This window comes from Flavobacterium sp. ASV13 (assembly GCF_000745775.1).
GTDB lineage: Bacteria > Bacteroidota > Bacteroidia > Flavobacteriales > Flavobacteriaceae > Flavobacterium.
The window spans coordinates 1-51,825 of sequence record NZ_JQJY01000011.1; the positions used below are offsets into that span (position 1 = coordinate 1).

Here is a 51,825-nt window from a genome sequence, read left to right on the forward strand (position 1 = left end):
TAAATCATATTGATAATTTGGTTGAACAGTTTAGTGTTAATACTGACAAACCACTAAATACATTAAATTATTTAACTCAAGCAGAGAAGCAACAATTATTAGTAGACTTTAACGATACCAAAGTTGATTATCCGAAAGATAAAACCATCATCGATTTATTTGAAGAACAAGTCGATAAGACTCCAGATAACATCGCTGTTGTTTTTGAAGAAGTACAATTGACTTATAAACAACTCAACGAGAAAGCAAATCAATTAGCGCATTATTTAAGGGAAACCTACGAAATACAAGCCGATGATCTAATCGGAATGAAGTTAGAGAGAAGCGAGCAAATGATACTGGCTATTTTAGGAGTACTAAAATCTGGTGCCGCTTATGTACCAATCGATCCAAGTTATCCTGAGGAAAGAATCACTTACATAGAAAAAGACAGTAACTGTAAAATTGTTATTGATAATCAAGAGATAAAAAAGTTTAGTAAAATTAGCGATGACTATTCTCGAGAGAACCTTTCTTCTATAGTATGCGGAGATGATTTAGTTTATATTATCTATACATCTGGTTCAACAGGTATCCCAAAGGGTATAATGATGCACCATAAAAGCATGTCCAATTTAGTTTCATTTCATACTAATGAGGTAAATGAAAATTTTGGAAAAGTATTGCAATTTACTAGCATAAGTTTTGATGTTTCATTTCAAGAAATTTTCACTACATTGACAAGAGGCGCTACTATTTATCCTATATCAGAATCGATTAAGTCAAGCCCTATTGAAATAGTAGATTTTATTAATGTAAACTACATTGATACAATTTTTTTACCAACATCATATTTTAAGGTTTTAATAGAAACTAAAGAATTTAATCATTTAATTAGACAAAATAATTTCTTAAAAAACATTATTGTAGCAGGTGAGCAATTGACATTAAGTAATGATGCTATAAAAATTATTAAAGAGTCAAAAATTAAGCTTCATAATCATTATGGTCCTGCAGAAACACATGTAGTGACAACAATTGTTTTAGAAGAGAATTATTTAAACAATAATCCATCAATTGGCAAACCAATTGATAACACACAGATCTATATATTAGATGAAGGGTTACAGCCAGTTTCTATAGGTGTTACAGGGAAGTTATATATTTCTGGAGATGGAGTTTCCAGAGGTTATTTAAACAAACCAGAACTCACAGCAGAGAAATTCATTTCGAATCCTTTTATAAAAGGAACAAGAATGTATGATACCGGTGATTTAGGCAGGTGGCTGCCAGATGGCAACATTGAATTTTTGGGCAGAAACGACCATCAAGTCAAGATAAGAGGTTATCGTATAGAGTTAGGAGAGATAGAAACGGCCATATCTCAATATTCAGGGGAGATACAACAGGTTGTAGTGGAAGCTAAAGAAATCAACCAGGACAAAGCTTTGGTGGCTTATTATGTGTCCAGAATCGAGATTGACAAATCAGAGCTTAGAACTTATTTGCAAAACAAGTTGCCTGAATATATGGTGCCTGGTTTTTATGTAGAGATAGAAAGTCTGCCTCTAACACCTAATGGCAAGATAGACAGAAAAGCCCTTCCAAGTGTGACTGGAGAAGACATCATTAAAAAGGAATATGTAGCCCCAAGAAATGCCATTGAACAAAAAATGGTAGAAATATGGCAAGAAGTATTAGGAGTTCAAAAAATAGGAATTACAGATAATTTCTTTGAATTGGGAGGGAATTCTATTTCAGCATTAAGAATGATTTCAAAATTCCAGTTAAAATTTAGAACAAAATTAGATGTTACATTATTATTTAAAAATCCAAATATTTCTCTAATAAAACAAAAGATGGATTCAAATAATAGTATTCCGTATTCGAATTCTCTGCTAATTCCTATTAATGACAAAGGAACTAAAACACCAATATTTTTCGCACCACCTGCTGGAGGAGGAAATTTAACCTATAAGGATTTGTCAGAAGCTATTGGAGATCATCAACCAATTTATGGTTTAAATGTAAGAGGATTGGATGGGGAATTACCTCCGCATGAAACAGTAGAAGAAATTGCAGCTTGTTACATAGAAGAGATACAAAAAGTTGATCCATATGGGCCATACATTTTAGGAGGATTTTCTTCAGGGGGGAGAATAGCTTGTGAAATGGCTTTTCAACTGTTTAGAAAAGGCTTTGAAGTAAAGAAATTGTTATTATTTGATTCGATGGCTCCAGATGTAGATTATTCAACTTTTCATCCTCAAACTTATCAAGAATGGTTAATAAGAATTGCCGAAGTTATAAGTGAATTATTTTTATTGAAAGACAAAGTAAAATTAGCAATTAATGAATTGGAAAATTTAAATGAAGAAGAACAATTTAGTTTATTCTATAAAAAATTAACCGATCTAGGGCTAGACATGAAAAAAAATTATCTTAGAGGGTATGTAGATATCTACATTAAAACTGTAAGAATGACTTATGCTCCTCCGATTGATGAAAAATTAAATTGTCCGATCATATTATTTAAATGTATAAAAAAGATTGATCGTAGTGATTATACAATAAAAATGAAGGAAGCTTTAGCTAATATTGATGAAAAGGAAATAGGATGGCAGAAATGCACAAAAAATGTTGTAACTGTTCATGAATTAGAATGTACACATAATGAAGTGATGAATTCTCCTCATGTTAAGACAATAGCAATAAATCTTGTAAAGCATTTAAGTTGAGAATAAATAATTTTTAGTAATGATTCCTAAAAAATAGGCTTTATCCTATTTTTTAGGAATTATAAAGTCTCGAAATAAGAAAGAGAAATCAATAATAAAAACATTAGAAATAGAATTAGTTAATTAAAAATTTAAATATGAAGCCTCAATTATTTTTGTTACATTTTGCAGGAGGGAGTATGTTTTCCTTTGATTTTATAAAAATGTATTTAGATTTAGATGTTGAATTTATTCCGTTAGAACTACCTGGGAGAGGTAATAGATATAGTGAAAATCTTTTAAAAAATTTAGACGAAGCTATAGAAGATTACTTTAATCAAATTAGAAAATTAAGAAACGGGAGTCCTTTTATTATATATGGACATAGTATGGGTGCATCTCTGGGATTATTTTTAACATTAAAATTTGAAGCTATTAATGATTTTCCAATTCATTTAATTGTATCTGGAAATGCTGGCCCAGGAGCAAAAAAAGAAGAGATTATTTGTTACCATAAATTGGATGATATCCAGTTTAAAAATAAATTGAAAGAGTTGGGAGGAATGCCCGAAGAAGTATTTGATAATGATGATCTTTATAATCATTTTGCACCAATTATCCGTTCAGATTTCGAATGTTTAGACAACTTAGATCATATTGAAACTATTCAAATTAATACTGAAATATATGCAATAATGGGAGAAGATGAGAAAACTAGTTCTGAAATAGATAATTGGAAAAAATTTACAAAGGGAAACTTTCAAAATAAAATAGTTTCTGGAAATCACTTTTTTATATATGACCATCCTAAAGAAATAGCTAATATAGTTATTGATAGTATTAATAAATTTAAAAATAAATATAGTCTCAGTGTTTAAACTAAAAATAAAAAATATAATCGGTCTTCTTCTCTACGCCATTCCAAACACTATTCTTAGTTTCGGAATCGTGTATATTATGAACAACGTAATTTCAGGCAAAGAAGGTTTCTTAAACGATTACATAGGGATAGTTTTTGTATCAATTGTGATTTATACTTATTTACTAAACATAATATTCCAAAAGAAAATCAATAAATATTCTTTTGACTTATTGTGTGAAAATGAAAAAAAAATATTTCATAAAATTTTAGAAGCACCTCTAATTACACTAGAAAAAATGGGGTCTCAACGATTTTATACAGTAATAGAAGATTTAAGGATTTTTTCGTCTTTTCCAAGTGTAATTACTAATTCAATCAGTTCATTATTAACGTTGGCACTTTGTATGACTTACTTGTTCACTTTGTCAATAGTAGCAGCTTTGGTTGTGATTTTTTTAATCATTTTGATAGGATTTATTTACTTTTTTATTGTCAATATGATGTCAAAAAAAGTAGAGACGATTAGAAAATATAATGAATATTATTATAAGTATGTTGAGGATGTGATCAAAGGTTTTAAGGAGTTTAAATTAAATAAACAAAGAAGAACAAACTTGATGCAAAATTATTTAATTCCCAACAGAGAAAATGCAAAAGAATTGGATTTTAAAATTAATTATGTTTTTCTATCCATCAATTTGATTAGCGGATATGGTTTGTATTTAGTGATAGCTGTTATAATTTTTTTACTACCAGAATTAGGTGTCCTTAAAAGAGAAGATGTCATTTCTTATGTCGTTATTCTTTTGTTTATTTCGGGACCAATAAATAATTTGATTAACATGCAGAACATTTATACTCGTTTGATTGTTGCCAATAATAGAATTAAACTTTTTTTAAAAGATTTTGATACAGTTGAAGCAACTTCAGAAGTTGAACAAACATCTTCGGAAAATTTAAGCCAACTGAAATTCAATGATGTATATTTTACTTATGATAATGATGCGATAGATAAATCTTTTGCACTAGGACCAATAAATGTTTCTATAGAAAAAGGAGAAACAATATTCATTATTGGAGGAAATGGTAGTGGTAAAAGTACCTTTATAAATATTTTAACTGGTTTGTATCAACCGTCTCAAGGAGAGATAATCCTAAATGATCTAAGTGCAAATCAAAGTACAGTACTACAAAATCTTATCGCGGCTGTATTTACAGACAATCATATATTTTTTCATAACTATGATGATTATTCCCTAGAACAAAATAAAGAATACCAGGAATTATTAAAAATAATGGAACTCGATAAAGTGGTTGGAGATGACAGTGAAGAATCTGCGAGGCGTTCTTTTTCTAAAGGCCAAGGTAAAAGAATGTCTCTGATATTTGCACTATTGGAGAATAAACCAATTTTGGTATTGGATGAGTGGGCTGCTGACCAAGATCCATATTTTAGAAAATATTTTTATGAAAATTTATTACCTAAATTGAAAGAAGAAGGTAAGACTATTATTGCCGTTACTCATGATGATGCCTATTTTAAACATGCAGATAGAATCATAAAATTTGATTATGGTCAAATAATTATGGATAAAAAAATAACTGATGATATAGTATTGGATTCATCTTTATGGAAATAATATGAAAAAAAATATTCATGAAACTGACTTTACCACAACAAGATATTTATTTTGAACAATTATTATCCACTAATGATCCTATATACAATATTGGAGCTAAAATCGAAATAAATGGAATAGTAAATATAGAAATATTCAAAAAAGCATATATTGAATTAATCAATCAGAATGATGCTTATAGAAGCATTCTTGTGAAAAATGAAGCAGATGTAAGTGTTAAATACTTAGATGAACATCAATCCGAATTGGGATTTATTGATTTTTCTGATGACAAAAAAACAATTGAGGAAGCTAATTTATACATGCAAAAGGAATTTACAAAACCATTTGATTTATTGGATGGAAATCTTTTGCATGTATTCACTTTGGTAAAAGTTCAACAAGATCTGTATTATTTATTTTCTGTTTATCATCATATCATAACCGATGGTTGGGGAACTTCCCTAATGTTTCAAAGATTGGTTCAAAACTATAATGAAATTTCTGAATTCGGAGCCGTTACATCAAGCTACACTTTTAGTTATAAAGACTTTGCAGAAGATGATTCTCAATATCAAATTTCAGAATCATTTAATCAAGATTTAGACTATTGGTCTCAAAAATTCAAGTATTTACCAGAGAATTTATTTCAGAAATTAAATCATAAAGTTCAAATAAACAAAAGCTCTCGCAAAGAATTGTTTATTAAAAGAGATACCTATAATCAATTGAATGACTTAGCGATAAGTTACAAATGTTCTACTTTTCATATAATTTTAGGGCTGCTATATTCCTATTTTGGAAGAAAGCACGGAAATAGCGATTTTGCCATCGGTTTTCCTGTTTTAAACAGAAGTAAATCTATATACAAAAAAACGGTGGGACTTTTTATGGGCATTTCTCCTTTGAGAATGTCATTAGATTTTGAAGCTACTTTTCAAGATTTGATAATTGATATAAAAAACCAATTAAGACAAGATTATCGCCATCAGCGATTACCGTTGGGAAAATTAATTCAAAAACTTCAATTGTATAATCAAAAAGAAAGATTATTCAACATCACACTTTCATATGAAAAACAAGATTATGCTACTCATTTTAAAAATACGAAAACCAAAGTAATTCCTCTAAGTCATCAATCAGAAAGGGTAGCTTTAGCTTTATATATTAGAGAATTTGACGAACAGGAAGATGTGAAAATTGACTTTGATTACAATTTAAATTATTTTGATGATTCAAGCATAACCCAAGTGGTCAATCATTTTGAAAAATTACTTAATGAAGTTTTAACTAATTCTAACAAAAAACTTAAAGAGTTATGCTATTTAACAGAAGAAGAAAAGCAACAATTATTATTTGATTTTAACGATACAAAAGTTGATTGTCCTAAAGATAAAACCATATTGGATTTATTTAAAGAACAAGTTGCTATATTCCCTGAAAAAACTGCATTAAAAGATGATGTAAAATCATATTCTTATGTTGAACTGGATAAGTTATCAAACCAAATAGCGAACTATATTATTGCAAAATGTGGTCAAGAAGATAAATCTCCAATTGCTGTTTTATTAGATCGTTCGGCTAATATGATTGCAGTTTTGTTAGGGATCTTAAAAACTGGTAAATCTTATCTTCCTTTAGATCCCACTTTCCCAAAAGAGCGTTTGAGTTTTATTGTTGCCAATAGTCAAACCAAAATAATTATCAATGAAAATGATTATGAAATAAGTGGAGCTGAACAAGTAAAGACAATATCATTAAAAAATATTCTTGATGAAATTGATGGATTTCAACCTACAGAATTAAAAATTGTCACTTCATTAGACACAGCTTATATTATTTATACATCAGGATCAACAGGAAACCCAAAAGGGGTTGAAATAGGACATAAATCATTACTTAATTTTTTAACTAGCATCCAAAATAAGCCAGGTATTAATTCAAATGATACTCTGTTTTCTGTAACAACCTATTCTTTCGATATTTCCATATTAGAATTCTTTGTCCCTTTAATATCAGGTGCTTGTTTATATGTTGCCAGTCAAGAAACTTTATCAAATCCCAATTTAGTTATAGAAAGATTACAAGAAATTAAACCAACAATTATTCAAGCTACTCCAAGTTTTTATCAAATGTTATTTCATGCTGATTGGCAAGGAGATATGTGTCTAAAGTTACTTTGTGGAGGCGATTTGTTAAGTGAATCATTGGCAAAAAAATTAATCAGCCATAGTTCAGAAGTATGGAACATGTATGGTCCAACTGAAACCACTATTTGGTCAAGCGTTAAAAAATTAGAAAAAGCTTCAGATGCCTCGAACATTGGCAAACCCATAAACAATACACAACTCTATATTCTAGACGAGTTTTTAAATCCAAAACCAATTGGAACATCAGGAGCTATTTATATAGCAGGTGATGGATTAGCCAAAGGATATTATAAAAATGAGATACTAACCAAAGAAAAATTCATCCAAAATCCTTTTGATTCAAATAGTCTATGCTATGAAACTGGAGACATTGGGAAATGGAATAACGAAGGAGAAATAGAATTCTTAGGACGAAATGATAATCAAGTAAAAATAAGAGGTTATAGAATTGAACTGGGAGACATTGAATCACAATTAAATCAGATAGAGAAGATTAAAGATTCTGTAGTAATTGCTAAAAAAGGAGAACAACAAGAAGCATTTTTAGTTGCTTATGTTTTAAAGAATCAGGAATTCATAGATTTGGATGAAATTGTTAATCAATTAAAAAAGACACTTCCGTATTATATGATTCCCAATGCAATTATTCCTTTGGAAGAATTTCCGCTTACCCCAAACCAAAAAGTAGATCGAAAATGGTTATCACATAGAAAAATTCAATATGATAAAAATGAAGATAATTTTAAAGAACCCGTTTCTGATTTAGAAAAAATATTATCTCAGTATTGGGGAGAAGTCTTAAAAACAAAAGAAGCTATAAGCATAGCGGATAACTTCTTTGCACTTGGAGGGCATTCCCTAAATGCCGTAAAATTGATTGGATTAATTTTTCGAAATCTTTTTTTAGAGATTACTTTAAAAACTATTTTTGATTATCCTACTATTGAATCTTTAGCTGTTTATTTGAAACAACTGAAGCCATCGCAATTAAATTTAATACCATTATCTGAAATCAAAGAGTTGTATCATTTGACTCCTGCTCAATATGCGATTTGGTTAGCCTCTCAACAAACAAGGGGTTCGATAGCTTATAATATGTTAGCGAGTTATACTATTGAAGGAAATATTGATATTGCTAGAATCAATAAATCAATAAATCAAATCATTGAAAAGTATGAAATCTTAAGAACCAATTTTGTTGAAATTAATGGAATTCCTTATCAAAAAATAAATACTCCCAAAAATGTTAAATTTGAAATTGGGGTACACCAATTAAAAGATGATAACATTGAAGAAATAATCGACAAATTAATTACTATTGAATTTGATTTAGAAAAAGAGATTTTAATAAGAGTTCAATTGATACAGCTAGGAATTGATAAAAACCTATTGTTCTTTTCTACTCATCACATCATAATGGATGGTTTGTCGCTGGAAATTTTTATCAAAGAGTTTATTCAAAACTATAATGAAAATCGTCCAGGCTTTACAAGTGAGACTATTTTAAAATTACAATTCAAAGATTATTCAGAATGGTTAAATAAAACTATAGCAGAAAATCAATCTAAAAATGAATTGTTTTGGAAAAATTATCTTCAAAATTATATACCCAAAGATACATTTGATAAGGATTTTAGTATTCTAAACAACAAAAAAAATGGTGCAAAATTATTATTTGAGCTTACAGAAGAAGTTACACTACAGTTGAAGCAATTGGCTACTGAAAAGCAAGTGACTTTTTACACCCTTTTAGTTACTTCAATCAATGTTTTGATTTATAAACTATCTGATCATTCTGACATATGTATTGGAACAGTAAATTCTGGAAGAAATTCTGTTGAGCTAAATGATCAAATAGGAATCTTTGTGAATACAATTGTGTTAAGAACTCAAATACAATCAGAACAAACTTTTGTGAATTTATTAGAAACTGTAAACATTAACATATTAGAGATAAATAATTATTTAGATATTCCATTTGACAGACTACCAGGAACTCTTTTCGATGTGATGCTAGTCTATCAAAATCCAGAATTTAATTTAGAGAATGATATTGAATTGAGTGAATTGAAATTAACTCCTTATCCTATTGAAAACAAATTCAGTAGAATGCCTATGGTATTTAATTTATTCGAAAGTGACCATCAACTAAAAGGAATTATAGAGTACAATTCTGATTTATTTGAAGAAGATTCCATACAAATAATTATAGAAAAATATAGTAAATTTTTAAGTGAAATTGCTGCAAATCCTTTAATTAATATCGGGGAAATAGAGAATAGATTGGTACAGGAAATGAATACAGAATTAGATTTTGATTTTAATTTTTAAACATGTTCATAGGTTCGGTTTTAATTGACAAATTAATCATTTCACAAAAAAATAAATCAACTACTTTATATTATAAATATAATTTTTAATGCTGAGTGTTTAAAATAAAAAAAATTAAATGAAAATAATCCAAAGTTTATGGGTAAAGCCCAATTTAAAAAAAGAAAATATTAATATTTCAGATAGAAATAATGGAGGTTGGGTAGATAAAAAATACAACTATATGAGTTGGGCACTTAGTTGTCTTCAATTTAAAAAATATTATAACGAAGTTGAGTTAGTTACAGATTCACTAGGTTATGATTTACTAATAAATAAATTAGAGCTACCATATACAAAGGTAGACGTAAGTTTGGATGTTTTAAATGATTATCATCCTGATTTATGGGCATTAGGGAAGATTTATGCTTATAGTATACAAAAAGAACCTTTTATTCATGCTGATGGAGATATTTTTATCTATAAGAAATTTGAAGATAGTTTTGAAAATTCTCAATTAATATCTCAAAATATAGAAAAAGGATTCGGCTATTATGATGAAGCATTTAAATTGATAGAAGAAAAATTTGATTATATCCCCACTTATTTAACAGAATCGAAAATTAAAAACAATGGAATAATAGCTGTTAATGCTGGATTATTAGGAGGTTCAGATTTAGATTTTTTTAAAGAATATACTGATGAAGCTTTTAAGTTTGTAGATAAAAATGTTTCTAAGTTGCATGAAATAAATTTAGGGACTATTAATACAGTTTATGAGCAATTTTTATTTAAAGCAATAGCGGAAAAGAAAAAAATTGATATTAATTATTATTTAGAAAATATTAATTATTCTTTTGATGGTCTTGCAGATTTTACATCTTTACCCGAAAAAGGAAAATATATACATACAGTTGGAATATATAAAAGAAATGAATATATCGGAGATTTATTATCACACAGATTACTTACTGATTATCCAGATTATTACTATAAAATAATCAATCTCATTCGTACCAACCAAATTTAATTTTTAATTCATGGAATCATTGGAAGAAAATAGAAATAATGTATTATTAAGAGTTGAAGATTTATCAAATTTAATATTAAATTCAACTTTTGAAGAGCTTATTGAAATTTCAGAAAAAAACAATACAAAACTAGACCGGTATCTAGTTTCAAATAATTTAGAGAATATTGAAACTGGAGTTTCTGGTTTTTTACTTTATTTATTAGAGATGTATAAATTTTCTGGGAAAGATATTTATTTAGAAAAAGCAGAATTATTGTCTAAGAATATTATTTCTTATTGTGAAAAAACGGATACGAATGATTATTCTCTTTATTGTGGGAGATCCGGATTGATTTATGTTTTGTTACAACTATATGATGTGAACAAGAATGTAGATCTATTACAAGTTTGTGAGGATTTAATTATCCCTTCTGAAAATGAATTTTTAGAGTCTAAATATACATCTGATTATTTATACAATGGTAGGTCTGGAACGTTATTGATTTTAAACGAGTTGTTTCAACTGTCAGAATCTGAAAGGATATTTGAAATTATAAATAAGTTCATAAATAAAATTTTTCAAAACGCTTTATTTACAGAAAAAGGTATTTCATGGAAAGCAACCGAAGAAATTAATCTAAATAATTCATGTGGATTTGCCTTAGGGTCATCAGGAATTCAATATGTTTTAAAAAAAATGAATATAGATTTTCCAAATAATCATTTAGACTATATTATTAAATATATTGATAAACACAAAGACTCTTGTTGGGATGAAAAACATCAATCATGGCTTAATTTTGAAAAGGATATTATTAATAATAATGTTTTAAATCAGTTTAAAAGACAATATTTAGATAATGATCCGATGTTATACAATCCTACAAATGAACTAAATTGGTCTAAAGGGAGCATAGGTATACTATTATCTGAAAATCAAAATAAAAAGATATTTTTTGAATTAAATAATTATAAAATAAAGCATCTCCAGAGTAATATTTACGATGGCCTTTCAGGAATTGGATTGTGCTTGTTAGAAAACCATTCCATAGACAATAGATATGCATATCTTTCGCTAATTAAAGAAGAAATATTAAATCAACAAAAGCAAACTACACTAAACGGTGGCTTGTTTTTTGGGGATCTAGGAGCATCCTATTTTTTATTAAAAACTTATACAAACATTGAATCAGATAATATTATAAAACCATTTAAAAACAAAAATCAAAGGCCTAATAAACGCGACTTGGCCATTGATATTAGATTTATTAGAAAGAGTTTATTGTCAAAGATTTATAATAAAACTTTGCTTTTAATAGAAAATATATTTGATGATGACTTAAGTATTTTTTTAAATAATTTAAATTGTGATATTAATGAATCTGAAATTAAAAAATTTGAGGATTTTGTGGTTGAAACGTTTGTAAAAGTTGATTCCAATATAAATAGAGTAATAGCTGATATATTCTTTTTTGAAAAAAAGAAAAAAGAGTATATCAATCAGGAGTTAAAAACAAATCTGCAAGTTTTTTTAGATAAATTATTTCATAGTGATAAAATAATTAAAATTCTTAATAATTCTGACCAATGGATTTTAAACCAAGAATTAAAAATCTCACAGCATATTAAGATAGTAAATACTAAATGGGATTGGGAGCATAGGGAAAAGCATAGTTTTGTTCAAAATTTTTATAATGAACCTAGCAATAATGAATTTATATTTATAAATACAAATAAAAATGTTGCTATTGAATATTCCCTAAGAACTGATGGTTGGGTTTTGCATCGATTTGATTCGCGAAAAAAAATTAAAGACGCCTTATTTGAAATTAAACAATATTGTACATCACAGTCAGAAGAAACGATTAAGGAGTTTATAGAAAATTCTGGTTCAAAAGATGCAGAAGATCTTGTTAAAAGGTTAGATTTTTTAATTATTGACAAAATAAAGCAGTTGTTGTATAATAATATTTTAGAATTTGTATAGATGTTAATATTATATTCGAAGATATCTGAACATTTGCATGAGAATATTATTGAACAATATTTAAATTATTTTGATAAAGATTTTCAAAATAAAATTTTAAATTATAGAAGATGGCAAGACGCACAATTATCATTACTTGGAAGAGTTTTACTTCTAGAATTTTTTGAAGAGAATGGAATTTCAAGTAAGGAAATTAATAATATTCACTATAATGAATTTGGCAAACCATTTTTAAAAGGTAATTCATCATTCTTTAATATATCTCATTCTGGAGACATTACGGTTTGTGCCATAAGTGACAAATCAGAAATAGGAATTGATATTGAAATAATATCAAATATTGAAATAGATGATTTTAAACCGCAGTTTACGGAAAATGAATGGAATAAAATTATCTCATCCAACAATAAAAAAGAAACTTTTTTTGAATATTGGACACAAAAAGAAGCAGTCATAAAAGCGCATGGTGATGGACTAACATTACCATTAAACACATTTGATATTTTAGATAATATAACTCATATTAATGGCGAAAAGTACTATCTAAAAGAAATAAAAATAGATAAACAGTATAAATGTTATATCTCACAAAAAATGGATGTTTTTGAAATATCAATAAAAGAAATTTTAATCAGTTAATATAAAATATGAAATATCTAAGAAAGTCGTTTTTATTGTTATTGTTGTTGTCAAATTGTTTATTTGCCCAAGTTGAGTTTTTTAAATTAGAAAAAACGACCACTTTTTTTCCAGAATGGAAAGAATTAAAAAATGAAAAATTAAATTATTATTATTTAACAGTACCTGAAAACTGGGATATTCCTGAAGGTAAAAAAATTAAAATTGCAGTAGTAGTTTTAAAAAAAACATCAGAAAAACCAAATTCTAATGCAACAATTTATATTGAAGGAGGTCCAGGCGCAGGAAGTATAGGTGGAATATGGAGATGGCTAAGACACCCGATAAGGCAAAATGGTGATATAATTCTTGTAGATGTTCGAGGCACTGGTTTTTCGTTTCCTAAATTTTGTCCAGACTTAGGCAAAAAATTCTTAGAAATACTATCAAAAAATCAGAATAGTACAAAAGATGAGCAACAAAAAACTATTGCTTCAATGGCTTGTAAACAAGATTTACTTAATAGAGATATTGATTTGAATTCTTATAATAGTAAATCAATTGCCAAAGATTTTAATGCTTTAAAAACTGCGTTAAAGTATTATAATTGGAACGTTTATGGAGTTTCCTATGGTACATATACAGCCCAAGTTTATGCAAATGATTTTTCGCAGGATATTAAATCATTAATTTTAGATTCTTCGATTTCAAATATTTCTCAATATTATAATTCCAATGCTACAAATTACATGAGTAGTTTGAATAAAGTTTTTGACGCTTGTAAAAATGACCCAAATTGTAATAAACAATATCCAAATTTAGAACAAGTATACTATGAAACAATAGAAAAATTAGACAAAAATCCTATTACCGTTAAGGTTGATAAAAAAATAATTCCTAGCGGTAAATTTACTTATAATGCTGAAGATTTTAAAATAGCAATTCAGCAAGCACTCTATAACAATCAGTTGATTAAGCTGATTCCAATGCTGATTATAGAATTTAATAAAGGAAATGAAAATACTTTGAGTTCTCTTGTTGCCGCTTTTTCTGGGGCATTAAGTTTAGATTATGGACAGTATTATTGTGTGAGTTGCAATGAAGCTATTCCCAATAATTCAATAACAGCTTTCAATAAAGATGCTCAAAATTATAAAAAGTTAAAAGGAGGATTATCGTTTTATAAATCAGATTTTCTAGTTTGTGATAAATGGAATTTTGGAAGTGGAAGCCTAAAAAAAACAATAAACGATTTGTCAAATTTATCAAAAATAACTTCACCAGTATTAGTGTTTTCTGGGGAATTTGATCCAATTACTCCCCCTTCAAATGGAAAAATGACAGTCGATAAATTTAAAAATGCTTATCTAGTAAACGCACCAATTTCTGGACATGCATCTAGTTTTTCAAGACTTGGATCTGAAATTATTAGTGAATTCATACAAAATCCAAGTCTGAAACCTGATACAAAAGAATTGGATTCAGATAACAAAGTGCATTTTGTTACTGATATAAAAATAAACGGAGGAGTTTCAAAATTTGGTAATAGTTTGAATGAATTCAACTTACTGTTTTTTGCCCCCTTTTTTATCGCTGTCATCATCCTTTTTATTTCAATTTTCAATTTCAGTTATGAATTAATTAGAAAAAGGAAAGAGACCCAGAATAAACTCATGAAATTTTTGATTGTCGTAACATCTCTATTAGCTCTATTTATTATTATTCAATTGGTTGTGGCTTTAGATGATACCGCTCGAAATAATTTTTATATACTTGCTTTTGGATTGCCGAATGAATTTAGTTATCTATTCCTTTTACAATGGGTATTCATAATACTGACTTTGGTTTCTGTAATTTACTTTTTATTTAAAATAAAGTCAATTTCTGATGCAAGTATTATGTTTACAATTTTATTTTCACTTATTCTAGTTGGGATTTATTTTCAATATTGGGGTTTTTTATTTTGAATGAGTTTTAATTTTTCTCATCTATCACTTTGTTTATGCAAAAAGTGCCAATTTTAGTTTTGGACTATTAAGGTACAAGTTTAATCAAAACATCACTAAATACCCAAAAGAAAAAGGAATTAAAAAAAACGAGTTGAAATATTGTTTGTCAATATTTTAACTCGTTTATTTATTGTTGTTCGTTATTTTGTCTTGCTATTTTCCGATGCAGAAATTAGCAAAAATATTCCCCAACAATTCATCATTAGTAACCTGACCAGTAATAAGCCCGAATTGATACAAAGCTTCACGAATATCCAGTGCCATTAAGTCACTTGAAAGATTTGTTTCAAGTCCGAACTTTACTTTTTGTATTTCATCCAAAGCTTTAAGTAAAGAATCATAATGTCTTGTATTTGTAACAATCGTCTCGTTATTTTTTAAAGCACCAGTATTGACAAATGAAAGTAATTCATTCTTTAATTCATCAACACCAATTTTTTCTTTTGCAGAAATCAAAAGTAATTTTGCATTCAGGTTTTCAAGTTTAGATGTGATATTTGAAACTTCATCTTCAGATAAAATGTCTTTTTTATTGACTACAATCAAAAGTGGTTTTAGTGGATATTTATTTTTGATTTGTTCAATCTCCGAAACAAATTCAGAGCTTGAAGTTTTGAACTTCAATCCATCAAATAAATAAATCACAACTTGTGCCTGATCTATTTTTTCGAATGTTTTTTTGATTCCAATGCTTTCTACAACATCTTTCGTTTCGCGAATTCCAGCAGTATCAATAAATCGGAAACCAATTCCGCCAATTACCAATTCATCTTCAATTGTGTCGCGTGTAGTTCCGGCAATGTCCGAAACGATGGCGCGTTCTTCATTTAATAAAGCATTCAACAAAGTCGATTTTCCAACATTTGGTTCACCAACAATAGCTACCGGAATTCCGTTTTTGATTACATTTCCAACAGCAAATGAGTCAATTAAACGTTTTAAAACAAATTCAATTCGGTTTAATAATTCATGAAATTGAGTTCTGTCGGCAAATTCAACATCTTCTTCCGCAAAATCTAATTCTAGTTCAATTAAAGAAGCAAAATTTAAAAGTTCTTCGCGGAGTTTTGCAATTTCGTTACTAAATCCACCTCGCATTTGCTGCATTGCAATCTGATGCGAAGCTTCGTTGTCAGATAAAATCAAATCAGCAACTGCTTCTGCCTGAGATAAATCAAGTTTTCCGTTTAAAAAAGCACGTAATGTAAATTCACCAGCGTCGGCCATTCGGCATCCTTTTCTCAATAATAACTGAATAATTTGCTGCTGAATATAAGTTGATCCGTGACAAGATATTTCAATAGTATTTTCGCCTGTGTATGAATTTGGACCTTTAAAAATCGAAACCAAAACTTCATCAAGCGTTTTTTCATTATCAACAATATGGCCTAAGTGTAGTGTATGTGTTTTCTGTTTCGTTAAATCTTTATTTTTTATTGATTTAAAAACAGAATTTCCGATTGTGATTGCTTCAGCACCTGAAATACGAATGATAGCAATAGCTCCAGCTCCAGACGGAGTAGCTAATGCAACTATAGAATCTTGATTTATCATGTTGCAAAGGTATAAAAAATGCTCCAAATTTTAAATGTAGGACTGCTTGCTGAATATACAATTTGAAACTACTGAAAATTTGATTTTTAAGAAATTATTAAGTGTTAAAATACTGATAATTATCAGGTTGTTTTGTTTTTAGAATGATTAAATTTGAGAAAACAATACACTAATTCTAAACAAAATGAAAAAGATATTATTTCCCACAGATTTTTCTGAAGCAGCAACAAATGCGTTTGTTCATGCATTAGAATTTGCAAAAATAGTCAACGCCGAGCTTGTTTTACTTCATACTTTTGAGATTCCGGTGTATGACAGTCAATTTTTTCCTGAGAATTATGCCTCGATTTACAGTTCAATTGAATTGGCTAAATTTGAGATGTTTAAAGATGAAATTCCAAAACTCAGAGCAATTGCTTCAGAACGAAAATTAGATGATATCGTAATCAAACATCGTTTAATGGATGGTGATTTGATTTTCAATTTAAAAAATGCTGTCGAAGAAGACGATATTGATTTTGTTATAATGGGAACTACTGGAGCTTCTGACTGGACAAAATTCTTCACAGGATCTAATACAAATTCGGTAATATCTGAAGTTAACGTGCCCGTATTATGTGTTCCAATTGATGCCAGATATAAAAAAGTGAAGATTATTGGTTTTACAACACGATATCGTGAAAAAGATAAGGCTGTCCTTCGTCGAATATTGAAAATTGCAAAGAAAACAGATGCAAAAGTGAAAAGTTTATATGTAAAAACTTCAAATTCTGATGTTTCTGATATGACAATTAAAGAATGGGAACAAGAGTTTGCAAACGATAATGTTGAGTTTTTGGTTTTGCCAAGCGATGAAGTCAAAGAAACTATTCTTGATTTTATTTTATACAAAGACATTGATATTCTGACTACTATAACTCATAAAAGATCTTTCTTTGAAAGTATTTTTGAATCAAGCTTTTCTAAAAAAATCACCAAAGAAGTTTCTGTACCAGTTTTGGTCATGCATGAAAAGGAATAAAAAGATAAATAATTTTAATAGCAGTTTTGTAAGTGTAAAATATATATTTGTACTTCAATAAAATTTTAAAATGGAAGTATATCATAATAAAGTCACACACTTTTCCAATATTTATAATAAAATCAATAAAAGATACAACAGCATCAGTATTTTACGTCTGTTAACAGTTTTTCTTTGTTTGTTTATGTTGTTTTATTACATCAAAACCAATGATTTGCTGTATGTCGTAGTAGCTTTTTTATCTTTTGTTGGTTTTATTTTTTTAATGAAAATCCACACTAAATTATCTTTTCAAAAACAACTCACAACGGCTCTTTTAAAAATCAATGAAAATGAGATTTCGTATTTAAAAAGAGAAAAAATACCTTTTGAAAACGGAATAGAATTCAATGATTTTCACCATCCATACGCTTATGATCTGGATATTTTTGGCGATCATTCTTTATTTCAAAATTTAAATAGAACTGCGACATTTATCGGAAAAAAGACATTGGCAAATCAATTGCTGCATCTTCTTCCAAATGAGATTATTTTAGAAAATCAAAAAGCTATTGATGAACTTAAAACTAAGATCGACTGGCGCCAGGATTTTTTAGCATTGGCAACTGTCAGTTCTGAAAGTAAGTATTCATACGATTCTATAATTCATTGGAGTTCATTTAAAAACAATTCATTGCCTAAAGTTTTAGTTTTACTATCATTCGCAATGCCAGCTTTGTTTTTTGGAGTATTATTCGCTTATTTTATTACTTCAAAAACAATTTTATTGTCATATCTAACTTATATTTTCATTGCCAATATGATTGTTTTAGGACAGTCAATAAAGAGAATCAAATCAGAAATTGCGCAGGCGGATAATGTTGATAAAATAATTAAGCAATACGGTTTGTTGGTTGAAAAAATTGAATCGGAAAAATTTGAGTCTAAGAAATTAATCGAATTACAGCAACAACTGATTTCTAAAAATATTCCTGCTAGTGCACATTTAAAACAATTGTCTGAATTGTTTTCAAGAATGGACACCATTAATAATTTTGTTACAGCAACTGTTTTTAATGGAACTTTTTTGTTTAATCTTCATGTTCTGAAAGCGCTTTTAAAATGGAAAGAAGATTATTCGCATGAACTTGAAAATTGGATTGCTATTATTGGCGAATTTGAAGCTTTAAATAGTTTGGCAAATTTGGCTTATAATAATCCTGATTTTGTATTTCCAGAAATTAACTCGGAATATAAAATTGAATTTAAAAACTTAAGCCATCCGTTATTAAATCCAAACAGCAGAGTAGGGAATGATACTTATTTTTATCCAGAATCGTATGTGATTTTAACAGGATCTAATATGTCTGGAAAAAGTACTTTTTTGAGAAGTTTGGGTGTCAATATGGTTTTAGGTGGAATTGGTTCAGTTGTTTGTGCTTCAGAAGCTAATATTCATCCACTTCCAGTTTTGGTTTCAATGCGATTATCAGATTCTTTGGCAGATAGCGAATCGTACTTTTTTGCAGAAATTAAACGTTTAAAGCAAATTATGGATGCGCTGGAAGAACGTCCGGCATTTGTTTTATTGGATGAAATTTTAAGAGGAACAAATTCTGATGACAAACGAAACGGAACGATTGAAGTGGTTAAAAAAATAATAGCGAAGAATGCCATAGGAGCAATTGCAACACATGATATTGAAGTTTGTTTGACAACTAACGAATTTCCAAATATTTTAAAAAATCAATGCTTTGAAGTTGAAATCCAAAACAATGAATTGCATTTTGATTACAAATTGAGAAACGGAATTTGCAAAAATAAAAGCGCGACTTTCCTAATGCAGAAAATGGGAGTTATTTAAGTCTCAGCAATTTTTGTATTTTGAAGTTTAATTATAATAAAAATGGCTGAAGAAATCATTCTTCAGCCATTTTTTTGTTTTACAAATGAGATTTTATATAGTCAATAATCTCTTGTATTATTTTGTCTATTTCGCTTTCTTCGGCATTAAATAATGTGCCGTCAAAATATCTGGCGTGAGTTCCTTCGCCAGTTGGAGATCCATGATGTGCATCAATTGATTTTCGCCAGTATTCTGCATGATTTTTCCATTCTTCGGTGTTTACCAAAGCAGGTTCAACAAACCAAAGATTCCAGGATAATACATTTCCAGGCTGAAGCATATTGCCAGAAGCCAGGTTAAAGGCTTTCATGATTAGCTCGTTAAATCCGTCTACAATTTCATCTTTTGTTTTTTTAATATCACCAATTTCTACCGCTATGTATCCTGTTGTGTAAGATTCAGCTTCATGAAGTGCAAATGCCGGATTTTTGAATTCAGGTGAAATTCCTTTATTTACCGGAAAAATAGGTTGCTTAGGATTTCCGGGATCATAAGTGATTACACGAATGGCATTTTCCTTATCTAATGGGAATTTTGGCAGACTGTATCGTAGTAAAGGCCAAATTTCTTTTATTTTGTCACCCTGATGTTCACTTGGCGTAAACCAGATTTTACCTTCAACGGTCATGTCTAAGGCCAGTTCTTTGGTGTTTTCGTCAACCCAGCCTCTTTGTCCGGTAACAGTTACTTCGACATTCAAGCAAATTTCATCTTTAAGCCAAATTCCTTGTTGCGGACAAATAACAGAATAAACTCTTCCTTCATCAGTATATCCCACTCGGGAAATGTATGGAGCAAACTGCTGATAACATCTTTTGGTATCTGGAAAGCCTTTTAAAGTTTCCCAGCTAAATTCTGGCCATTTTACCCCAAGCTGACGCTGAAGAAAATTAATATTGTCCATATTGCCTAACATTGGCAAAGAGGATAAATCGCGGGTAGGGTATCTCATAGGAGAATTTGCAGGTGGGAATCCGCCAACCCATCCGTTTGGGATGCATGAATCTTGATTTTTTTCCATTGTTTTGTGGTTGTTTATATTTGATCTTGTAAAGCTAATATCATGTATAATCTTACAATAGAGTAGAACTACCTGTTTTTAAATATTTGCAAATCAATAGAATAAGGAAAATGTTATTCGTTGCTGCTTAAAAGTTCTTTGCAAAAAAAAAATCCCGATTCATTCAGAATCGGGATTCTAAATAATTAACTATATGTAGGTTTGTTTAATAATTTGAAATAAACAAGTTAATAAACAATATTTCCGTTGTGAATAAGCATTTTTGGAGGTGACATTCTTGAAACAGCTTCAGCAGAGCAGCTGGCTTTCAAAAAAACTAAATCAGCTTTGTCACCCGCTTTTGGCCATTGCTGAGTTCCTTTGTCATCTAAAGGAATTGGACCAGAAGTTGCTAGTTTCAGCATTCGCGATAAGTTAAATTCTGTCACTTGCCCATATAATTGTGCTGCAAGATTGGCTTTTTGCAAAACACTTCCTGTTCCAAATGTATTCCAATGATCAATTATGCTGTCGTTTCCGGTCATTACATTTACACCAGCTTTCATTAAAGTTGGAATTGGCATTACCAAATTTCCAAAAGGAATTGTAGAAACAATACCAATTTGAGCAGCACTTAATTTTTCTGCCATTTCTTCCTGTTTGGCTTTTTCTAATTTTCCGAGAGCAAAGCAGTGGCTTAAAAAAGTCTTTCCTTTTAAGTTTGTATTTTCGTTTACTTTCGCAATTAGATATTCTATTGTTTTTACTCCCGATTCTCCAGATTCATGTAAATGAATATCAATTCCTTTATTATTGTCTAATGCTAATTGTACTGTAAAATCAATTGTTTTTTCAATGGATCCGTCAATCGAAAAAGGATCAAGTCCGCCAATGAAATCAATATCCATTTTCGCAGCTTCTTTCAAATACGGAACTGAATCAGTATAAAAGACGCCATGTTGCGGAAAAGCAACTAATTCTGCACCAAAAGTATTTTTTTTGTTTTCTAAAGCTTTTTGTAAATTTTTTAAAGATTGCAATTTTGAAGTTGGCTCAATATTTACGTGGCTTCGTGCAAATGAAGTTCCGTGCGATTGGAGTAACTCAATTATTTTTTCAGCTTTTTGAGTGGAGTTTTTAAGCAAATCAGGTAAAATTTGCTGTTCTAGCGCAATCATTCCTTTTACGCCTCCAGTTCTCTTTTTTACGGCATGCCAGTCATCATAAAAAGTTTTGTCCAAATGAATGTGCATATCACGGAAGGAAGGAAGCATCAAAAAGCCTTTTGCATCAATAGCTTGTGCATTTGGTTTATTTGCTGAAATTGATTTGATTTTTCCGTCGCTGATTTCAACGCAGAATAATTCTGTTTTAGTACGAACGACTTCGCCTTCTTCGTATTCGAAACCAGTTTCTAACCTAACATTTTTTAAAGTGAAATTTTTGCCTGAAGCAATATTTATATTTGAATTTGTTTCAGAAATTGTAGAAGCTGCTGCAGAATTTATAAAACCTGAACCAACTGCAAGTCCGGCAACGCCTAAAACTGAATTTCTTAAAAAATCTTTACGAGTAATATCGGAGTTTTTCATACGAAGTAATTTGTATACAAAAGTAAACTTCATATAAATATCAAGAATAGAAAATTTATCTCAAGGCTTGAAAGATTTATAACTGCTCGCGGAAAAGAGTGGGTGTGATTCCGGTTTGAGTTTTAAAGAAATTTGAAAAGTAGGCGTGATCTACAAAACCTAATTCAAAGGCAATTTCTTTAATTGAAAGAGTTGTCGCTTTCAAATGTCGCTTAGATTCCAGAACAATTCGTTGCTGAATTAATTGAGTCGCTGAAATTTTTAAATGTTTCTTGCAGAGAATATTTAGATAGTTGGCTGAAATATGAAGTTTTGCAGCGTAAAAGGAAACTAATTTCTCTTCCTTGAAATGATTATCAATTAATCCCTGAAACTTTGCAATTCGAGGTTCTGTTTGATAAATATCATGATCTGTAAATATTTTTGCAGCTTCTTTGCTTATGATAGATGCAATAACTGCGGTACGAGAACTAATCAATTCCTGAAGGCAATCTTCATTTTCAAGTTCATTCTTTATTGCATCAAATTCGTAATGCAAAAGATTATAAGATTCCTGACTAAGCTCAATCACGGGATGATTGTGATATTGGGCAAATGAAAATCTAAAACTGCTAGAAAAGCTTTCAAAGAAATCTCTGCCAATCATTAGTTGGTAACCTGTAGTTTCAGGTTCGATATTCCATTTGTGCACTTGTCCAGGAAAAAGCAAATGAATTTGATGGTTACCAATTTTATAATCTATAAAGTCAATATTGTGAACGCCTTTTGCCAGATCAAAAAGTACAATAATAAAAAAATCGTGCTGATGTGGTTTATGAATATGACGTTCGCCATGCAATTCATTAAACAAAAGCTGATCGTTATATCTGCTTTGGTCTTTTTTGAATTCCTGAAGTCCAATAAGCGGAATATTTTGGTCTTTTTTGATTGGCATCGGCAAGAAACAAAACAGTTATAAAGATTACTTCAGAACTTCATTAATCGTATTTACAAATGCTTCAACAGGTTGAGCGCCAGAAATGGCATATTTTCTATCAAAAACAAAAAACGGAACGCCTTGCACGCCAATTTCTTGTGCTTCTTTGATATCATGATGAACATCTTGTAGATATAAATCTTCGTTTTGTAAAACTTCCAGAATTTCCTCTTTTTTCAAACCAGCTTTTTCTCCAAGTTCCAATAAAGTTGGACCATCATTTAAGTCGCGGCCTTCGGTGAAATAAGCGCTGAAAAAGATTTCTTCCATTTCATCGCCAAGATTTTTGGTTTTAGCCAAATGTATAATACGATGTGCTTCAAGGGAATTTGAAATGATGGCTTTTTCAAAATGATAGTCTAAACCAACGCTTTTTGCGCGTTCTGTGACGCTTTTGTGCATTTCGATAGATTGTTCAACTGACATGCCTTTTCGCTCGGCTAAAAACGTGAAAACATCTTTTCCGGATTGTGGTGTAATAGTTGGATCGAGCTGAAAGCTTTTCCATTCAATTTCAAACTCATTTTCTGGAAATTTTGCCAAAGCTGATTCCAATTGTCTTTTCCCGATATAACAAAACGGACACATGATGTCCGACCAAATTTCTATTTTCATTTTACAAAGTTAAAGAAAAATTTGTTTCAGGTTTGAAGTTTCAGGTTTCAGGTTGAATGGCTTGTGTGTAGTTTAACCGCAAAGTACGCAAAGTTTTCTTTGTTCAATATTGTGTTCACAAACGCAAAGTTCGCAAAGCTTTATCTAAAACTTTGCGAACTTTGCGTAAGCCTTAGCGTGCTTTGCGGTTAAACTTGAAATTTGAAACCTGAAACCTGAAACAAAATCTACCCCAAATAAAAAACCGCAAATCTTAAAAAAAGAATTGCGGTTTCTAGGTATAAAAAATGGTTGGTTAATAGCGATATTTTTTTTTACAATGATATGTCTTTAATTCGAAACTAAAAAAAATCCCTGTAACAAAAAGAAGTTTTGATGTTAACTATTTAACATTACAGGCATTACCAGCATTGTTACTGTTTCGCCTTCTTCAAGACCATCAACAGGAGTAAGGATTCCAGCTCTGTTTGGTAATGACATTTCTAACATAATCATGTCAGATTGTAAGTTAGTAAGCATCTCTGTTAAAAATCTTGAATTGAAACCAATTTGAAGATCATCTCCTTGATAATCACAAGTCAATCTTTCTTCAGCTTTGTTTGAGTAATCAATATCTTCGGCAGAAACATTTAATTCAGCTCCAGCGATTTTTAAACGAATTTGGTGTGTTGTTTTGTTTGAGAAAATCGCAACACGACGAACAGAACTTAAAAATAAAGAACGGTCAATCATTAATTTGTTTGGATTTTCTTTTGGAATTACCGCTTCGTAATTTGGATATTTTCCGTCGATCAAACGACACATTAAGATATAATTGTCAAATGAGAAAGTCGCATTTGAATCGTTGTATTCAATTTTTACTTCAGCATCAGAACTTCCTAAAATACTTTTTAAGATATTTAAAGGCTTCTTTGGCATAATAAAATCAGCAACCTGAGATGCTTTTACATCTGTACGTGCATACTTTACTAATTTGTGAGCATCTGTAGCAACAAAAGTTAATCCTTCTGGTGAAAACTGGAAGAATACTCCAGACATTACCGGACGTAAATCATCATTTCCGGCAGCAAAAATAGTTTTGCTTACAGCAGTTGCCAAAACATCAGCAGGAACTAATGTTACAGATGGATCTTCCAAACTAACAGATTTTGGGAATTCTTCTCCAGCAGCATAAGCTAATGCATATTTCCCTGAATTAGAACTAATTTCAACTGTATTGTTGTCTTCAACTGTAAAAGTTAAAGGCTGTTCTGGAAACGTTTTTAAAATTTCAAGCAAAAGTTTAGCTGGTACAGCAACGCTTCCTTTACTTTTAGAATCGATTGATAATGTAGCCGACATAGTAGTTTCAAGATCTGAAGCCGAAACTGTCAACGCATCATTGTCTAGTTCAAATAAAAAGTTGTCTAAAATAGGCAACGTGTTGTTACTATTGATTACACTACCTAAAACTTGTAATTGTTTTAATAAGTACGAACTCGATACTATAAATTTCATCTGTTATATTTTATTTTTTGATGTATTCTTTAGGATTTGGGGTCTAAAGATAAGGATTACAAATATATCGTAAACTATCTAAAGTATGACATTTTTTTATTAACATCTATTTACTGTACTTTCTTTTTCTGATGAAGGTAAAAGCTAGTCCGAAAACCAATAAAATTAGAATTGGAAGTCCGATAGTTATGAATTGAGTTACCGTGTAATTTTCATAAACTTTATCTTTATCCAATAAAGGCAGTTCTACATCTTTACTTCTAATGTTAATAAGTCCGGTATCGTCCAGCAAATAATTGATGCAGTTCATCATGAAATCTTTATTATCGTATAGATTTCCTGTGCGTTGATCATAGCCTAATTCTACTGGCATCATGTTTTTGTCCAATTGATTTCTTGTCAAATCTCCGTCGGCAATCACAATCATTTTATTTGGTTTTCCTTGCGCCTGAAATGAACTTTCTTTGAAAGGCAAAACACGGTTTTGAAATGCAGAATAGAAAGAACCTTCTAATAAAACAGCAAGCGGAAGATTTCCTTTATTTAAATAATCTTGCGGAGAAGTCTTTTCTGTCACAATATTCAAATTGATCTCTGTTGGACTTCCAATTTTTTTAGAATATTGAGAAGATTGCAGTAAAACTGTCTTTTTAATTCCGTTTTTTAAAGTGTCGATTTGGTTAGCAAAATCAAATTTGATTCCGCCTAAATTTTTTACAATCGGATGTTGGCTTGTTGGTATAACAATTGGAGCAAATTTCCAGATAAAATTCTGATATTGTGTTGCACTTCCTTGTTCTCCAGTTGCTAATTTTAATGGACTTCCTTGTTCATCTTTTACTAAATCAGGATTAATTCTAAATCCATATTTAAAGAACATGTCATTCAAATTCAAATCTCTTGGGTAAGCCAAAGTCGCACCAGATTGGTTATATAAACTGTCCATATCAGCAGCAACTTGGTCAATTAACCAAATTGTTTTTCCGCCATTCATAACAAACTGATCCAAAACCTCTTTTTCTTCATCAGAAAAAGTTTGTGTTGGTTTTGCGATAATAGCCAAGTCGTATTTTTTAAGAGCATTTAAAGTTCCGTTTGGATCTTTTGCAACAGAATCTAATGTGAAAGGACCAATATAATAGCTTTCTTTTATTTGACGTAGCAAGTTAGCAACATGAACTTCATTTAATTCTCCGTTTCCTTTTATGTAAGCTACTTTCTTTTGTTTGGCTTTTGTAATTTTATTGATAGCGTCAGCAATTGAGTATTCTAAATGCTGAATCGATCCTTTTACTTTTTGCTCAGTATTAGCTCCCATGATGTTTTTCAACAATGGAATATTAACTTCTTTATTGTCGTAAACGGCAATTGCCCAAGGAAAAACCATAGCCTGAGATTGCTTTCCTTTATCGTCAACAGTAATGTTTACTGGTGTAAGTCCTTTTTGGTAAAGCGATTTTACTATTTCCATGCTTTCGTCTTCGTTTTCCATTGGATTTACGAATTCGAAAACAATATTGCTGTTGTAGGCCTGAAATTCTTCTAGTAATTGTTTGGTTTCCTGCTGTAAACGTCTAAAGTCTGCAGGAAGTTCACCCTGCATATAAATTTTGATTGAAAGCGGGTTTTTAACCTGTTTTACAATATTTAAAGAAGTTTCAGATAAAGTATATCGTTTGTCTTTGGTTAAATCAAAACGATGGAAGAATAAAGTTCCGAGAACATTTAAAACAATTAAAATAAAAATTGTAATGCCTAATGTCTTTAAATTTAATTTATTAGATACTTTCATTACGCTTTAAAAGATTTTAATTGATAAACGGTAAAAGATAAAAATAATACGCTGATACTTAAAAAGTAAATTACATCACGAGTATCGATAACACCTCGACTCATACTTTTAAAATGATCCTGCATTCCAAAAGCCGAAATTAGAGTCGATTCTCCCGGAATTAAAGAGGCAATACCTTCAAAACCAAAATAGAATATAAAGCAAAGGAAAACTGCGATAATAAAAGCAACAATCTGATTTTCGGATAGAGTAGAAGTGAAAATTCCAATTGCAGAATAAGAAGCAATCAAAAATAATAATCCGAAATAAGAACCAATTGTGCTTCCCATATCAATATTTCCTTCTGGATTTCCTAAATCAGAAATTACGAACACATAAATGAATGTTGGGATAATTGCTAAAATAATCAGCAACAATGACCCGAAAAATTTTCCGTTTACAATTTCCCAAACAGAAAGTGGTTTGGTTAAAAGCAATTCAAGTGTTCCTTGTTTTCTTTCATCAGAGAAACTTCTCATAGTTACAGCCGGAATCAGGAAAATTAAAATCCAAGGTGCTAAAGTGAAAAATGGAGTCAAATCAGCGTAACCTGAATTTAGGATATTGTAATCTCCTTCAAATACCCATAAAAATAGTCCGTTGCTGATTAAGAAAATCGCAATGACCAAATAGCCAATAGGAGAACCAAAAAAGGATTTTATTTCTCGTAAAATGATTGATTTCATTTGTGTTTTTGTTTTTTATTGTTTCAAGTTTCATGTTTCAAGTTACTCGCTAAACATGAAACTTGAAACTAATTTAAGCTAACCAATTTGTCAACGCTCCAAGCTTCAGGCTTGGCATTGAATAATTTCTTTGTAAAATCCCAAACTGTATTGAATAATTCAGAATTTCTGTAATTTTCTAAATCTTGTTCAGTTTCCCAATAACTATAAGTAAAGAAAATACATTTGTCATTTTTATCCTGATACAATTCTAAAAAACGATTTCCGTCTGCATTTCGTATTTTTTCTTTCACTGATTCAAAATTCTCCAGAAAATCAGGAATTTTTTCTTCGTGAAAACTCATTTTTACTATTCTTACGAACATATACTCAATTTTAGATTTCTGATATTAGATTTTAGATTTGTTGAATATCTAAAGTCTTTTCAGGTGCGCAAAAATACCAAAATTGATTGTTCTTTTTATGAAATTTTAAAATATTATAAAGTCATGATTTCTCTTTGGTCGAAATGACAAAAAAATCAGTGTAAATCCGCTTAATCAGTTAAATCTGTGGGCTATTTCTATAAAAATTTAACCGTAATAACATCACGATAATTCAATCCCAACAAACTATTAGCAGAACCAACTTTTGAAGGATTGCTTCTAAAAATAGCAATTTCAAGGAAACCAGCTTCGTTAAAAATGGCCAGTTTTTCCCCTTCATACGTTTTAATCGGATATTTATCAGAAGTTGCAATTGCCGAATAATTCGGAAGAATGGTTTTGATACTTTTTGGTTTCATCACAATTTCATACGGACGTCCGCGGGAAATTTCCAGAAACTGTTTTTTAGAAATATTCGTCACTACGTTTCCAAAATGATCAATATATATAACGTATCCTTTTAGGGAATTTCCATCTGCAGCAACAACCGCCTGAAGTTCTGTAACTTCTTTGACAGCTGGAATTTCTTTGCCAATTACATTCAGCAAACCGCCTTTTGCAATGTGGCAGGCAACTTGTATGAAAATATCCAAATCACTGAATTCACTCGGAAAACGGTCATGAATATTAATTTCGACAATTTTCTGCGGAACGATTTTCTGCGTAAGCATACTTAAAATTCCGTTATCGGCACAAATAAAGAAGTGATCGTTCCATTGCATAGCAATATGCTGATTCTCTTTATTGCGTTCAATATCGACTCCAATTAAGTGAACTGTTCCTTTTGGGAAACTCAAATATGATGCTCCAACAACGTAACTAGCTTCGGCTGTGTTGAATGGATCAATGTCATGCGAAATGTCAATAATTTTTGCATCTGGAAGTTCAGAAATAATTTTACCCTTCAGCGAACCAACAAAGTGGTCTTTTAAGCCGTAATCAGTAGTAAGGGTAATTATTGACATCATTTTGTTTATAACTATTGATAGTATTTAAATCTAATTTTCATTAAATTTGAGAAATGCAAATCTAGTAATAGTAAATACAAATTGAAAGAAAGAAAAGACAATTTGCGTTTAAAGATATGAACATACCCGACAGCCATAGATTTACAAAACAAATTTATTTTTAATTTAAATTTATCTCATTTGAACGAAAGAATTATAGAGCTTATAGACATCGCTCCAAAAGACTTTTGGGGCGCGCAGGATTCTCATCTTGAAATAATCAAAAAGTACTACCCAAAGCTTAAAATAGTAGCGCGAGGGACAACTTTGAAAGCCTTTGGCGAAAAAGAAGTTTTAGATGAATTCGAAAAGAGATTTCAGAGGCTGATGCTTCATTTTACCAGATACAACAACATTGATGATAATGTAATTGAACGTGTAATAATGAGCGATGGTCAGGAAGAAAAAAAAGCTTATGATCACGATAAAATACTAGTTCACGGAGTTGGCGGTAAAATTATCAAAGCCATGACGCCAAACCAGCAGTTACTGGTAGATACCATCAAAAAAAATGACATGGTATTTGCAATTGGCCCTGCTGGAACTGGAAAAACCTATACAGGCGTTGCAATGGCTGTTAAAGCGCTAAAAGATAAAGAAGTAAAAAGGATCATATTAACGCGTCCGGCAGTAGAAGCAGGGGAGAACCTCGGATTTTTACCCGGAGATATGAAAGAAAAACTGGATCCTTATATGCAACCACTTTATGACGCTTTGCGCGATATGCTTCCGAATGAAAAACTCGAAGATTACATCTTGAAAGGAATTATTCAGATTGCGCCTCTGGCATTTATGCGCGGACGCACACTTGATAATGCTTTTGTAATTCTAGATGAAGCGCAGAATACAACCCACTCACAAATGAAAATGTTTTTGACCCGTATGGGAAAAAATGCCAAGTTTATGATTACGGGTGATCCTGGTCAGGTCGATTTACCACGAAGAACTATTTCTGGTCTTAAAGAAGCAATTTTGGTTCTGAAAGACATTGAAGGAATCGGAATTATTTATCTGGATGATAAAGATATCGTTCGCCACAGATTAGTGAAAAAGGTAATCGACGCTTACAAGCAAATAGAAAATCACGACTAAAGTTTAATTTTAGTGAAATGTTAAATGTAAATCGTAAAATGTGTTTTAACATTTATTAATATTCGTTTTGTGCTTATTTCTTTTTGAAAGGTGCAAAACGAATATTTTTTTAATCGAATTTTTATGAAGGATATAATCAATGATTTCGAAGTTAAGGATAGAGAAACTTTTGTGAAATTTATCGGATTATTGCATGAAGATCTTTTAGATCATCCTGAAAGAAGGGAAAATAAAACTTTGCCAGATTTTTTAGAAGCTTTGTGTTCTTATGCAAAAGATATTCAAGGCTATTATGATAATACGCACCAGAATGTTGATGCTGATAAACCAGATTGGAAAACTTTTTCTGAAATTTTTAAAGGAGCTAGAATTTACGAATAAATCAGAAAATGAAGCAATTAGATGATTTCTACCAAAATCAAGAAGAACCCATAAAAGGAACATTTCTTGCTTTACGTGATATTGTCTTAAAACAAGACAAAGACATTACGCACGTTCTAAAATACGGAATGCCATTTTTCTGCTATAAAGGAAAAATGTTCTGCTATTTATGGATTCATAAAAAGTTCAAAAAACCTTATTTAAGTATTGTAGAGGGAAAGTATTTTGATGAACCTTTTTTGCTTCAGGAAGCTCGTTCTAGAATGAAAATAATGTTGTTTGATGCTGATCAGGATTTGCCTTTGGAACAAATTGAATCGGTTTTAGTAAAAGCATTAAATTTATATAAATCAGGAATTGTAAAGATTTGAATTTATTTAACGAAATAGTTAAATAAATAATAAACTTGCCGTATTTCAGCTTGCAAAAGCCTTTTAACTTTGGTCTTCTTATCTTAAAACCTTAAATTTGCACATCAAAATATTTGATAATTAATATGACAAAACTTAAAAATATAAAAGTTGTAGTAAGTGACCTTGACGGAACTTTACTCAACCCTCAGCATAGAATTTCAGAATATACAAAATCTATTTTTCAAGAATTGCATAACCAAGGTTATCTTATTGTTGTAGCCACAGGCCGTCATCATTTGGATGCAATGGGAATTATTGACACGCTTGAAGTTCCGGTTTATTTAGTGAGCTCAAACGGCGCAAGAATTCATTCGCCAGAGAAAGAACAGCTCTTTTCTTTTGATTTAGACAGCGATGTGGTAAAAGCAGCTTTAAATGTTGAGATCGATCCGGAAATTACAGTTGTCTTGTTCAAAGAAAATGTTTGGCAAACCAATAAATGGAACGAAAAACTTAATTCATTTCAAGCAGATTTAAAATACCGCCCCGAATTAGTTGATTACAAAACAATAGAAGATTTTGGCGCTATTAAAATTTTCTTTTCATGTGACAATCATGAGAAATTAGTAAAATTAAAAGATGCTATTCTGGCCAATTCATCAGAACATTTACATCACGCCTTTAGTTTACCTACTTGTTTGGAATTTATGGACAAGTCTGTAGATAAAGCAGTTGCTATTGAACAAGTTCTTGAAAAGGAAGGTTTTACTTTAGCAGAAGCGATGACTTTTGGTGACGGATTTAATGATGTTCAAATGCTTGCATCAGCAGGAAAAGGATTGATTATGGGAAATGCTCCAGCTTTGTTGAAAGAAACTTTGCCAAATTTAGAAGTTATTAAAACAAATGCCGAAGATGGCGTTGCAAGATATATAGCATCAAAAATTCTAAACAAAGAGTTTGTGAGTTAATAAGGAATGTTTTGAATTTGGCTTTTTGCTGAATGATAAATTATAGTTATTTTTATAAGAGCTAATTCGTTAAGAATCAGCTCTTTTTTTATAACCTTAATTTGTTTAGCGATGAAAGAATTTTTAGGTCAAGTTGAGAGAAATTGCATTTCGGGAGCATTAGTTTTATTACCACTTCTTGTATTTTTTGTGTTATTGGGAAAAGTTTGGAAATTTTTCCAGACTTATGGTGAAAAATTTGCACATTTTCTGCGTCTCGATCTTGTGTTAGGAAAATACGCTACAGACATTGCTGGCGGTATTATTTTGATAGTTTTGATTTATTTAAGCGGCTACTTAATGCGTTTGTCATTATTAAGAAGATTCACTAAATGGGTCGATGATAAATTAATGATATTTTTGCCAGGTTATGAAAAAAACAAAAAAGAAGCGGAAGAAAAATTAAAAGGAAGAAAGAAAAAACCAAGCTCTGATTTGCCAATTTTATTAAAAAATGGAAATTATTGACAGCCTGCACATTTGATAGAAGAAGATCAAGACGGTAATGCAGTTGTTTTTGTTCCGAATGCACCGGCAAAAGATCAAGGGCAAATTCTAATTGTAAAAGCAACCGACTTTAAAAAGCTATCCGAAACTACACTTGGAAATTTAGATAATTCAATTAAATCTTTTGGAAAAGGAATTTTGAGTTTTAAATAACACTTTTATTAGATTTTATATAAAATCCTCAATAGAAACAATTGAGGATTTATTTTTTATAAGATATTGATAACTAATACAATATGTTTGATTGAATAAAAACAATTTTTTTAATAGTTTTCAAAGTGTATTTTTGTTTTCTCAAATGTAACTACCATGATAAAAAACAGTTTTATTCTTGCTTTTCTATTGCTTTCCATAACCGGAAATTCTCAGAAATTAAAATTAGAAGAAATAATGAAAGGAGAATCTTTCATTGGAAATCAACCCACTAATGGACGCTGGTCTTTAGACGGAAAAAAGGTTTATTTTGAATGGAATCCGAAGGATGAATTGGGAACAAGTACTTATTATTGGCAAAAAGGAATGACAAAGCCAGAAGTAGTTCAGCCAAAAGAAGCTGTTTTTTCTCAAATGGATTTCAAAAGTAAACCGGGTTCTGATATTGTTTATTATGTAGATAAAGGAAGCTTGTATTCTTATTCAATTAAGTCACAAACAAGTAAAAAATTGATTCAGCAATCGGCAGCGATATCTAATTTGCAATTAGGATCTGAAGCTGGAATATTGTTCTTTTCTCAAAACGATAATATTTTCAAATACAATACTAAAGAAGGAACTGTTTTGCAGATTACGAATTTTAGTAAAGGAGCTAAAAAAGAATCAAAACCAGAAAAGGAAACTTTCTTAAACACACAACAAAAAGAATTATTCCAGTTTATTAGAGATAAGGAAGCTAAAAAACAATGGAATCTTGCTAAGTCAAAAGCGATAAAATCTGATTTTGCTAAAGAATATTTTTATGGAAAAGACAGATTTACAAGTTTAAAAGTAAATCCAAATGGAAATTTTGCGACTTTCAGATTAGTTGAAGAAAATGAAGTAAAGCAAGAAAAAATGGAAGTTTTTATTACTTCTGACGGTTATAACCAAAATCCAGAAACGAAAGAAAAAGTTTCGACAAATAATTTTGTAAAAACGAAATTCGGAATTTATTCGGTTGCTAAAGATTCTGTTTATTATGTAAATTTTTCAACTTTAAGTCATATTCAGGATACGCCAAAGTATTTTCAGGATTATGAAAATCTAAAGAATAAGCCAAAAGAAGATAAACTGATTGTTGCTCAAGCACCTGTTTATAATGAAAACGGATCTTTAGCAATTGTTGAAATCAGAAGCCAGGATAATAAAGACAGATGGCTTGTAAATTTAAATTTGGATAAAGGAACTTTCGAAGAAATTGAATACCAGCATGATGAAGCCTGGATTGGTGGTCCTGGGATTCCGTCGTATTCATTTGCATCAGGAAATTTAGAATTTTTAGCCGATAATGAAACGATTTATTTCCAGTCTGAAGCTACAGGATATTCTCATTTATATACTTATAATGTAAAGACAAAAAAGAAAACACAATTAACAAAAGGAAATTGGGAAGTTCGTGACGTGACTTTATCTAAGGATAAAAAAGTGTTTTACTTGAGTACAAATACAACACATCCAGGAAATAGAGAATTCTATAAATTAGTTCCTGCTGATGGAATTTTACAGCCAATTTTAACAAAAGATGGCGCACATGAAGTAGTGATTTCGCCAGACGAAAAATCACTTTTAGTTCGTTATTCTTATAAAAATATTCCATGGGATTTTTATGTTGCTGAAAATAAAAAGAATACTTCTTTGGAACAAATTTCGTCTTCGGTTACTGAAGATTTCAAGAAATACCAATGGAGAACACCTGAAGTAATTACGTTTAAAGCGCAAGATGGAACTCCGGTAAATGCAAGATTATATACACCAACTGCAGAAACTAAAAATAAAGCAGCTGTTATTTTTGTTCACGGCGCTGGATATCTTCAAAATGCACATAATTTTTGGAGCAATTATTACAGAGAATATATGTTCCATAATTTGCTGACTGATTTAGGCTACACTGTTTTAGACATCGATTATAGAGGAAGTGACGGTTATGGACGTGATTTCAGAACTGGAATTTATCGTTTTATGGGCGGAAAGGATTTATCTGATCATTTAGATGGTAAAAAAGTATTAGTCGAAAAATACGGAATTGATGCTGACAGAGTTGGTATTTATGGTGGTTCATACGGAGGTTTCATTACTCTAATGGGAATGTTGACAACTCCGGGTGAGTTTACTTCGGGCGCTGCGTTGCGTTCGGTTACAGACTGGGCACATTATAATCACGGTTATACAGGAAATATTTTGAATTTCCCTGAAACAGATCCACAAGCATACAAAAAAAGTTCTCCAATTTATTTTGCAGATAATTTAAAAGGAAATTTAGTGATGCTGCACGGAATGGTTGATGATAATGTTGAATATAAAGATATTGTACGTTTGTCACAGCGTTTTATTGAATTAGAGAAAAAGAATTGGAGTTTGGCTTCTTTCCCAGTTGAATCTCATGGATTTAAAGAAACGTATTCATGGATTGATGAATATGGTAGAATCTTGAATTTATTTAATTCGACACTTTTGAAAAAATAGTTTTTAGTTGCTCCCGATAGCTATCGGGAGTAACAATAGACTGAACTGAAAAAAGAATCTAAATAGATTCTTTTTTTGTTTTAAATAGTTTTAAATTTGCATTCAATAAAAAACAACACAACTACAGATAATGAGTAATACTATCACAACCACAAATTTTAATTTTCCGAATCAGAAATCAGTTTACCGCGGAAAAGTTAGAGAAGTTTACAATATTAACGACGAGCTTTTAGTAATGGTAGCAACAGACAGACTTTCTGCTTTTGATGTGGTTTTGCCAAAAGGAATTCCATACAAAGGACAAATTTTGAATCAGATTGCAACAAAATTTATGGAGTTGACTCAGGATATTGTTCCAAATTGGTTAATCGCTACTCCAGATCCAAACGTTGCAGTTGGGCATTTATGCGAACCTTTTAAAGTAGAAATGGTTATCCGTGGTTATGTTTCAGGTCATGCGGCTCGTGAATACGCAGCAGGAAGAAGACAAATTTGTGGTGTAACAATGGCTGAAGGATTAAAAGAAAACGACAAATTTCCTGAACCAATTATTACGCCAACTACAAAAGCAGATAATGGTTCTCATGATGAAGATATTTCTCGTGAAGACATTCTTTCAAAAGGAATTGTTTCTGAAGAAGATTATTTGATTTTAGAAAAATATACTCGTGCTTTGTTTCAAAGAGGAACTAAAATTGCTGCATCTCGCGGATTAATTTTAGTGGATACAAAATATGAATTCGGAAAAACGAAAGACGGCGTTATCGTTTTAATTGACGAAATCCACACACCAGATTCTTCACGTTATTTTTACGCTGATGGATATGCAGAAAGACAAGCAAAAGGGGAGGAGCAAAAACAATTATCAAAAGAATTTGTTCGTCGTTGGTTGATTGAAAATGGTTTCCAAGGTCAGGAAGGACAACAAATTCCAGACATGTCTGATGAATATATAGAATCTGTTTCTGAAAGATATATCGAATTGTATGAGAATATCTTAGGAGAAAAATTCGTTAAAGCTGATATTGACAATATTGACCAACGTATTGAAAAAAATGTATTAGATTACCTTTCTTCAAAATAGTAATTTCGGGTTTAAACTAATTATTTAAACCATGAAATCAACAATAATAAAAAATGCCCTTCTGTTTCTATTTATGACAGCAGGGCATTTTCTTTTTGCGCAAATTGATAAAAAAGCCACAAAAGAAACCAAAATTTTATATCAGAATTTAAAATTAATTTCTAAAAATCATATTCTTTTTGGACATCAACATGCACTGGAATATGGGCATGGTTGGAAAAATGAACCGAATCGTTCTGATGTAAAATCGGTTACAGGATCACATCCGGCTGTGGTAGGAATTGATTTCAGCGATTTCTCTGGGAGCTCAAAAGATGTAATTGAAAAGACTAAAAAAATGCTAAGAAAAAATGTAATTGCAACTTATGAACGTGGCGGCATTACTACTGTTTCCTGGCATTTTAATAATCCGGTTTCTGAAAATGGATTTTATTGGAAAGATTCTGTTTCTTCTCCCGCAATGGCATTGATCAAACCCGGTGGTTCACATCACAAGAAATACAAAGAAATTCTAAAAACAATTGCTGATTTTGCGCATTCAGTCAGAGCTAAAGATGGCACTTTGGCGCCAATGATTTTCAGGCCTTATCATGAATTTGACGGCGATTGGTTTTGGTGGGGAAAAAAATATACTTCTCGCGAAGATTTTATTGCAGTTTGGCAATTTACGGTTTCCTATTTGCGAGATACTTTGGGCGTTCACAATTTTATTTATGCTTTTTCTCCGGATATCAGATTTAATTCGGAAACAGAATATTTGGAACGTTATCCAGGTGATAATTTTGTAGATATGTTTGGAATGGATGATTATGCCGATTTTGGTCGTGACGGAAAATACAATCTTGAAGCAGGAGTAAAGAGGCTTAAAATAATTTCAGATTTGGCAATTAAAAAAGAAAAACTGGCCGCTTTTACAGAAACAGGCTTAGAATCTATTCCAAATGAAAAATGGTGGACTGAAATATTGTTTAAAACACTGAAATCTGAAAATTTAGAATTGGCTTATGTTTTAGTATGGAGAAATGACAGCACAAATCCAACCCATTATTTTGCTCCATTTCCAGGGCAAATCAGCGCGCCAGACTTTATTCAATTTTATGAAGATCCTTATACTTTATTTGAAAAGGATTTAAAAAATATTTACAGTAGTCAATTTAAAATTTAGTTCTCTATCAAATATTTTAGAAAGCGCAATTCTGCTAAAATGGGATTGCGCTTTTTCTTCTTTTATTATATTTTTTTAAATGATGCAACCTAATTGATTGTTTAGTCGTCTAAATAGAAAATCATCATCAATCAATTAATAAACAATCATCATGAAAAAAACAGTAATTATTTTAGGAGCAATTTTAGTATTCGGAAATGTATTAAATGCATCAAGTTTAAAATTTATGATTAAAAATCAAATCGAGTTTTCTACTAATACAAAATCGCCGCTGCATCTTGCAATAAGCAAAGGTGATATTGAAAGTGTTAAAAGATTTATCCAATACGGTGCAGATCTTAATAAGATGGTGAATGATATGACTCCATTAATGATTGCGGCACGATTTAATGAATTTGAAATCATAAAAATGCTGCTAAAAAATGGAGCAACACCTTCTGATAAAAATGAAAAAGGTTTTACGGCTTTAAATTATGCAGAATATGCAAAAGCAACTGAATCAATTGCTATTCTGAAAAGCTTGAAATAATTTAATTAAAAGCAATAAAAAAAGTGCAATTCAGATTTTATTTTGAATTGCACTTTTGCTTTATGTTTTAGTGAATATTATTCTAATTTCTTTTTCAGATTTTCCAATCCCTTTTGTAAATCATTTCCAATCATTTCATCCATTTTCATGAAGGGAAGCATAATATTCATTGGATATGGAATAACACCATTGATTCCCCATTTTACTTTTGTCTGATTTCCAGAAACAGTTTCTGTTGACATAAAACCTTCCGCAGTATCATTCATAGGCTCTTTAAAACGTAGAGCAAAGTCAATGCGTCTTCCTTCCGTAATTTTTGTAATTTCTTGTTCACCAGAACCAACATTTTCTACTTCACTTTCCCAAGCCGAAATAGATCCAACTTGTCCGTCTGTGCCAGAAAAAGTCGATTTCATTTTTGGATCCAAGTTTGCCCAAACACTAAATTCATTTTGATTTTTTAAGGATCTCACATAATTAAAAACCGAGTCAACGGGTTTATTAATCGTTATTTCTCTTTCTACAGCATAATTTTTAGGCATAAAAAAAGCTGCAATAAGTATAACAGCAAGTATTAAAATTAAAGCAATTAGAATTTTTTTGATGATTTTCATGTTTTTTTCGGTTTTAAGTTTGTTAGATGTTTTTGTTCTATTAAATGTACATAAAATCTTTGAATAAAAGGCCTTATGTGTTGATTTTGAGTGTAATGAAAACAGCTTGAAATCATTTGATTATTTAGCTTAAAAAAATATTCATAAGATTTTTTATATTTTTTTAATTTAAACTGTAACATATTGACTTTTTGTGCGTCTATTAAGAAAGCAAATTATTAACGTTCAGTTTGATTTATAGCGCTTATATTAATTGAATGTTAAGAATTAGTTAAAGCAAGGTACTTTGTTATGCATAATACATAAAAATAAATTACCTTTACATCGAAATTAAAAATCATCAATAATCAATCAATTTAACAATCAATCAACATGAAAAAGTCAGTAATTATTTTAGGAGTAGCTTTAGTAGCTTTTGCCAATGTTTCAATGGCAGCAAATCACACATCACTAGTTGGAAATCCAAAAATCGAAGTTTCTAGAAACTTCTCAGCGCCATTGCACGTAGCAGTAAGCAAAGGAGATTTAGAAGTAGTGAAAAAATTTATTGCTTATGGAGCAAATGTAAACGAACAATCTGAGGATATGACACCTTTGATGATCGCAGCACGTTATAACAAAGTTGAGATACTTAAAGTTTTATTAGAAAATGGAGCACGTCCAGAAGATAAAAACGAACAAGGTTTTACAGCATTAAAATATGCACAATTGTCAAATGCAACTGAAGCAATTGCAATTTTAAAAGATTTAAAATAATACAGTTTAAATCTAGTTTGAGTTAGAGTTAGTATACTTAACGGCCTTCCTTGAGCAGAGGGCCGTTTTTTATTTTATAATATTAAGAAGTTTTAAAAATTAATTTCTTTGATTTTCTTGTCCTGAAATCTGGAGAATAAAATCAAAGCTGTAATTGCACCAATAGTTGCAAACAGCATATCAGATTGTGTATCCCAAACATAACCCTGAGTTCCTAAAAAAGCATCTCCGCCGTCTCCGGTTGCCAGAGAAACAAACCATTCTATAAATTCATACGCGGCACTTATAGCCAAACAAATACAGACAATAATAAAATTGAAAAAGTTCTTATTATTGATAACTTCTTTGCGGATAAATAATTCTCTAATAATCATTGCAGGAACAAAACCTTGCGCAAAATGTCCAACTTTATCATAATTATTTCGGCTTTGATGAAATATTTCTTTTATGTAATCAAAAAGCGGAACTTCGGCATATGTATAATGACCTCCAATAAATAAAATAATACAATGAATTAAAATCAAAGTATAAGTAAAATTGGTGAATCGGAATTTTTTGAAAGTGAAAGCTAAAATCAGAAATCCTATTATAGCCGGAATGATTTCAAGAAAACAAGTAAATCCTTCTTTTGGATTTATTACCGAAGCCAATAAAGAAATTGAAAAAATGGTTATGAGAAAATAGATGTATTTCATAAATCAGTTTTATAGTTGTAATGCAAGATATTAAACTAATTTGTAAAGGAAATAAAAAAAGCACCATTAAAATTAATGATGCTTTTGTCTGATTAAGTTTTTTATTTTTTATTCAATTGGAACATTCTTTTTGCGATTGAAAACCCAGAAAATAATTGGGAAAACTAATAGCGTCAGAATAGTTGCAGTGACTAAACCACCGATAATTACTATTGCAAGAGGTTTTTGCGATTCAGAACCAATTCCTGTTGAAATTGCAGCGGGCATCAAACCTATTGAAGCCATTAACGCTGTCATTACTACCGCTCTTGTTCTTGCTTTTACTCCCATAAAAATAGATTCTTCGAGCGTAAATTTTGCCTTGAGATTATGATGAAATTCGGATATCAAAATTACACCATTCTGAATACAGATTCCTAGTAAAGCAATAAAACCAACACCTGCCGAGATACCAAAATTCATACCCGTAATATGCAGCGCAATAATTCCTCCAATAACCGCAAACGGAACATTGGCTAAAACAAGCAATGAATCTTTGATATTTCCAAATAAAATAAAGAGCAAAACAAATATCCCAATTAAACTGATTGGCACTACTTGAGTCAAACGGGCGCTCGCACGCACCTGGTTTTCAAATTCGCCAGTCCAGCCTGTTGTATAGCCAGCAGGCATTTTTAATTCGGCTACTTTTTTCTGTGCTTCAGCAATTGTACTTCCTAAATCTCGATCACGAACAGAGAATTTTACTCCAATAAAACGTTTTGTGTTGTCTCTGTAAATGAAAGCAGGTCCAGTTATCGTTTTGATGTCGCAGATTTCTTTCAGCGGAATTTTAACGCCGCTGATTGTTGGAACTTTTAGTTCAGCCAAATCTTCTTCATCTTTTCGATATTCTTTTGAAAAACGAACTCTGACATCAAATTTCTTTTCATCTTCATATTTTTCTGTAGCTGTTTTTCCTCCAAATGCCAATTCTAAAACCGCTTGTGCATCGCTTAATGTTACGCCATAAGCAGCCATTTTTTCTCGATCTAAAATTACACTGATTTCTGGCTGTCCAACATTTCGAAGAATTCCGACATCTTTTATTCCTGGAATATTTTTGATTTTGTCTAAAACTTCATTGGATAATTCATCTAATTTATCAAGATCATCACCATAAATTTTTACAGCATTTGAAGCTTTAAAACCGGCAACAGATTCGGCTACGTTATCAATAACAGGTTGAGAATAATTATAAGTAATTCCTTGATGAACTTTCAGTTTCTCATCCATTTGATTAATCAAATCATCCATTGAAATTTTTCGTGTCCATTCCGATTTTGGTTTTAAATCAACTTGTAGCTGAATAAAACCAAATCCGTTTGGATCTGTTCCGTCGTTGCTTCGTCCGGTTTGTGATAGCACTTTTTTCACTTCAGGAAAACTTTCCAGGTCTTTTCGAATCATTGCTGCAGTTTGGACACTTTCAGGAAGTGACGAACTCATTGGCAATTCTGCTGTTACCCATAAGGCGCCTTCGTTTAATTGAGGAAGGAATTCTGTACCTAAAAAAGTTGCAGAAAAGAAAACAGTAACTAATATAGCCACAGAAGTAATCAGCGTTTGTACTTTATGCTTGAATGTCCAGGCAAAACCTTTTCCAACAATTCTGTCCCAGAAATTCACAAAAGGATTGTGTTTTTCTTTTACATTTTTATTTAATAAAATGTGTGATAAAACCGGTACCAGCGTCAAAGTAAAAAGTAATGCTCCCATTAAAGCAAAACCTAAAGTGTAGGCTAGAGGAGAGAACATTTTTCCTTCTACTTTCTGGAATGAAAATATTGGCAATAATGCTGTGATGATGATTAATTTCGAAAAGAAAATGGCTTTTCCCATTTCAGTTCCGGTTTTCTTAATCAAGCTTCCTTTTGCTATTTTGTTGTAAGCCGTCATTCCTAATTGATGTGCTCGATGATCAAGTACAACAAACAATCCTTCAACCATAACTACCGCACCATCAATAATAATTCCGAAATCGACTGCACCCAAACTCAATAAGTTGGCGCTCATTCCCATCATTTTTAAGCATAAAAACGCAAATAATAAGGATAACGGAATTACTATAGAAACGGTAAAAGTTGTTCGCCAGTCGGCCATGAATAAGAATACGACGCAGGTAACCAGAATAATTCCTTCGAATAAATTGTGCATTACTGTTTCGGTAGTGAAATTCATTAAATTATCACGATCATAGAAAGTTTCAATTTTAATGTCTTTCGGAAGGATATTATCATTTAAATCCTTTATTTTATCTTTAATTAAAGCTAATGTTTCCTGTGCGTTTTCGCCTTTTCGCATTACGACAATTCCTTCAACGGCATCATCGTTTTTTCCAATTCCGGTTTGTCCAACCCTTGGCATTGCGCTTTCATAAACATTCGCAACATTTTTTACTAAAATCGGATTTCCTGCGGCATCATCAACAATAATGTTTTCAATGTCCGAAATTGATTTTAAAAGTCCAACACCACGAACAACAAATGCCTGTCCGTTTTTTTCAATAATATCTCCACCAACATTTAAGTTTCCGCCATTTACGGCATTATAAACCTGCAAAGGTGTAATGTTATATTTAGCCAATTTAATTGGATCAACTCCAACTTCATATGTTTTTGTCTGACCTCCAAAAACGTTCAAATCTGCTACACCAGGAACTGCACGAAGCTGTTTGTCAATAACCCAGTTTTGATAAGTTAATAATTCACGGCTGTCTCTGCTGTCGCTTTTTACAATATATCGGAATATTTCTCCGGTTGGACCATACGGAGGCTGAACATCTGGCTCCACATCATCAGGAAGCGAAACATTTTTTAATAAATTATTTACCTGCAAGCGTGCAAAAGTATCGTCGACACCATCATCAAAAATGATTTTAATTACAGATAATCCAAACATTGTGATACTTCGAACGCTGGTCTTTTTCTGAACCGAGTTCATCGAAATCTCGATTGGAGAAGTTACAAATCGCTCTACTTCTTCGGCACTTTTTCCGTTCCATTGTGTAATGATGATAATCTGAGTATTCGTAACATCCGGAAAGGCGTCGATAGGCATATTTTTGAAAGAAATAAATCCTGCAACTGCCAGTAATCCCACCCAAAAAAAGGTGAATGCTTTATTCTTAAGCGAAAAAGCAATTATATTTCTAATGAATTTGTTCATTCTAAAAAGTATTTTTAATGATGAATTTTTATTTTTTTAATTCTGTTGCTTCGTTTTAAGAATGCATATTTTATATGATTAGAACTCGGTGTGAAAACGCAAGGCAAAAAATTGAATTGGACCTCTATCTTTATTATAAGCCGGATTCATTGCGAATTGATAATCTGGCGATAATGTAATATGTGTATTGGGTACCAAAAAGGAGTAATAAACTTCTACAATTTGCTCAATTCCATAATTTAAAGTTCCGTCACCAATCATAAAACCATTTCCTCCAAGTTTCTGATATTCTTTGTGAGGATTTGACAATCCGTTTGCTACGAGCGCAATTCCGCCAAAATCATCATTTCGATTCCACATTTTTCCATTCAAATGAATTCCCAATTGCGCCGATCGGTCAATTTCTGTAAATGCCCAGGTTTCGTTTTTTCCATCATTATAGCTTATTCGACCAAAAAGTCCCCAGCTATCATTGTGTGTATAATCCATATTTAAACCAATTCCGTATTTGGTGCGACCATTTTGTCTTGTACTTTGAATATCAGGAGTTGTTATGAAATTGGAATTTGCTTCGTCATAATTACCCATTCCGGCTACATTTCTAAAGCCTAATAATTTTATATTGGCGCTGTCATTATTTTTAAAGATGATTTTTTTCTCCACTTCTATGTTTATCGCATTCGAATTGGCGAAGCTAAATTCAACGTTTGGACCATTGGCATACGTAGGTAATGCAGTTAAGGAACCTCTTATTTGCCAGGTATCAAATTGATAATTGGCATACAAACCATCTGTGTATCCTCTAGTATTTGCAGCATAATCCCAAGCTCCGTAAGTCATTAGCGACCAGTTCAAAAATTGTGTTCTGGGATCATGCGAATAAAGACTGTTATCGAAATAGTCTGATAATCCAAATTTTCCAAAAACCAACTGTAATGATTGATTATTTTTAAACTGAAATTTTTGTTCCAATAACATTCTTGCCACATAAACTACAGGTTTTGTATCTCCAATTCTGAAAGTTTCTCCGTTTGGAAAACCTCCCAACCCTCTGGCTGACGATAATCCTTCTCCTCCTGACATTTCAGGATTAAAAGTCACTGTAGCACCTTTCCAAAGCGGAACATCAAGATATAAGGTTGATGTTAATGATAATGCGCCTTCATCTTCTGGATGCATACTATTTGTTCCTGAATAGTCTGCATGAAAAGCGGGATGATATTGATATATAGACGTCATTTGAAATTTCAGACTATATTTTCGGATCGAATCTGTTTCTTGAGAAAATGAAAGCGTTGAAACAAATAACGTAGCAAACCCCAGTATTTTTGCAGATTTTTCCATTTTCCTACTCGTTTAAGGCGCGGTAAATAAATAGCTGATTGTTGGTTATGACTTTTTCATTTTCTTTCAGACCACTTGAAATGTAAGTTGTTTTTCCAACGACTCTGTAAACGTCAACTTGTCTGGTTTCTATATTATGACGATCTTTAAAAATCATTACGAAGTTTTTGCTTTTATCAAAAACAATGGCATCACTCGGAATCGCAATCATTGAATTATTTTCTTTGAAACATAATTTTATGTTGGCATTCATATCAGGTTTCAATAAATAATCTGAGTTTTGAAGTTTAATTCGGGCTTGCATTGCTTTTGTTTCAGGATCAATTACGTTGAAAATTTTATCGACTTTTCCTTTAAAAACTTTATCAGGATAACTTAAAGTTGTTACATCGGCATCAATTCCTAATTTTACTTTATTGATGTCCATTTCATTGATGTTAGCCATCGCCCAAACTTCGCTTATTTCTGCAATATCAAAAATGTTTTCAGAACGATCGTTTCTTAAAAGCATATCTTGATTAATACTTTTTTGAATAATAAAACCGCTTATTGGCGCTGTAACTTCATATATAGAACCTGCTTTAATATTATAAATTTTATAGGTTTCTTGAATTTTTCCTAATTGTGACTGTGCTTTAGTCACTTCAGATTTCGCCTGAAGCACATCGCTTTCAGAATTTAATTTACCGTCAAATAATTCTTGGGCAACTTTCAAATTGTTTTTGGCTACCAATAAATCACTTTTAGCATCAAGTGATTGTTTTTCAAAATCAGCAATATCAGTACTTCTAATGGTTGCTAAAACCTGTCCCTTACGCACATAATCTCCAAGCTCAACATTTACTTTTATTACATTTCCGCCTACTAAAGGATAAACATCAATCATTTTGTTATTGTCAGCGGTAATTTTTCCGTAAAAATTCAATTCGTTTGTTACGGGTTGTGTTTGCGCGACAGCAGTTGTAGTTGTTTTTAGCATTGAATCACTTAATGCAAAAGACGAATTAGTCTGCGGATTTTCTACCTCTTTTTTGCAGCTTGCTAGGGATAAACTCACGATTGCAATTCCTATAATTAGTTTATGTTTCATCTGTTTATATTTTTAGAATAAGTCTTTATTGATTGTACTATTTAGTTCTTCGCCTGAAAGGGCCAGTTTTTTCTTTAGTTCATTTACTAGAATCGTAGCCTGATTATAACTTTCCATGAAATCGGTAAATTCTAGTAAACTCACATTTCGTTTTTGGAAGTTGTTAAGCATTCCGTTGTAAACTGCTTCAAAGTCGGCATTCACGGTTGGTTTTATTACCGAATAATTTTTACGTGATTCTTCCCATTTGTTCCAGGCCGAAGTAATTTCTGTTTGCAATTGCAGCTCAAAGTTTTGTTTTTCAACTTTAGACTGTTCTAAAATGGTTTGTGCATATTTAATATTTCCTTTGTTTTTGTTCCAAAGCGGAAGCGGAATACCAAGTGTTACATTTGCTTCCTTATTAAAAGCGCCGCCTCGTTGATCATAATTTGCACCTAAAGTTAAATCAGGAATAGAAAGTGATTTTTGCCATTTTACATTTAGTTCATTTGCATCAATTTCTTTTTGTTTAGCCAAATAATCAGGTCTGTTGGTAATGGCTTGATCTTCTAAAGATTTTAAATCGAAAGGCATTGTTTTCAAATATTTGCTGAATTCATCTTTTGAAACTTCTGGAACTATATTTTCGGTTGAATTCAGCAATAATCTCAAATTACCTTGTTCTTCAATATTGTCATTTACGACTTCCATTCGTTCATTTTTAAAATTGAGATACAACGACTGCAAACGAACAACATCTTTTAAAGGAACATTTCCTTTTTGTGCCTGAACGGAGTAGGAGTTAATTAAATCTTCAATATGGGCAAGTTGCTGATCTGTCGTTTCAAGACTTTTTGTATTGTAGTAAACAGTGTAAAAGCTTTTGCGCAATTGAAGTTTTAAAGTCCTCAAAAGATCATTAAATTGTAATTCAGCTAATTGTTCGTTGGTTTGCGCCAATTTTACTTCATTGCGTTTTTTTCCGCCTAAATAAATTAACTGCTCAATACCAAAGGATTTTTGTCCTTCTTTTCCAATGTCAAAATATTTGTTTGCATCGGGATTGTAAGCATTTAATTCTGCTGTTAAAGCTGGATTGTCCCAAATTTTTGCCTGAATCGTCAGCGCTTTCGAAGCATCAATATTATATTGAGAGGCCAGCAAAAAAAGATTTTTTTTAAGAAATTGACTTTCACAATCTTGAAGAGTGATTGTTTTTTGAGCCATTACTGCTTGATTTAGAATAACAAGCAGAAAAAATGCATATGCTTTTTTCATTGTATCAATTTTAAGTTGTACAAATATGCTATCGACAGACTTTAAGTAACCTTAAAATCTACCTTAAAAATACCTTAAAAAAGAATATTAATGAAAGAAAAGTTGAAATAAATTTATATTATCAGTTGGAACACTGTAGGTTATAGTTGTGTTGTGCAGAGAAAGTATTCGCTGAACAATACGCAGACCAAGCCCAAAGCCTGAAGTTCCTTTTGAGTTTTTACCTCGCATAAAAGGCTGGAAAAGATTTTTTTGCTCGTCTTCACTTAAGGTTTTTCCGTTATTCGAAATTGAAATTACAAGATGATTATTCTCTTCGCTAATTTTGACTTTGGCTTGTTTATCATCGGAGTATACACAAGCATTTTTTAAAATATTGCCGAGTGCAATTTCTAAAAGATTTTTATTTCCTTTTACTTCTAAAACAGAATCCAGATTATCGCTTTCTTCCATTTCAAAAAGAATTACGAAATCAGGAAAGCTTTTATTTAAATTTTCTATGGCCGAAAATAAGATTTCGTCCATGCGTTGAACTTCTGTGTTTTCGTGATTCTTATTATCAATTTTCGAAAGAATCAATAAAGAATTAATTAATTCTGTCAATTGGTTTACGTCTGATAAAATGGTTTTTAAAAATGATTTTCCTTTCTCAGAAGTGGCAGGATCTGTAACAACATTTTCAATCTGCGAAGTGATTCTGGATAAAGGCGTTCGCAATTCGTGCGATGCGTGTGCGGTAAATTCTTTTTGTTTTTGATATGAAATCTCAATTCGGTCCATCATGAAATTGAATTCGTTTGCAATCAAATCAATTTCATTTTTATTGCTTTTGGATTCTACACGCGTATCAAGATTATTTTCGTTTATATTTTTTATTTTTTGATGAAATACACTCAACGGATTCATAGCTTTTTTAACCATGAAGGATGTCAAGACCCAGCAAATACAAGTGAAAAATATATAAGATACGACTAAAGTATAACGAAGAAAAAGAAGCTTTCGTTTTCCATAATCATCTGTAGCCGAAATTAAAGCATAAAAATCTTTGTCTTTAGTATCATAAAAAACGCCATAAACTTCATAGTCGCCTTGTTGCTTAAAAAAGGTTTTATGTTTTTTCAGATATTTTAAATCTTCAACAGACCAATTTATCTTTGCATCATCAATACTGCTGTAAATCAGTTTGAAATGAGAATCAAAAACCAAAGTCTTTTCATCATACAATTTGTTGATTGAATTTTGATCGATAATTTTCAAAAGCTGATCATCAACTTCTTTTACATTTACCAAAAGTTTGATGTTCGAAAGCGCTTTAATTTCTAAACGATCACGGAATTCTTCTTTTCGAAAATTGGAATACAAAACAAATATCACCGTTGAAGCCAATCCAAAAAGGATTGTAAACAGCAAACTTACCAAAAGTGATATTCTGTTTTTTAATGTCATTCCTGATTGCTTAAATAATAGCCATAGCCGACTTTAGTTCGAATAAGTTTTGTTTCGTGGTCTTTATCGATTTTTTTTCGAAGAAAATTAATATAGACTTCAATCGTATTTTGATTGGTTTCAATATGATAATCCCAGAGTTTTTCAGCAATAAATTGTTTTGAAAGGACTTTTCCTTTGGCATGAGCCAAAATCATAATCAGCTTGAACTCCTTTGGAGTAAGTTTGATTTCTTCGCCTGAGCGAAATACTTTCATTTCTTCTTCAAAAATTTCCAAATCTTCGATTGTGATTTTTTTCTCAGTTTGCTGCGGAATCTCTTTTCGTCTTAATAAAGATGAAATTCGGGCAAACAATTCTTCGAAATGAAAAGGCTTTACTAAATAGTCATCGGCGCCATTGTCAAAAGAAGCAAGTTTGTCGTCAATTTCACTGAAAGCCGTCAACATAATTATTGGCGTTTTTTTATCATTTTCACGAACGCCTTTGCAAACATCAATGCCATTCGTACCGGGAACATTAATATCAAGAATGATTAAATCATATTCATGAGGAGCATATTTTTTCAACAATAACGCGCCATCATAATAAGGAATGCACTCAAAGCCTTTCGAAGAAAAAAATGCGGAGATTTCTTTCGATAAAGTAAAATCGTCTTCGAGCAATAAAATTTTCATATATAACTTATTTATAAATTAGGCCGTTTTAAAAACAGCCTAATTTATGCTTTATATTTTTTATTTAAAATAAGAAAAAGTTTCGTTGTTTTCAATTTTCAACAGAGATTCATAGATAAGCTTGATAACATTTTCTACATCTTCTTTCTGAACCATTTCTACTGTAGTGTGCATGTAACGCAAAGGTAGTGAGATCAAAGCTGACGCTACGCCGCCATTACTATATGCAAAAGCATCAGTATCAGTTCCTGTAGCATTTGATGTTGCATTTCGCTGAAACGGAATTTCTTTTTCTTCGGCTGTATCAACAATCAAATCTCGTAATTTATTTTGAATAGCAGGAGCATAAGCAATTACAGGCCCTTTACCCATTTTTAGATCGCCTTCGACTTTTTTGTCGATCATCGGAGTTGTAGTGTCATGGCAAACATCAGTTATAATAGCAACATTCGGCTTAATAGTTTGTGCAATCATCTCAGCACCGCGCAAACCAATTTCTTCCTGAACAGAATTTACTATATACAATCCAAACGGAAGCTTTTTTTTGTTTTCATGAAGAAGTCTTGCAACTTCAGCGATCATAAAACCGCCCATTCTGTTGTCAATGGCACGACAAACAAATTTATTTTCGTTCAAAATCATGAATTCATCAGGATAAGTAATAACACATCCAACATGAACTCCCATAGCTTCAACTTGTTCTTTGGTTTCGCATCCTAAATCAATAAAGATATTGCTTAATTTCGGAGCCTCTTCTTTATCACGTAAACGAGTATGAATTGCTGGCCATCCAAAAACACCTTTTACAATTCCTTTTTTAGTATGTATATGAACTCTTTTTGAAGGTGCAATTTGATGATCAGAACCACCATTTCGAATTACGTATATTAATCCATCGTCTGTAATATAGTTTACAAACCATGAAATTTCATCGGCATGTCCTTCAATAACAACCTTATAAGGTGCGTCTGGATTAATAATTCCAACAGCAGTTCCATAAGTATCAGTAATAAAAGTATCAACATATGGTTTTAAATATTGCATCCAAAGTTTTTGTCCCTCGCTTTCATATCCAGTAGGCGATGCGTTATTTAGATAGCTTTCAAGGAAAGCAATTGAAGTATCTTTTAAGATAGAATTTGAACTCATAAAAATATTTTTTTGCTAAATTATAAATTTGGTATTAGAGTTGTATATAAATATATAATTTTACATTTAAATTATGACTCAATGAGATTTACCAGCATTCTTTTATTCTTTATATTGTTTTCACTTTCAAGCCGTGCTCAGGTTACGCCAAAAGAGAATCAGCAAATGGGCTATGCTTTAACAGAAAAAGATTCTATTTTAGGTGATACTATAGAACTGCCCGAGATAATCATTACAAAAGAAAAGCTCGATCCCGAGGCGCAAAAACAATTTTTGATTCTTCAAAACAGAGTTTACAAAGTCTATCCGTATGCAAAATTAGCAGCAGATAGATTGACGGCATTAAATAAAGGTATGGCGCGTTTGAACTCAAACCGTGAAAAAAAGAAATATTTTAAAATCGTTGAAGACTATCTTAACAATGAATTTGAAGATAGACTTAAAAAGCTTTCGCGAAAGCAAGGTCAGATTTTAGTAAAGCTGGTTCACCGCCAAACAGGAATTACAACATATGATTTAATAAAAACCCTTAAAAGCGGATTCAAAGCATTTGTTTCAAATACAACAGCCAATTTATTTGATATAAGTCTAAAAGCAGAATACAATCCTTATGAAGTCAATGAAGATTATTTAATTGAAACAATTCTTCAGCGTGCTTTTGAATCAGGAAGATTAGTAAATCAAAAAGCAGCAAATCCAATTAATTATAATGATTTAATGAATAAGTGGGAAGAAAAAGCAAAAGCTCCTGCGAATCAATAGAAGAGTAGCCTAATCATCTATTATAATATATGTAATTAAAACCGTTAGATTTTAAAATCTAACGGTTTTGTTTTTTCTATACATATATATAAGGAGGAAATTATTTCATACTATACTATATATAAGAGTAAAAATAATCGAATTTTGGATTGTATATAAGGAGCTGTTTCCCGCTATCCGCTCCAATCTTTTGCTTTTTAAAGAAAAAAGCAAAAGGATTTCCGCTTCTATCGGGGCTATGGGAGCTGTTTTCAGAAGAAATCCAGAGGAAGAAGGGAAGATTCCGGGTAAAAGAGAGCCTGAAAGGAAGAAAACTCAGGACTTTCGCGTCTTTCCGGGATCAAAACCGCCAAATATTCCAGTTCAAAAGGTTGTTTTTTGTTCAGAAAAGAGGCCGAAAGATTAAAAACCCGCTAAAAGCTGCGGATGAAAACCCGGTAAAATCATGAAAACTGCACCATAATTCAGAAAAAGGCTACAGATGGGTAAAAATTTTTGGATTGTAAAGAATCTGTTATCAGTGAGTTAAGAAATAATCCGAAAAAAGATGAAAAAAACACATGGAAAAAGCTTGTATAACTGAATAAAGGTTCTACTTTTGCACCCGCAACAACGAAAGACGTTCACTGAAATGCTGACAAGAATACGGAATCGGGATGAAAATTTTTTTTCAAAAAAGATTTCGAAAAGCTTG

Annotated in this window: 42 protein-coding genes; 23 read left to right on the plus strand and 19 right to left on the minus strand. The window is 31.1% G+C overall.

From position 1 onward, the window contains the following. The 8 genes from GQ47_RS20230 to GQ47_RS20265 all read left to right on the plus strand — a co-directional run. The coding region (locus tag GQ47_RS20230) for a non-ribosomal peptide synthetase (RefSeq protein WP_152561061.1) at positions 1 to 2,717 on the plus strand (2,717 nt) is incomplete at its 5' end. Between the two features lie 137 nt (positions 2,718 to 2,854). Continuing rightward, positions 2,855 to 3,574, plus strand: coding sequence for a thioesterase II family protein (locus GQ47_RS20235; RefSeq protein ID WP_035652381.1), 720 nt, complete (start codon positions 2,855 to 2,857; stop codon positions 3,572 to 3,574). Further along, positions 3,567 to 5,198, plus strand: a complete 1,632-nt coding sequence (locus GQ47_RS20240) for a cyclic peptide export ABC transporter (RefSeq protein ID WP_035652471.1) — start codon at positions 3,567 to 3,569, stop codon at positions 5,196 to 5,198. The genes GQ47_RS20235 and GQ47_RS20240 overlap by 8 nt, the downstream gene beginning before the upstream one ends. 17 nt (positions 5,199 to 5,215) lie before the next feature. Further along, a complete protein-coding gene (locus GQ47_RS20245; RefSeq protein ID WP_035652382.1) occupies positions 5,216 to 9,658 on the plus strand; it encodes a non-ribosomal peptide synthetase in 4,443 nt (1,480 codons plus the stop codon). Positions 9,659 to 9,776: 118 nt separating this feature from the next. After that, entirely contained in the window at positions 9,777 to 10,667 is an 891-nt protein-coding gene (locus GQ47_RS20250; protein ID WP_035652383.1) for a DUF6734 family protein, read from the plus strand. A 10-nt stretch (positions 10,668 to 10,677) separates the two neighbouring features. Continuing rightward, a complete protein-coding gene (locus GQ47_RS20255) occupies positions 10,678 to 12,636 on the plus strand; it encodes a lanthionine synthetase LanC family protein (RefSeq protein ID WP_035652384.1) in 1,959 nt (652 codons plus the stop codon). Continuing rightward, positions 12,637 to 13,275, plus strand: coding sequence for a 4'-phosphopantetheinyl transferase family protein (locus GQ47_RS20260; protein WP_035652385.1), 639 nt, complete (start codon positions 12,637 to 12,639; stop codon positions 13,273 to 13,275). A gap of 8 nt (positions 13,276 to 13,283) precedes the next feature. Further along, a complete protein-coding gene (locus tag GQ47_RS20265) occupies positions 13,284 to 15,221 on the plus strand; it encodes an alpha/beta fold hydrolase (protein WP_035652387.1) in 1,938 nt (645 codons plus the stop codon). Between the two features lie 195 nt (positions 15,222 to 15,416). Here the strand turns inward: GQ47_RS20265 and mnmE are convergent, their stop codons facing one another. After that, complete coding sequence (gene mnmE, locus GQ47_RS20270) at positions 15,417 to 16,817, minus strand: tRNA uridine-5-carboxymethylaminomethyl(34) synthesis GTPase MnmE (RefSeq protein WP_035652389.1); 1,401 nt, start codon at positions 16,815 to 16,817, stop codon at positions 15,417 to 15,419. A 184-nt stretch (positions 16,818 to 17,001) separates the two neighbouring features. Between mnmE and GQ47_RS20275 the strand changes: the two genes are divergently transcribed. Next, positions 17,002 to 17,838, plus strand: a complete 837-nt coding sequence (locus GQ47_RS20275; RefSeq protein WP_035652391.1) for a universal stress protein — start codon at positions 17,002 to 17,004, stop codon at positions 17,836 to 17,838. A 70-nt stretch (positions 17,839 to 17,908) separates the two neighbouring features. Then, positions 17,909 to 19,681, plus strand: coding sequence for a MutS-related protein (locus GQ47_RS20280; RefSeq protein WP_035652393.1), 1,773 nt, complete (start codon positions 17,909 to 17,911; stop codon positions 19,679 to 19,681). Between the two features lie 79 nt (positions 19,682 to 19,760). Here the strand turns inward: GQ47_RS20280 and GQ47_RS20285 are convergent, their stop codons facing one another. The 9 genes from GQ47_RS20285 to GQ47_RS20325 form a co-directional block, all read right to left on the minus strand. Continuing rightward, positions 19,761 to 20,744, minus strand: a complete 984-nt coding sequence (locus tag GQ47_RS20285) for a hypothetical protein (RefSeq protein WP_035652396.1) — start codon at positions 20,742 to 20,744, stop codon at positions 19,761 to 19,763. Between the two features lie 227 nt (positions 20,745 to 20,971). After that, positions 20,972 to 22,315 (minus strand): amidohydrolase, encoded by a 1,344-nt coding sequence (locus tag GQ47_RS20290; protein WP_035652398.1) that lies wholly within the window; start codon positions 22,313 to 22,315, stop codon positions 20,972 to 20,974. Between the two features lie 76 nt (positions 22,316 to 22,391). Next, the gene (locus GQ47_RS20295) at positions 22,392 to 23,249 is read right to left on the minus strand and encodes an AraC family transcriptional regulator (protein ID WP_035652401.1); all 858 of its coding nucleotides are present in this window, start codon (positions 23,247 to 23,249) and stop codon (positions 22,392 to 22,394) included. Between the two features lie 27 nt (positions 23,250 to 23,276). After that, entirely contained in the window at positions 23,277 to 23,906 is a 630-nt protein-coding gene (locus GQ47_RS20300) for a DsbA family oxidoreductase (protein WP_035652405.1), read from the minus strand. A gap of 378 nt (positions 23,907 to 24,284) precedes the next feature. Beyond that, complete coding sequence (gene dnaN / locus GQ47_RS20305; RefSeq protein WP_026730732.1) at positions 24,285 to 25,403, minus strand: DNA polymerase III subunit beta; 1,119 nt, start codon at positions 25,401 to 25,403, stop codon at positions 24,285 to 24,287. A 106-nt stretch (positions 25,404 to 25,509) separates the two neighbouring features. After that, positions 25,510 to 27,195, minus strand: coding sequence for a gliding motility-associated ABC transporter substrate-binding protein GldG (gene gldG, locus GQ47_RS20310; RefSeq protein ID WP_035652408.1), 1,686 nt, complete (start codon positions 27,193 to 27,195; stop codon positions 25,510 to 25,512). After that, the gene (gene gldF, locus GQ47_RS20315) at positions 27,195 to 27,920 is read right to left on the minus strand and encodes a gliding motility-associated ABC transporter permease subunit GldF (protein WP_035652410.1); all 726 of its coding nucleotides are present in this window, start codon (positions 27,918 to 27,920) and stop codon (positions 27,195 to 27,197) included. The genes gldG and gldF overlap by 1 nt, the downstream gene beginning before the upstream one ends. A 68-nt stretch (positions 27,921 to 27,988) precedes the next feature. After that, on the minus strand, positions 27,989 to 28,285 hold the full coding sequence (locus GQ47_RS20320) for a putative quinol monooxygenase (protein ID WP_035652412.1): 297 nt from the start codon (positions 28,283 to 28,285) through the stop codon (positions 27,989 to 27,991). 197 nt (positions 28,286 to 28,482) lie between these two features. After that, a complete protein-coding gene (locus GQ47_RS20325; protein ID WP_035652415.1) occupies positions 28,483 to 29,310 on the minus strand; it encodes an SAM hydrolase/SAM-dependent halogenase family protein in 828 nt (275 codons plus the stop codon). Positions 29,311 to 29,493: 183 nt separating this feature from the next. On the opposite strand from GQ47_RS20325, the gene GQ47_RS20330 reads away from it, so the two are divergent. The 10 genes from GQ47_RS20330 (at position 29,494) to GQ47_RS20375 (ending at position 38,131) form a co-directional block, all read left to right on the plus strand. Beyond that, the gene (locus tag GQ47_RS20330) at positions 29,494 to 30,444 is read left to right on the plus strand and encodes a PhoH family protein (protein WP_035652417.1); all 951 of its coding nucleotides are present in this window, start codon (positions 29,494 to 29,496) and stop codon (positions 30,442 to 30,444) included. A gap of 123 nt (positions 30,445 to 30,567) precedes the next feature. Next, entirely contained in the window at positions 30,568 to 30,825 is a 258-nt protein-coding gene (locus GQ47_RS20335) for a DUF7660 family protein (protein WP_035652474.1), read from the plus strand. 8 nt (positions 30,826 to 30,833) lie between these two features. Then, positions 30,834 to 31,196, plus strand: coding sequence for a DUF1801 domain-containing protein (locus GQ47_RS20340; RefSeq protein ID WP_035652420.1), 363 nt, complete (start codon positions 30,834 to 30,836; stop codon positions 31,194 to 31,196). A gap of 125 nt (positions 31,197 to 31,321) precedes the next feature. Continuing rightward, on the plus strand, positions 31,322 to 32,149 hold the full coding sequence (locus tag GQ47_RS20345; RefSeq protein WP_035652422.1) for a Cof-type HAD-IIB family hydrolase: 828 nt from the start codon (positions 31,322 to 31,324) through the stop codon (positions 32,147 to 32,149). Positions 32,150 to 32,260: 111 nt separating this feature from the next. Further along, the gene (locus GQ47_RS20350) at positions 32,261 to 32,656 is read left to right on the plus strand and encodes a hypothetical protein (protein WP_035652427.1); all 396 of its coding nucleotides are present in this window, start codon (positions 32,261 to 32,263) and stop codon (positions 32,654 to 32,656) included. Between the two features lie 12 nt (positions 32,657 to 32,668). Next, positions 32,669 to 32,848 (plus strand): hypothetical protein, encoded by a 180-nt coding sequence (locus tag GQ47_RS20355; RefSeq protein ID WP_035652430.1) that lies wholly within the window; start codon positions 32,669 to 32,671, stop codon positions 32,846 to 32,848. A 156-nt stretch (positions 32,849 to 33,004) separates the two neighbouring features. Further along, a complete protein-coding gene (locus GQ47_RS20360) occupies positions 33,005 to 35,353 on the plus strand; it encodes a S9 family peptidase (protein WP_035652433.1) in 2,349 nt (782 codons plus the stop codon). Between the two features lie 130 nt (positions 35,354 to 35,483). Further along, positions 35,484 to 36,437, plus strand: coding sequence for a phosphoribosylaminoimidazolesuccinocarboxamide synthase (locus GQ47_RS20365; RefSeq protein WP_035652435.1), 954 nt, complete (start codon positions 35,484 to 35,486; stop codon positions 36,435 to 36,437). Between the two features lie 31 nt (positions 36,438 to 36,468). Continuing rightward, a complete protein-coding gene (locus GQ47_RS20370; RefSeq protein ID WP_081909396.1) occupies positions 36,469 to 37,602 on the plus strand; it encodes a glycoside hydrolase family 26 protein in 1,134 nt (377 codons plus the stop codon). Between the two features lie 151 nt (positions 37,603 to 37,753). Beyond that, the gene (locus GQ47_RS20375; protein WP_035652438.1) at positions 37,754 to 38,131 is read left to right on the plus strand and encodes an ankyrin repeat domain-containing protein; all 378 of its coding nucleotides are present in this window, start codon (positions 37,754 to 37,756) and stop codon (positions 38,129 to 38,131) included. A 77-nt stretch (positions 38,132 to 38,208) separates the two neighbouring features. Here GQ47_RS20375 and GQ47_RS20380 read toward each other — a convergent pair whose 3' ends face one another. Further along, positions 38,209 to 38,745 carry an SRPBCC family protein gene (locus tag GQ47_RS20380; RefSeq protein WP_035652441.1) on the minus strand — a complete coding sequence of 179 codons (537 nt, stop codon included), beginning with the start codon at positions 38,743 to 38,745 and terminating at the stop codon, positions 38,209 to 38,211. A 372-nt stretch (positions 38,746 to 39,117) separates the two neighbouring features. Here GQ47_RS20380 and GQ47_RS20390 point away from each other — a divergent pair, with 372 nt between their 5' ends. Next, complete coding sequence (locus tag GQ47_RS20390) at positions 39,118 to 39,501, plus strand: ankyrin repeat domain-containing protein (RefSeq protein WP_035652445.1); 384 nt, start codon at positions 39,118 to 39,120, stop codon at positions 39,499 to 39,501. Between the two features lie 92 nt (positions 39,502 to 39,593). Here GQ47_RS20390 and GQ47_RS20395 read toward each other — a convergent pair whose 3' ends face one another. The 8 genes from GQ47_RS20395 to GQ47_RS20430 form a co-directional block, all read right to left on the minus strand. Continuing rightward, a complete protein-coding gene (locus GQ47_RS20395; protein WP_035652447.1) occupies positions 39,594 to 40,196 on the minus strand; it encodes a DUF2238 domain-containing protein in 603 nt (200 codons plus the stop codon). A gap of 108 nt (positions 40,197 to 40,304) precedes the next feature. Beyond that, on the minus strand, positions 40,305 to 43,403 hold the full coding sequence (locus GQ47_RS20400) for an efflux RND transporter permease subunit (RefSeq protein ID WP_035652449.1): 3,099 nt from the start codon (positions 43,401 to 43,403) through the stop codon (positions 40,305 to 40,307). Between the two features lie 78 nt (positions 43,404 to 43,481). Then, positions 43,482 to 44,747: a carbohydrate porin gene (locus GQ47_RS20405; protein WP_035652451.1), complete on the minus strand. Its 1,266-nt coding sequence runs from the start codon at positions 44,745 to 44,747 to the stop codon at positions 43,482 to 43,484. 4 nt (positions 44,748 to 44,751) lie between these two features. Beyond that, positions 44,752 to 45,837 (minus strand): efflux RND transporter periplasmic adaptor subunit, encoded by a 1,086-nt coding sequence (locus GQ47_RS20410; RefSeq protein ID WP_035652452.1) that lies wholly within the window; start codon positions 45,835 to 45,837, stop codon positions 44,752 to 44,754. Between the two features lie 12 nt (positions 45,838 to 45,849). Continuing rightward, on the minus strand, positions 45,850 to 47,097 hold the full coding sequence (locus GQ47_RS20415) for a TolC family protein (protein ID WP_051951698.1): 1,248 nt from the start codon (positions 47,095 to 47,097) through the stop codon (positions 45,850 to 45,852). Positions 47,098 to 47,184: 87 nt separating this feature from the next. Continuing rightward, positions 47,185 to 48,543: a HAMP domain-containing sensor histidine kinase gene (locus tag GQ47_RS20420; protein ID WP_035652455.1), complete on the minus strand. Its 1,359-nt coding sequence runs from the start codon at positions 48,541 to 48,543 to the stop codon at positions 47,185 to 47,187. Next, a complete protein-coding gene (locus GQ47_RS20425; protein WP_035652457.1) occupies positions 48,540 to 49,220 on the minus strand; it encodes a response regulator transcription factor in 681 nt (226 codons plus the stop codon). The genes GQ47_RS20420 and GQ47_RS20425 overlap by 4 nt, the downstream gene beginning before the upstream one ends. 60 nt (positions 49,221 to 49,280) lie before the next feature. Further along, complete coding sequence (locus tag GQ47_RS20430; RefSeq protein ID WP_035652460.1) at positions 49,281 to 50,369, minus strand: M42 family metallopeptidase; 1,089 nt, start codon at positions 50,367 to 50,369, stop codon at positions 49,281 to 49,283. Positions 50,370 to 50,450: 81 nt separating this feature from the next. On the opposite strand from GQ47_RS20430, the gene GQ47_RS20435 reads away from it, so the two are divergent. Both GQ47_RS20435 and GQ47_RS20440 read left to right on the plus strand, forming a co-directional pair. Further along, positions 50,451 to 51,131 (plus strand): DUF4294 domain-containing protein, encoded by a 681-nt coding sequence (locus GQ47_RS20435; protein ID WP_035652462.1) that lies wholly within the window; start codon positions 50,451 to 50,453, stop codon positions 51,129 to 51,131. 67 nt (positions 51,132 to 51,198) lie between these two features. Continuing rightward, positions 51,199 to 51,537 (plus strand): hypothetical protein, encoded by a 339-nt coding sequence (locus tag GQ47_RS20440; protein WP_035652465.1) that lies wholly within the window; start codon positions 51,199 to 51,201, stop codon positions 51,535 to 51,537. Positions 51,538 to 51,825 lie beyond the last annotated feature (288 nt).

Coding starts and splice junctions, on each gene's coding strand:
- GQ47_RS20260 (WP_035652385.1), top strand. CDS start 12,637: ATGTTAATATTATATTCGAAGATATCTGAACATTTGCATGAGAATATT.
- GQ47_RS20250 (WP_035652383.1), top strand. CDS start 9,777: ATGAAAATAATCCAAAGTTTATGGGTAAAGCCCAATTTAAAAAAAGAA.
- GQ47_RS20245 (WP_035652382.1), top strand. CDS start 5,216: ATGAAACTGACTTTACCACAACAAGATATTTATTTTGAACAATTATTA.
- GQ47_RS20420 (WP_035652455.1), bottom strand. CDS start 48,543: ATGACATTAAAAAACAGAATATCACTTTTGGTAAGTTTGCTGTTTACA.
- GQ47_RS20415 (WP_051951698.1), bottom strand. CDS start 47,097: ATGAAAAAAGCATATGCATTTTTTCTGCTTGTTATTCTAAATCAAGCA.
- GQ47_RS20300 (WP_035652405.1), bottom strand. CDS start 23,906: ATGAAAATAGAAATTTGGTCGGACATCATGTGTCCGTTTTGTTATATC.
- GQ47_RS20265 (WP_035652387.1), top strand. CDS start 13,284: ATGAAATATCTAAGAAAGTCGTTTTTATTGTTATTGTTGTTGTCAAAT.
- GQ47_RS20405 (WP_035652451.1), bottom strand. CDS start 44,747: ATGGAAAAATCTGCAAAAATACTGGGGTTTGCTACGTTATTTGTTTCA.
- GQ47_RS20425 (WP_035652457.1), bottom strand. CDS start 49,220: ATGAAAATTTTATTGCTCGAAGACGATTTTACTTTATCGAAAGAAATC.
- GQ47_RS20370 (WP_081909396.1), top strand. CDS start 36,469: ATGAAATCAACAATAATAAAAAATGCCCTTCTGTTTCTATTTATGACA.
- GQ47_RS20380 (WP_035652441.1), bottom strand. CDS start 38,745: ATGAAAATCATCAAAAAAATTCTAATTGCTTTAATTTTAATACTTGCT.
- GQ47_RS20290 (WP_035652398.1), bottom strand. CDS start 22,315: ATGAAAAACTCCGATATTACTCGTAAAGATTTTTTAAGAAATTCAGTT.
- GQ47_RS20280 (WP_035652393.1), top strand. CDS start 17,909: ATGGAAGTATATCATAATAAAGTCACACACTTTTCCAATATTTATAAT.
- GQ47_RS20340 (WP_035652420.1), top strand. CDS start 30,834: ATGAAGCAATTAGATGATTTCTACCAAAATCAAGAAGAACCCATAAAA.
- GQ47_RS20335 (WP_035652474.1), top strand. CDS start 30,568: ATGAAGGATATAATCAATGATTTCGAAGTTAAGGATAGAGAAACTTTT.
- GQ47_RS20360 (WP_035652433.1), top strand. CDS start 33,005: ATGATAAAAAACAGTTTTATTCTTGCTTTTCTATTGCTTTCCATAACC.
- GQ47_RS20375 (WP_035652438.1), top strand. CDS start 37,754: ATGAAAAAAACAGTAATTATTTTAGGAGCAATTTTAGTATTCGGAAAT.
- GQ47_RS20410 (WP_035652452.1), bottom strand. CDS start 45,837: ATGAAACATAAACTAATTATAGGAATTGCAATCGTGAGTTTATCCCTA.
- GQ47_RS20395 (WP_035652447.1), bottom strand. CDS start 40,196: ATGAAATACATCTATTTTCTCATAACCATTTTTTCAATTTCTTTATTG.
- GQ47_RS20275 (WP_035652391.1), top strand. CDS start 17,002: ATGAAAAAGATATTATTTCCCACAGATTTTTCTGAAGCAGCAACAAAT.
- dnaN (WP_026730732.1), bottom strand. CDS start 25,403: ATGAAATTTATAGTATCGAGTTCGTACTTATTAAAACAATTACAAGTT.
- GQ47_RS20235 (WP_035652381.1), top strand. CDS start 2,855: ATGAAGCCTCAATTATTTTTGTTACATTTTGCAGGAGGGAGTATGTTT.
- GQ47_RS20320 (WP_035652412.1), bottom strand. CDS start 28,285: ATGTTCGTAAGAATAGTAAAAATGAGTTTTCACGAAGAAAAAATTCCT.
- gldF (WP_035652410.1), bottom strand. CDS start 27,920: ATGAAATCAATCATTTTACGAGAAATAAAATCCTTTTTTGGTTCTCCT.
- GQ47_RS20365 (WP_035652435.1), top strand. CDS start 35,484: ATGAGTAATACTATCACAACCACAAATTTTAATTTTCCGAATCAGAAA.
- GQ47_RS20345 (WP_035652422.1), top strand. CDS start 31,322: ATGACAAAACTTAAAAATATAAAAGTTGTAGTAAGTGACCTTGACGGA.
- GQ47_RS20390 (WP_035652445.1), top strand. CDS start 39,118: ATGAAAAAGTCAGTAATTATTTTAGGAGTAGCTTTAGTAGCTTTTGCC.
- GQ47_RS20350 (WP_035652427.1), top strand. CDS start 32,261: ATGAAAGAATTTTTAGGTCAAGTTGAGAGAAATTGCATTTCGGGAGCA.
- GQ47_RS20435 (WP_035652462.1), top strand. CDS start 50,451: ATGAGATTTACCAGCATTCTTTTATTCTTTATATTGTTTTCACTTTCA.
- GQ47_RS20325 (WP_035652415.1), bottom strand. CDS start 29,310: ATGTCAATAATTACCCTTACTACTGATTACGGCTTAAAAGACCACTTT.
- GQ47_RS20430 (WP_035652460.1), bottom strand. CDS start 50,369: ATGAGTTCAAATTCTATCTTAAAAGATACTTCAATTGCTTTCCTTGAA.
- gldG (WP_035652408.1), bottom strand. CDS start 27,195: ATGAAAGTATCTAATAAATTAAATTTAAAGACATTAGGCATTACAATT.
- GQ47_RS20285 (WP_035652396.1), bottom strand. CDS start 20,744: ATGGAAAAAAATCAAGATTCATGCATCCCAAACGGATGGGTTGGCGGA.
- GQ47_RS20295 (WP_035652401.1), bottom strand. CDS start 23,249: ATGCCAATCAAAAAAGACCAAAATATTCCGCTTATTGGACTTCAGGAA.
- GQ47_RS20400 (WP_035652449.1), bottom strand. CDS start 43,403: ATGAACAAATTCATTAGAAATATAATTGCTTTTTCGCTTAAGAATAAA.
- mnmE (WP_035652389.1), bottom strand. CDS start 16,817: ATGATAAATCAAGATTCTATAGTTGCATTAGCTACTCCGTCTGGAGCT.
- GQ47_RS20255 (WP_035652384.1), top strand. CDS start 10,678: ATGGAATCATTGGAAGAAAATAGAAATAATGTATTATTAAGAGTTGAA.